Raw genomic sequence first — 57,671 nt, 5'->3', positions numbered from 1 at the left:
TAAAAATGGTTTCTTTGATGATAAAACAAGTACAACATTTGTACAGCAATTAATTGATCGTCTACGAATAAAGTCTGGCAGTCCACAACTCCCAGTTGGTAATTTATCAGGTGGAAATCAACAAAAAGTTGTTTTAGCTAAATGGATTGGGATAGCCCCTAAAGTTTTAATTCTGGATGAACCAACAAGAGGTGTCGATGTTGGTGCAAAAAGAGAAATCTATCAGCTAATGAATGAGTTAGCCGACAGAGGAGTTCCCATTATCATGGTATCCTCAGATTTGCCAGAAGTTTTGGGTGTTAGTGATAGAATTCTTGTGATGCACGAAGGAAAAATCAGTGGCATTTTGAATCGTTTTGAAGCCAATCAAGAGAAAATTATGCATTTAGCTACAGGAGGTAACTAGGGTGAAAAAGGTTATGAAATATGTATCAGAGTTAACAACTCTGGTAGCATTAGTTGGACTTATGATTGTGATTACGCTTATCAATCCTAATTTTTTGACAACCAACAATTTACTTAATTTATTATTACAAGTCACAGCAAACGGTTTTATTGCTTTTGGGATGACCTTTGTTATCTTAACAGGGGGAATAGACCTGTCAGTAGGTTCTATATTAGCCCTATCTAGTGCCTTTACAGCAGGCATGATTGGTCATGGTGTCCCTGTTGCACTTGCTATATTACTTGCCTTAATCTTGGGTGGTATTTTTGGAATGTTAAATGGACTCTTTATTTCTTATGGGAAGTTAGCACCATTTATTGTGACCCTTGCCACCATGACTATTTTTAGAGGTGCAACATTAGTCTACTCAAATGGAAATCCTATAACATCTGGTTTATCTGATAGTTTCTTATTCCAGTTCTTAGGCCAGGGTTATGTCCTAGGGATTCCTTTTCCAGTCATTCTAATGTTTATTATCTTTTTAATCTTGTATGTCCTATTACATAAAACAGCCTTCGGGAAATCTGTCTACGCGCTAGGAGGGAATGAAAAAGCAGCGTATATCTCAGGTGTTAAGTTAAACAAAGTTAAAATTATTATCTATACCATTTCTGGCATGATGGCAGCAATGTCTGGTTTGATTATCACATCTCGTTTGAGTTCAGCGCAGCCAACTGCGGGAATTAGTTATGAAATGGATGCCATTGCAGCAGTAGTCTTAGGAGGGACTTCCTTATCTGGTGGTAAGGGACGTATCCTTGGAACCTTAATCGGGGCATTGATTATTGGGGTTCTAAACAATGGTTTAAATATTATCGGTGTGTCAGCCTTTTGGCAACAGGTGGTAAAAGGTATTGTGATTTTAATTGCTGTTTTACTTGACCGTTTTAAAGTAGCTAAAGCTTAATATTAGTTTCTAGCTAGGTATTTGGGACACATGTTACAACAGTGTCATTAAAAAAGGAGAATTCAAATGAAAACTTGGAAAAAAATGGGCTTGATGGCTCTCGTAATGTCAATGCTTCTTATATTAGGAGCTTGTGGAAAAACGGGCCTAGGAAACAATAGTGGTAATGCCGGTAAGGAAGTGACTAAAAAGTCTGCTAAGGATTTAAAGCTGGGTGTGTCTATTTCAACAACAAATAATCCCTATTTTGTAGCAATGAAAGAAGGGATTGATAAGTTTGCTGGTAAGAAAGCAATCAGCCTAAAAGTCGCTGATGCTCAAGATGATGCAGCAAGACAAGCAGATGACATTCAAAACTTTATTAGTCAAAATGTAGATGCAATTTTGATTAATCCAGTTGATTCCAAAGCAGTTGTAACCTCTATCAAAGCAGCAAATAATGCCAATATTCCTGTTATCCTAATTGACCGCGGTAGCGAAGGTGGACAAGTTTTAACCACAGTTGCTTCTGATAATGTTGAGGCAGGTAAAATGGCAGCTGATTATATTGTTAAAGAATTAGGTGAAAAAGCCAAAGCATTTGAATTATCAGGTGTTCCAGGTGCTTCTGCAACAGTAGACCGTGGTAAAGGATTTGAGAAGGTTGCCAAAGAAAAACTAGACCTATTATCAAGTCAGTCGGCAAATTTTGACCGTGCAAAAGCTCTAAATACTGCACAAAACATGATTCAAGGCAAAAAAGATGTTCAAGTTATCTTTGCGCAAAATGATGAAATGGCTTTGGGGGCTGCCCAAGCAGTTAAATCAGCAGGCCTTAAAAATGTCTTAATCGTTGGTATTGATGGACAACCAGATGCTCATGATGCTATTAAAAAAGGTGACATGACCGCAACAATTGCCCAACAACCAGCTAAGATGGGTGAAATTGCCATCCAAGCAGCAATTGATCACTATCAAGGTAAAAAAGTAAGCAAAAAAACACTATCACCTATCTACCTTGTTACAAAAGATAATGTTGATAAATATAACTGGTAACTAGCCTACAAAGAAAGAAGTGTCTCAAAGATGCTTCTTTTTTTATGGATAAAAGCTGTGCTAAGCTAAAGCTTAAGGTTTCTAGCTAACTCTGTGTGTACCTAATAGTTTAAATCAAAGAAGAAGCTGCGCTAAAATGCTATACTAGTACTAGTATCAGACAAGTAAAGGGAGAAAAAATGTTTGAAAAAATAAGTCTCTTACATCTTAATGATTTGCATTCACACTTTGAGGCAATTCCTAAACTTAGACGTTTTCTCCATCAAGCTTCAAGCAAAAATGAACAAGTTATTATCTTGGATATTGGTGATAATATCGACAGAAGTCACCCCTTAACAGAAGCTACAAAAGGTAAGGCCAATGTTGAATTGATGAATCAATTAGGAGTAAACTATGCAACAATTGGAAATAATGAAGGCATTGGCCTTACTAAATCTGATTTAAATAAAGTTTATGATAATGCTAATTTTCAAGTAATTATTGGAAATATAAAAGATAATAATACTCAGCCACATTGGGCTAAGCCCTACAAAATCCATATGAGTAAAGAAGGCACAAGCATTGCTTTTTTGGCCTATACCTTTCCTTATTATAAGACTTATGACCCTAATGGATGGACCGTAGAAGACCCCATTTCTTGTCTCAAGAAGGATTTGAGTATTCCAGAAGTGGCAGCGGCAGATGTAAAGATAATTCTTAGTCATCTAGGTCTAGCTTTTGATGAAAAAATTGCAAATGAAGTAGATGGTGTAGATATTATTATTGGTTCACATACCCATCACCTCTTAGAAGAAGGTGCTTATTTAAAGGAAACCTATCTAGCTGCAGCAGGTAAATATGGCCAATATATAGGAGAAATTAAACTTTGCATAGAAAATCATAAAATATCTGAAGTGCAAATACTTACTCACCCAACCCAGCAAATGCTTAGCCAAGAAGCAGAACAACAAGAAATTAAAAACTTACTCTCTAGTGGACAAAGACAACTAGCTAATCAAAAACTATTGACCCTAAAAACGCCACTTACAACAGAAGAATCACTAAAACTTATCATGGAAGCTATGAAGGATTATGCAGAAGCAGATATTGCCATTATCAATTCAGGCCTCCTGCTTTATCCTTTAGGACAGATTATAAATCAAGAAACGTTACATAAGAGCTTACCACATCAAATGAGACTTATTAGGCTAGAACTTAGTCAAGAGCAGTTTAAAAAGATATGTCAGGAAATTTTTAGCTATTCAAGCCTATTAAAAAATCAGCCTATCCATGGAATGGGCTTTAGAGGAAAGACCTTTGGTGACATATACAGCAATGGATTTACTTACAAAAAGGGAAAAATAGTGTATAATAAAAAAGTTATAAGTAAGTCTCAAAAATTGAGTTTGGTATTAGTCGACCAATATTATTTTGCCCCTTATTTTCCTAGTATTAAGGAGGCTGAAGTTGAATTATTATTCCCAGATTTACTTAGAGAAGTAGTTGAAAAACACCTCATACATAAACAAAAAGCAATAGGAAAGGAGTCCAATGAAAAAGGAAATTTTACCAGAAATGCTTAATTATAATAAGTTTCCTGGACCAGAATTTGTAGTCTATGACAATAACTGTGTTAGAAGTGAGCAGCTGGAATTTCTCTTAATAGATAATTTTAAAGATGCCTTTAACACAAAGGCGTTTAATCAGCGCTATACGGATATACTATTAAAATATGACTATATCGTGGGAGACTGGGGCAATGAGCAGTTACGGCTTAGAGGATTTTATAAGGATGCCAATGATATCAAAAAATCTAGTCGTATTTCTCGTTTAGATGATTATCTTAAAGAGTTTTGTAACTTTGGCTGTGCATATTTTGTTTTAGAAAATCCTAATCCCGTAGAGATTAAATTTGAAGAGGAAAAAAATTCCCGACGTAAAAAAACGAATCGTTACCCTAAAAAGGATAGCTCCAAAAAAACTCTTAAAAATCCTAAAGTAAAAGATAAGACCAAGGTAAAACCAAAAGCTAAGGATAAAGAAGACCTTAAAAAAATTCCTAAGCCAACCAGTAAGTTTGCTAGAAGAAAACGTAAAGAAAATCCTAATCCAGAGATTAAAAGCCAAGCTAGCAAGACTAAAACTCCAGATAAACAAGCAAATGATAAAACAGGTCATTTTATTATCAGAAAGAAGGACAAATAATCCATGAAACCATCTATTTATAGCTTGACCCGTGATGAACTAATTGAATGGTCTTTAGAACAGGGACAAAAGAAGTTTAGAGCCACTCAAATTTGGGACTGGCTATATCAAAAACGTGTCCAAAATTTTGAAGAAATGACCAATATTCCCAAAGCTTTTATAAGCTTATTAAAGGAAAATTTTTGTGTTAATCCTCTTAAGCAACGGGTTGTTCAAGAATCTGCTGATGGAACAGTAAAATATTTGTTTGAATTACCAGATGGTATGCTGATTGAAACTGTTTTAATGCGACAACATTATGGACAATCAGTATGTGTTACAACCCAGGTGGGCTGTAATATTGGTTGTACCTTTTGTGCCAGTGGCCTAATAAAGAAACAGCGTGATTTAAATAATGGTGAAATAACTGCTCAGATTATGATGGTTCAAAATTACTTTGATCAACGTGGACAAAATGAACGCGTCAGCCATGTCGTTGTTATGGGTATTGGGGAACCATTTGACAATTATAATAATGTTATGAAATTTATACGAACAATTAATGATGACAATGGTTTAGCCATAGGTGCCCGTCATATCACAGTTTCGACCTCCGGACTAGCACATAAGATTCGTGAATTTGCTAATGAAGGGGTACAGGTTAATCTGGCAGTATCCTTACATGCTCCTAACAATGAGTTACGCTCTAGCATTATGCGAATTAACCGCTCATTTCCCCTTGAAAAATTATTTGCAGCAATTGAATACTATATCGAAACAACTAACCGTCGTGTTACCTTTGAGTATATTATGTTAAACCAGGTTAATGATGGGGTAGAGCAAGCACAAGAATTAGCAGATTTGACCAAAAATATTCGTAAATTATCTTATGTTAATTTAATTCCCTATAACCCGGTTTCTGAGCATGACCAATATAGCAGAAGTCCTAAAGAGCGCGTGACTGCCTTTTATGATGTTTTAAAGAAAAATGGACTTAACTGTGTTGTTCGCCAAGAACATGGAACAGACATTGATGCTGCTTGTGGACAGTTACGTTCTAATACTATGAAAAAGGCTAGTCAAAAAACAGCCAAGGCCCAAGTGTAACAATGAAGTACATGGACAATCCTAATCAATTTTCAAGAAAAACCCTAATTTTTATACAAGTTCATATCTTATTATATGCACTAGCTATTGCAATTATGTGTTTCACTCCACAATCAAATGTGTTTGAAGGTATTAAAACGCCTAATATTATAGAATTAGGTCAGCTAAGATTGCTCTTAGTCCCTTTCAACTCTTTGATATCTCTTGGAAAAGTAACATCAACCTATCAATTAGTCTGGATATTTTGTCAAAATGTATTAAATATTTTTTTACTTTATCCTTTAATTTTTTTGATTCATCTCCTTTCAAGTAAATGGCATAGCTGTAAAAAGAGTCTGGTACTGGGGTTTATGATTAGTTTATTCATTGAGGTAAGTCAACTTTTACTTGATTTCTTACTGAATGCTAACCGTGTTTTTGAATTAGATGACCTATGGACGAATGCTTTAGGGGCTGTCTTAGCTTATATGACCTATTATGGAATAGAAAAATACTTACATAAGAATTAAAATTCTCTCTACCTAGAGGGGCTTTTTAATTCAAATAATAAGATTATAAATATAGACTTTTTAAGTTAGTGAGGATAGAAATGTCAATTATTGTAAAATTATGGTGGTTCTTTAAGCAAGAAAAGAAACCCTATATTACAGGGATTCTTGCCTTAAGCCTAGTTGCTTTATTGAATTTAATTCCACCCCAAATAATGGGTTCTGTTATTGATGGCATTACCAGTGGTCAATTAACTAAAAATCAATTACTCTTACAACTTATTTGGTTGATCCTAGCAGCAGTTGCTATGTACTTTTTAAGATACCTTTGGCGGATTTGTATTTTTGGAACCTCTTATCGTCTTGGACGAATTATGAGATTTCGTTTGTTTGAACATTTCACCAAGATGTCTCCTTCTTTTTATCAACGCTACCGAACTGGTGATTTAATGGCCCATGCAACTAATGATATCAATTCTTTAACACGTTTAGCAGGTGGAGGAGTCATGTCAGCTGTCGATGCCTCTATTACAGCCATAGTAACTCTTATAACCATGTTTTTAAGTATTTCTTGGCAGATGACCTTGATAGCAGTCCTTCCCTTACCTTTTATGGCTTATGCAACTAGTAGATTGGGAAGGAAGACACATAAGGCTTTTGGAGAATCACAGGCTGCCTTTTCTGATTTGAATAACAAGGTACAAGAGAGTGTCTCAGGCATTAAGGTGACCAAGTCATTTGGTTATCAAAAAGAAGAACTAGCTTCTTTTCAAGAAATCAATCAAAATACCTTCCATAAAAACATCAAGACTATGACCTATGATGTTATGTTTGACCCACTAGTTTTAATCTTCATAGGCTTATCCTATGTATTAACACTATTAGTGGGTGCCTATATGATAAAGGTTGATGTGATAACAATTGGTAATCTAGTAACATTTGTTACCTATTTAGATATGCTGGTATGGCCTCTGATGGCTGTTGGGTTTTTATTTAACATGATTCAAAGGGGTTCTGTATCACTTGAGAGAATAAATGCTCTATTAGATGAAGAATCAGATATTAAAGAACCAAGTAACCCTATTAAAACTATTGAAAATGGAGATTTAAACTATCATATTAATAGTTTTCAATATGATGATGACATTATTTTATCTGATATTCATTTTAAGATTAGTAAAGGTCAAACTCTAGGTTTAGTTGGTCAAACAGGTTCGGGAAAAACCAGTCTAATCAAATTACTCTTAAGAGAATACGATGTAACAGATGGTAGTATTACTCTAAATGGTCATAACATTGAAGATTATCGCTTAAAGGATCTTCGTCAACTTATTGGCTATGTTCCTCAAGATCAATTCTTATTTGCTATGTCAATTGCAGATAATGTCGGCTTTGGAGATCCTAGTTTGCCCTTTGAGGCTATTGAAGAAGCAACAAAACTTTCTCAAGTATATGATGATATTATAGCTATGCCTCAGGGCTTTGATACATTAATTGGTGAAAAAGGTGTTTCCTTGTCAGGAGGGCAAAAGCAACGTCTAGCTATGTCTAGAGCAATGGTTTTAAATCCTCCTATATTAATTCTAGATGATTCCTTATCTGCAGTAGATGCTAAAACAGAGCACGCTATTGTGGAAAACCTAAAAGAGAGTCGTCAGGATCAAACAACCATCATTACAGCACATCGCCTAAGTGCAGTTGTTCATGCGGACCTCATCTTGGTTATGCAAAATGGCCAGATTATTGAACGTGGTAAGCATGAAGAGCTTATTCAAAGAGGTGGTTGGTATGCGAAAACCTATGTTTCTCAACAAATGGAACTGGAGGCGAAAGAAGATGAGTAAACAGACACAGTGGCAGGTTTTTAAACGTTTAATATCTTATTTAAAAGCCTATAAGTGGTTAACAGTATTAGCTCTAGGACTTTTGCTATTAACAACAGTGGTCAAAAGCTTAGTTCCTCTTATGGCTTCTTACTTTATTGATCATTATTTAGAAAAACTTAATCAAACAGCCTTTTTGATATTATTTGGCTACTATGGGCTTTATCTTTTACAAAGTTTGTTGCAGTATTTTGGCAATCTTTTCTTTGCAAAGGTTTCTTATAGTATTGTAAGAGATATTAGACGAGATGCTTTTGCTAATATGGAAAAATTAGGAATGTCCTATTTTGACAAAACCCCTTCAGGTTCTATTGTTTCAAGACTTACTAATGATACAGAAGCGATTAGTGATATGTTTTCAGGTTTATTATCCAGCTTTATTTCAGCATTTTTTATCTTTACAGTGACACTTTATACAATGCTAGTGCTTGATGCTAAATTAACAGCTATTGTGGTTTTATTCTTACCATTCATCTTTATTCTGGTTAATTTATATCGAAAAAAATCAGTAACTGTTATTGCAAAAACCAGAAGTTTACTAAGCGATATTAATACAAAATTGGCAGAAAGTATAGAAGGCATTAGAATTATTCAGGCCTTTGGCCAAGAAGAACGTTTGAAAAAGGAATTTGAGAGTATTAATAGGGAACATGTTGTTTATGCGAATCGTTCAGTTGCTTTAGATAGCATCTTCTTACGCCCTGCTATGTCCTTGTTAAAGCTTTTAGCCTATGCTGTCTTAATGGCTTATTTTGGATTTAAAGGTATAGATAGTGGTCTTACTGCTGGAGTGATGTATGCTTTCATTCAATATATTAATCGTCTCTTTGACCCATTAATTGAAGTAACTCAAAATTTTTCTACTTTACAAACCTCAATGGTATCTGCTGCACGTGTTTTTCAATTAATTGATGAGAAGAATTATGAACCTAAACAAGCAAATCAAGAACTTGAAGTTAGTGAAGGAAATATTGAATTTAAAAATGTTTCTTTTTCATACGATGGACAAGAGCAAATCCTTAAGGATATATCTTTCACAGTAAAGAAAGGAGAAACCATTGCTTTTGTAGGTTCCACAGGCTCTGGGAAATCATCTATTATTAATGTTTTTATGCGCTTTTATGAGTTTCAAAAGGGTCAAATTCTCTTAGATGGTATAGATATTCGCAATTACAGTCAAGAGTCTCTGAGAAGCTCTATTGGATTAGTTTTACAAGATCCCTTTTTATATCATGGAACCATTGCTTCAAACATTAAGATGTATCAAGATATTAGTTATCAAGAAGTTTATGAAGCAGCTCAATTTGTGGATGCAGACTATTTTATTAAAAAGCTACCCCATCAATATGATTCAAGAGTGACTGAGAGAGGTTCAGGCTTTTCAACAGGTCAAAGACAATTACTAGCCTTTGCAAGAACAGTAGCTAGTAAGCCTAAGATTCTAATCCTTGATGAAGCTACTGCCAATATTGATTCTGCAACGGAAGAAATTGTTCAAAACTCTTTAGCAAAAATGAGAAAAGGTCGAACAACAATTGCTATTGCTCATAGGCTCTCAACTATCCAAGATGCTAATTGTATCTATGTCTTGGATAAAGGAAAAATTATTGAAAGGGGTTCTCATGACGAACTGATCGCAAAAAAAGGAAGTTATTACAGGATGTATCAATTACAGGCTGGTATGATGGAAAACAACTAGAATTCTTGCTTGTTTTTAGTTTGTTATAAAACTAATAATTAAGACTGCAAAAGTTAAAAAAGGAATTAAAGGAAGACGCTTTTTACGGAAAATTAAACAGTAAAAAATTCCCAAACTACTAGCTATTTGGACAATCCATAAAATCTTTTCCAGATCAAAAACCAGCGCTAGACTAGCTAAATACAAGAAGTCCCCACTACCGATAAAGCCAGACTTTAACCTTGCTAGAAAAGCAAGTAATAAAAAGATGAAAGAAAGTAAGGTAAAGGGAAACAATACTAACAAGCTTAGGGTAAATAGTATCCATAACAAAAAAGGATAAGAATAGCTTTGACAGTCATATAAACTCAGTAGAAGAGAAATATATAAGACAAAAGTTTCAACCCAGGATAAGCCAAGCTGATAGTGGGCTAGTAAAAAAGAAACACCACAAAATACTTCAATAAAAAGGTATAAAATCCTTACTTTTGTATGACAAAATGGACACTTAGCCCGATTTAATAAATATGAGAAAATAGGAATAAGGTCTCTATAACGTAGAGGGTGTGAACAGGTATCACAATAACTTTTTGGTAGAATAATAGATTTTTCAGGATAGCGATAAAATACTAATCCTAAAAAGGAACCAAGACAGGTTCCTAGGAAAAAGAATAAAATTGTAATCATAACTTATTATCCGAAAAGAAACCAAAAAAATTGAAAACTTTTTCTTTTAAGAGTAAAATTAGATTAGAAGGTAAATAAGAAGGATTCTTTCTTAAAAAATTTTACCACCCTACAAAAAGTATAGAAAGTAGGATAAAAGTTTGTCCTACCTACTATGTTTCTTGTTTATTACATAGAAAAGGAGTAACATTATGACAGACGCAGTAGTAGATAAAATTTATCAATCCATTGAGAAGGCTTATTCAGCTTCAGAAGATAGTAAAAATAAGAAAACAAAAGCGATTTTAAATCAGGCAGTAGCAGACCTTTCTAAAGCTGCATCAATTGTTCATCAAGTGCATTGGTATATGCGTGGACCTGGCTTCTTTTATTTACATCCAAAAATGGATGAATTAATGGATAGCCTAAACGAAGACTTAGATGTTATGAGCGAACACTTGATTACTATTGGTGGCGCCCCTTATTCTACCTTGAAAGAATTTGATGACCATTCTTTATTAGAAGAAACTCCAGGAACATTTAAGAAAAAAATTCCAGATCATCTTGAAAGATTAGTAGAAGTTTATACTTATCTCAATAAACTTTATCAAGTTGGATTAGAAGTAACTGAAGAAGAGCACAATGATCCTACAAATGATATTTTTACAACTTCTAAGACCGAAATTGAAAAAACAATTTGGATGCTTCAAGCAGAGCTTGGACATAATCCAGAACTTGACTAAGTCTACCAGAGCCTGATTAAAGTCAGGCTTTTTAAGTGGAATTTTTCTGAAAATAGAGAAAGCGATTGCGTAAATATCTTGAAATACCTCTTCTTTTCTGCTAAAATTTACTTACTATGAAAACATTATATGATGTGCAACAGTTGCTTAAAAATTTTGGAATCTATATTTATATGGGTAAACGCCTGTATGATATTGAAATGATGAAAATTGAGCTTAAAAGAATCTATGACAAGGGTTTAATAGAAAAGTCAGAATACTTAAGAGCAGAATTGGTTTTAAGACAAGAACATAGAATAGAATTAGAAAAAGAAGGACAGGAAAATGAGTCGTAAATTATTGGGGATTGATTTAGGTGGTACAACTGTAAAGTTTGGGATACTAACCTTAGAGGGTGAAGTTCAGGAAAAATGGGCTATCGAGACAAATACCTTAGATGCTGGGAAACATATCGTGCCAGATATTATTGCCTCTATAAAACATCGACTTGATATGTATGGCTTATCAAAGGAAGATTTTATCGGTATTGGTATGGGCTCTCCTGGTGCAGTTGATCGTCAAGAAAATACAGTAACTGGAGCCTTTAATTTAAATTGGAAAGAAAAACAAGAAGTCGGTTCTATAATTGAAAAGGAAGTTGGAATTCCTTTTTCCATTGATAATGATGCCAATGTTGCTGCTCTAGGAGAAGGTTGGATAGGTGCTGGTAATAATAACCCAGACGTTGTTTTCATGACCCTAGGAACAGGTGTTGGTGGAGGTATTATAGCCGATGGCAACCTTATTCATGGCGTAGCTGGTGCTGGAGGAGAAATTGGCCACATGATTGTAGAGCCTATAAATGGTTTTGCTTGCACTTGTGGTTCTTATGGGTGTTTAGAAACAGTTGCTTCTGCTACTGGAGTAGTGAAAGTAGCAAGGTTATTAGCAGAAGCCTATGAAGGTAGCTCACAGATCAAAGCTGCAATTGATAATGGGGAAAATATTACAAGTAAAGATATTTTTGTTGCAGCAGAGTCTGGTGATTCCTTTGCCAATTCAGTTGTTGAAAAAGTTAGTTTTTACCTTGGTTTAGCCTCAGCTAATATTGCCAATATTTTAAATCCAGACTCTATTGTTATTGGTGGAGGAGTATCTGCAGCAGGGGAGTTTTTACGGTCCCGTATTGAACAGTATTTCCTTAAATTTACCTTTCCGCAAGTTAAACTTTCTACTCAAATTAAGATTGCTAAGTTGGGAAATGATGCAGGAATTATTGGGGCAGCTAGCCTTGCCAAACAATTTTTAACAAAATAGGAGAATAGTTATGTCACCATTTGTATTACTAGGTTGGCTAGTTCTTATCGCTGTAATTGCTTATTTTACATGGAATTATTTTTCTTTTAAAAGAATGGCCAAGCAAATTGATAATGCAACCTTCAAAGAAATGATGCTCTATAGTCAGATAATTGATTTAAGAGATCCAAGAGCTTTTCAGAATAAGCATATTTTAGGAGCACGTAATTTTCCTTATCAACAATTCAATGCTGCTATGAAATCGCTCAGGAAAGATAAGCCCATTCTCTTATATGAGAATGCTAACAGTCGCTTAGCACCCAGAGCTGTTAAGAAATTAAAAAAAGCAGGCTATACAGATTTATATCTCTTAAAAAATGGTATCGATTATTGGGATGGAAAAACAAAATAAGAATCATAGAAAACAAAGAGAAATCACGAAAATGTGGTTTCTCTTTTTATAATTACTCTAAGCTAAAAAGGGAAAACATGCGGCTGAAAACGTTTATATAATAGGTATTATTAAAAATACGTGCAAAAGACTTCAAGGCATGTTATACTTATTTAGTTAAAAATAAATATGTTACAAGAGGAAAAAATGACACAATTAAGAGAAGATATCCGCAACGTTGCCATCATCGCTCACGTTGACCACGGGAAAACAACACTAGTTGATGAGCTATTAAAACAGTCCCATACACTTGATGAGCGTAAAGAGCTTCAAGAAAGAGCAATGGATTCAAACGATCTTGAAAAAGAGCGTGGTATCACAATTCTCGCTAAAAATACTGCTGTTGCTTATAATGACGTTCGTATTAACATCATGGATACACCAGGACATGCGGACTTTGGTGGTGAAGTTGAACGGATTATGAAAATGGTTGATGGGGTTGTTCTTGTCGTTGATGCCTATGAAGGAACAATGCCACAGACACGTTTTGTTTTGAAAAAAGCATTGGAACAAGACTTAATTCCTATTGTTGTTGTCAATAAAATTGATAAACCATCAGCTCGTCCTGCAGAAGTAGTAGATGAAGTTCTTGAACTTTTCATTGAGCTTGGTGCAGATGATGAGCAATTAGAATTTCCTGTAGTTTATGCTTCAGCTATTAATGGTACATCTTCACTTTCTGATGATCCTGCTGACCAAGAACATACAATGGAACCCGTTTTTGATACCATTATTGACCATATTCCAGCTCCAAAAGATAATTCAGAAGAGCCACTCCAGTTTCAAGTATCACTCCTTGACTACAATGACTTTGTAGGACGTATTGGTATTGGACGTGTATTCCGCGGAACAATTAAAGTAGGCGATAATGTTACCCTTTCTAAATTAGATGGGACAACTAAAAACTTCCGTGTTACCAAATTATTTGGTTTCTTTGGTTTGGAACGTCGTGAAATCCAAGAAGCAAAAGCAGGAGATTTGATTGCTGTATCAGGTATGGAAGATATCTTTGTTGGCGAAACAATCACTCCTACAAATGCTATTGATCCACTTCCAATTTTACGTATTGATGAACCAACCCTTCAAATGACTTTCTTGGTTAATAATTCACCATTTGCTGGTCGTGAAGGAAAATGGGTAACTTCTCGCAAAATTGAAGAACGTCTACTAGCAGAATTACAAACAGACGTTTCTTTACGCGTTGATCCAACAGATTCTCCAGATAAATGGACTGTATCAGGTCGTGGTGAACTTCACTTATCTATTCTTATTGAAACAATGCGTCGTGAAGGTTATGAATTACAGGTGTCACGTCCAGAAGTTATCATTAAAGAAATTGACGGTGTTAAAATGGAACCTTTTGAACGTGTTCAAATTGATACACCTGAAGAATTCCAAGGTGCCATTATCCAGTCACTTTCAGAACGTAAGGGTGATATGCTTGATATGCAAATGGTTGGTAATGGTCAAACCCGTTTGATTTTCTTGATTCCAGCCCGTGGTTTAATTGGCTATTCAACTGAATTCTTATCTATGACACGTGGATACGGTATTATGAATCATACCTTTGATCAGTACCTACCTCTTGTTGCAGGTGAAATTGGTGGACGTCATCGTGGTGCTCTTGTTTCTATCGATCAAGGTAAGGCAACGACTTACTCAATCATGCGTGTTGAGGAACGCGGAACCATCTTTGTTAATCCAGGAACAGAAGTTTATGAAGGAATGATCATTGGTGAACATTCACGTGATAACGACTTGGGAGTTAATGTGACAACTGCCAAACAAATGACAAATGTGCGTTCTGCTAATAAAGACCAAACATCAGTTATTAAAACACCACGTATTTTAACTCTAGAAGAATCATTAGAATTCTTGAATGATGATGAATATATGGAAGTTACACCAGAATCAATTCGTTTACGTAAACAAATTTTAAATAAAGCAGCGCGTGATAAAGCTAACAAAAAGAAAAAATCTGCTGAATAAGCATTACTCTAAAAGATTTTTAAAAGGGACACTTTTTAAAGATCTTTTTGCGTCCTGGCACTTTTCCTTATAGATAAGTAATAAACTAGCTAGGGATAATGAGGAGGAGCACATTTTGTTTTATTTAATTATTGCCATATTGATAATTTCTTATTATCTGTTTATGGCTCCAGCAAGTATACGCAACACTTTATCAATGATTGGTTTGGTAGCCTTGGTAGCCTTGTTATTAGTATTAGCAGGCATGAGTATCGTTAAATTATTGCAGACCCCACCTGAATTTTTTATTGCTCTTGCAATGCTGGCCTTAGCGTATTTCTCTTTAAAGGACATCTTAAGAATGCCTAAAAAATGATTTTATAGTAAAAAGCTAGACTGAAAAAGTTTAGCTTTCATTATTGCCCAGAGAGCTTCAATTTCTATCTCTAAAGACTCTATGCTAGGGAGGATAAACCTTGAAAATACTAGAGAATAAAGGTAAAATAATAAGGTAATAGAATAGATTGAGTGGGAAAAATGAAAAAAATTACGGATTATAAAAATAAGAAGGTTCTTATTTTAGGATTAGCAAAATCAGGTCTAGCTGCTGCTAGATTATTAGCACGGCTGGGAGCTATTATTACTGTTAATGATGGCAAGGCTTTTGAAGAAAATCCTTCTGCCCAAGCCTTATTAGAAGAAGGCATAAAGGTTATTTGTGGTCATCATCCTTTAGAGTTATTGGATGAAAATTTTGAGTTACTAGTAAAAAATCCTGGGATTCCTTATAGTAATCCAATGGTCCAAAAGGCCATTGAAAAAAATATTCCCATAATTACAGAAGTCGAGTTAGCCTATTTAGTTTCACAGGCTCCAATTATAGCAATCACAGGATCAAATGGGAAAACGACTACTACGACAATGATAGCTGAAGTACTTAATCATGGAGGGCAGTCAGCTTTGTTATCTGGGAATATTGGCTATCCAGCATCTGATGTGGTTACCAGAGCTAAAGAAGATGATCAATTAGTTATGGAATTATCTTCTTTTCAACTAATGGGGATCTCAAAGTTCCATCCTCATATAGCTGTGATTACAAACTTAATGCCAAGTCATCTTGACTATCATGGAAGTTTTGAAAACTATATACAGGCTAAATGGAATATTCAATCTAACATGACTTCTGATGATTTTCTTATTTTAAATGCTGACCAAGATTTATCTAGTCAGTTAGCTAAGAAAACCGATGCTACTATTGTCTTTTTTTCAAGAAAGCATAAGGTGGAAGGTGCCTATTTACAAGGTGGAAATCTCTATTTTAAAGGTGAATGCATCATGAAAGCTTCAGAGATTGGTGTACCTGGCTTGCATAATATTGAAAATGCCTTAGCAACAATTGCAGTGGGAAAATTATCAGGAATAGAAAATCACTTAATTGCTGAAAGTATTGCTAGTTTTGGAGGTGTTAAGCACCGTCTGCAAAATCTTGGAGACATCAATCACGTGAGCTTTTATAATGATAGTAAGTCAACTAATATTTTAGCTTGCCAAAATGCCTTATCAGGTTTTGATAATAGTAAGGTTATTCTTATTGCTGGTGGGCTTGACAGAGGAAATGAATTTGATGAACTTGTCCCTGCCATTAGAGGCCTTAAAAAAATGGTTATTTTAGGACAATCAGCTGAGCGTATGAAACGAGCAGCTAAAAATGTAGAGGTATCTTACCTTGAGGCGCAGGATGTAGCTGATGCAACAAAAACTGCTTTTGAAATAGCTCAAGCAGGTGATATTATCCTTTTAAGCCCAGCTAATGCTAGTTGGGATATGTATGCTAATTTTGAAGTTCGTGGAGATGAATTTATAGCTACCTTCCAAGCGTTGAAGGAGCAGTCTAATGGCTAAAAAGATTTTGTTTACTGGTGGTGGAACTGTTGGTCATGTTACTTTAAATCTTATTTTGATGCCTAAGTTTATCAAAGATGGTTGGGAAATTCACTATATTGGCGATAAAAATGGTATTGAATTTAAAGAAATCGAAAAATCAGGATTAGTAGTCCATTTTCATTCCATACAGACTGGGAAATTAAGGCGTTATTTTTCTTGGCAAAATGTAATGGACTTTTTTAAGGTTGGATTTGGTCTACTTCAATCCTTGTTTATTATTGCGAAAATTAGACCTAAAGCCTTGTTTTCTAAAGGAGGATTTGTTTCAGTCCCTCCTGTAATAGCATCAAAGCTCTTAGGTCTTCCTGTTTTTGTTCATGAATCAGACTTATCAATGGGCCTAGCTAATAAAATTGCTTCTAAATTTGCAACTACCCTTTATACAACTTTTGAGCAAAAAACAGCAGTTCAAAATATCAAACATATTGGGGCTGTGACTAAGGTTAAAAAACTTGCAGATGGAAAGAATCAGGCACAAGCTATTACGAGTCAATTTGATCCTACTTTAAAAACCCTCTTATTCATTGGTGGATCTGCTGGTGCCAGTGTTTTCAATCATTTTATTAGTGACAATAAGGTCTTGACTGAGAAATATAATGTCATTAATATTACAGGTGATTCTACTTTAAATACCAGTCAGAAAAACTTGCTCAGAGTAGATTATGTAACTGATCTTTACCAACCCTTGATGGGTATAGCCGATATTGTTATTACCCGAGGTGGTTCCAATACCTTATTTGAACTTTTAGCCATGCAAAAATTACATCTTATTGTTCCACTTGGAAAAGAGGCAAGTCGAGGAGATCAGTTGGAAAACGCAGATTATTTTGAGCAACATGGCTATGCAAGACAAATAGCTGAAGAGAATTTAACCATTGAAAATCTGGATAAAGAAATTAACTATTTATCTCTTCATAAGGATTCTTTTATAGCGAAAATGGCTGATTCTAAAGAAATTAAATCACCTGATCTATTCTATGACTTGTTAAGAGCTGATATATGCTCTAAAACAAAGGAAGATTAAATGACAAAAAATAAAGATACTAAACAGGATTTAGATGCTAAGCCAGTGAAAGAGCCAATTGAACTTACGGAATGGCAGAAGCGAAACATCGAATTTCTTAAAAAACAAAAAGAAAAAGCAGCAGAAGAGAAAAAGCAAAAAGAAAAGCTCTTACTTGAAAAAAAAGCTACCGTTCTTCACCAGTCTGATGACCTATCTTCTCAAAGTGAAGATAAGGAGAATATCAAGGACTCATCTTTGGGACAAGAAGCTCAAGAAAATCAAGAAGCTTCCCAAGTTGAAGAAGAATTAACTCAAAACTATGAGGAATCTCAAGATCTAACAAAAGCTAAGAAACCTAAAAGAATTAAACATAGGAAAAAGGAAAAAAGTAAAGGCCAACAAGCATTTATCAAATCTTTACCAGTCCTTCTTATATCTTTATTGGTCTTATCCTTATCGCTATTTCTCTTAAGTCCCTATAGTAAGATGAAGGAATTTTCTGCTAAGGGGAACAAGCATGTTACTTTAACAGAACTGATAGAGCAAAGTCAGATTAAATCATCAGATTATTTCTTTAAGGTAGCTTTTTCTTCGGCACGTTTTGCTGAAAATGTTAAACTAAGTAATCCCTGGATAAAAAAAATTAGCTTGGATTATAAGCTACCTATTCATTTTATGTTTAATGTAACTGAATATGATATTATTGCTTATGCGCAGGTTGAAAATAGTTTTCAACCAATTTTAGAAAATGGGCGTCGTGTAGCAGTTATAAATAAGGAAAAATTACCAAAATCTTATTTAATCATTAATCTAGAAAATGAAAAAGATATTCAAGACCTGATTAAATCACTGACCAAATTACCAGATAAATTAGTGAAAGACATAAAATCAGTCTCACTAGCCAATTCCTCGTCAACAAAGGATTTACTAGTCCTTGAACTGCATGATGGTAATACCATTCGAGTACCGCAATCTGAAATTGTAGATAAGTTACCTTATTATTTGAAAATAAAGAAAAGCTTAACTCAAGCTAGCATTGTTGATATGGAAGTAGGAATTTATTCAACCACTCAGGATATTGAAGCTCAAGATGCTAAAGTTCAAGAAGAAAAACCAGAAGCTCTTGTTGAACAGCAAGCTAGTGGGCCTCAAGCAACAAATCCAGAGAATCCCCCTTCAAGTCAGCCTCCAAGTCCAGCAGATTCGCAAGAGCAAGTAGCAGCTTCATCAGAAAATCATGTAAATGAAGCAAGAACTCAGTAAAGTTATTTAGTAACTTAATTTTTGTTAAAGAAGCCTGATATATCAGTCTAATTGTACCAATAAAAAAGATTAAGTTTATATAACAAAAAACGTAAAATGATAACATTTTACGTTTTTTTATGGTATAATATTCACTGAATAATTCTGTTTTTGGCAGATTTGAGAATAGCAAAAGTTTGGAAAGATAGTGAGGTCGAGTGAATGGCTAGAAATGGCTTTTTTACTGGTTTGGATATAGGAACTAGCTCCATAAAAATATTGGTTGCAGAATTTATTTCTGGTGAAATGAATGTTATTGGTGTTAGCAATGTCCCTAGTACAGGCGTAAAAGATGGAATAATTATTGATATTGAAGCAGCATCAGTTGCAATCAAAGCAGCAGTAGAACAAGCTGAAGAAAAAGCAGGTATGACTATTGAAAAAATCAATGTTGGTCTACCAGCGAATCTTCTTCAAATTGAACCTACTCAAGGAATGATACCTGTACCAAGTGAATCTAAAGAAATTAAAGATGAAGATGTGGACAGTGTAGTAAAATCAGCCTTGACAAAGAGTATTACCCCTGAGCGTGAAGTTATTTCATTAGTCCCAGAAGAATTTATCGTTGATGGTTTCCAAGGTATTCGTGATCCACGTGGTATGATGGGTATTCGTTTAGAAATGCGTGGATTGATATATACAGGTCCAAGCACTATTTTACACAACTTACGTAAGACAGTTGAACGTGCAGGCATTAAAGTTGAGAATGTTATTATTTCTCCGCTAGCCATGGCAAAATCTGTTTTAAATGAGGGTGAGCGTGAGTTTGGTGCAACAGTTATTGATATGGGAGGGGGACAAACTACAGTTGCTTCCATGAAATCTCAAGAACTACAGTATACTAATATTTATACTGAAGGTGGCGATTATATTACTAAGGACATTTCAAAAGTCCTTAAAACATCTATGTCAATTGCCGAAGCCTTAAAATTTAATTTTGGTCAGGCTGATATCAATGAAGCTAGCGAAACAGAAACTGTCAAGGTCGATGTAGTCGGTAGCGATGAGCCTGTAGAAGTTACCGAACGTTACCTATCAGAAATTATTTCTGCCCGTATTCGTCATATTTTAGATCGTGTAAAACAGGATTTAGAAAGAGGACGTTTACTTGAACTTCCTGGAGGAATTGTCTTAATTGGTGGAGGAGCAATTATTCCTGGTGTTGTTGAAGTAGCTCAAGAAATATTTGCTACAAATGTTAAATTACATGTTCCCAATCAAGTAGGTATTAGAAATCCAATGTTTGCGAATGTAATTAGTTTAGTTGAATATGTAGGAAGAATGTCTGAGGTTGATGTCTTAGCACAAAGTGCAGTATCAGGAGAAGAGTTTTTAAGACGTAAACCAGTAGATTTCTCAGGTCAAGAATCTTATATTCCTAACTATAATGAAGCAAGAACTGCACCTGCTAACTCTAATGTTCAACAATCTGCTCCGGTCGATTACGGAGTACATGAACACAGTGAACCTAAGCAAAAATTAGGTGACCGAGTTCGTGGAATATTTGGAAGTATGTTTGATTAAAAGATAGTAATAAAAGTGAGGAAATAAAATGGCATTTTCATTTGATACAGCATCTGTTCAGGGTGCACTTATTAAGGTAATCGGTGTTGGTGGCGGGGGTGGAAACGCTATTAACCGTATGATTGATGAAGGCGTTGCAGGAGTAGAATTTATTGCTGCTAATACTGATATTCAAGCACTAAGTTCATCAAAAGCAGAAACAGTAATCCAACTTGGACCTAAATTAACAAGAGGACTTGGCGCTGGAGGTCAACCTGAAGTTGGTCGCAAAGCAGCTGAAGAAAGCGAAGAAGTCTTAACAGAAGCTCTTACTGGTTCAGATATGGTATTTATTACCGCTGGTATGGGTGGTGGCTCTGGTACTGGTGCAGCACCGGTTATTGCACGTATCGCTAAAAGTCTAGGTGCTCTTACAGTAGCAGTAGTAACAAGACCTTTTGGTTTTGAAGGAAATAAACGTGGCAATTTTGCTATCGAAGGTATTCAAGAATTGCGTGAGCAAGTTGATACCTTATTGATTATTTCAAACAATAACCTCCTTGAAATTGTTGACAAAAAGACGCCATTATTAGAAGCACTTAGTGAAGCAGATAATGTATTACGTCAAGGTGTTCAAGGAATTACAGATTTAATTACTAGTCCAGGACTTATTAACCTTGACTTTGCCGATGTGAAGACAGTTATGGCAAATAAAGGAAATGCCCTAATGGGTATTGGTATTGGTACTGGTGAAGAACGTATCGTTGAAGCAGCACGTAAAGCTATCTACTCACCATTATTAGAAACAACCATTGATGGCGCAGAAGATGTCATTGTTAATGTTACAGGTGGTCTTGACATGACACTGACAGAGGCTGAAGAAGCATCTGAAATTGTGGGACAAGCAGCAGGTAATGGCGTTAATATTTGGCTTGGTACTTCCATTGACGACAGTATGAATGATGAGATTCGTGTTACTGTTGTAGCTACTGGTGTACGTCAAGATAAAGCAGAGCAGGTTTCAGGATTACGTCAGCATTCTCGTACTTACACTCAAGCTAATGCACAGCAAGCTGGCGCGCAATATGCAAATGAGCAAGCTCCTCAAGCTAGTCAACCAAGTTTTGAACGTCAATCAAATTTCGATTTTGATATGACTGAAACTCGTGAGATGCCAAGAAGTCAGGTAAAGTCACATAAACAAGCTCAAAACCAAGGCTCAGCTTTTGGAAATTGGGATTTAAGACGTGATAACATTGCTCGTCCAACTGAGAGTGAATTAGATAAGCAATTAAAAATGTCAACTTTTTCAGCTAATGAAGAAGATGATGATGAATTAGAAACACCACCATTTTTCAAGAATCGTTAAGAGTAAGAATGGATTTAAAAAAAAATAAAGATACTATTTTCAAAAGTATTGAGGAAGCAGCTAAAGAAGCAGGCAGAAAGCAAGAAGATGTGACTGTTATTGCTGTGACAAAATATGTTGATAATACTATTGCCAAAGGGTTAGTTGATTTAGGAATTAAGCATATTGGAGAAAGTCGTGTTGATAAATTTCTAGATAAGTATGCTATTCTTAATAATGAAGCATTAACCTGGCATTTAATTGGAAGTCTACAACGTCGAAAAGTAAAAGATGTTATTAATTATGTGGACTATTTTCATGCTCTAGATTCAATACATTTAGCTAAAGAGATTGAAAAAAGAGCTAATCATCCCATTAAATGTTTCCTGCAAGTTAATATTTCTGGTGAAGATAGTAAGCATGGATTTACAGTTTCTGAAATAGATCAAGCTATTGAAGAAATAAGTAAACTTAATAAAGTTCAACTTGTAGGTCTCATGACAATGGCACCATTAGATGCAGATCAAAAAACGATTGCTGAAATTTTTGAAGAAGCAAGACAGCTTCGAAATAAATTACAAGCAGAAAATAGGAAGAATATGCCTTTTACTGAATTAAGTATGGGAATGAGTAACGATTTTACAATTGCTATTCAACATGGAGCAAGCTTTGTTCGTATTGGAACTTCTTTCTTTAAATAAATGGAGAAAAAGATGGCATTTAAAGACACAATTAATAAGATGATTTCTTATTTTGATACTGATGAGGTCAGTGAAGTAGAAGAGGAAACTCCTATTCAAAAAGCAGAAGCGGCACCAAAACAACAACCACAACAAAAAGTTAGGCAAAGTCATACGCAACAAGTACCTCAACAGCGTCCTTTATCGCAAACTAAGACACAAACGAGAGACAATCACTTACCTAACTACCAAAATCAATCAAGGCCTACTTCAGGAGATACTTATGAAAGAAGAGCTAGTCAACAAGAAGCTCATCTAGCCTCTAATTTTTCTAAAGGTCAAAATTTACAAGAGACAAATCTTCGTGAGCAGACAACTATTGCTTTGAAATTTCCAAAAAAGTATGAAGATGCTCAAGAAATCGTTGATCTTTTAATTGAAAATGAATGTGTCTTGATTGATTTCCAGTATATGCTTGATGCGCAGGCAAGAAGATGTTTAGATTTTATTGATGGTGCTAGTAAAGTATTATATGGAACGCTACAAAAAGTGGGCTCTTCTATGTATCTGTTGACCCCATCAAATGTATCTGTTAATATTGAAGATATGAATATTCCTAACAGCAACCAAGACTTTGGTTATGATTTTGATATGAAGAGACGTTAGAGCGATGATTTTTTTACTAATAGTTCTTTTAAATATTATAAAAGTTTATTCATACTTACTTTTAGTTTATGCCTTGTTATCTTGGTTTCCCAGTGCTTACAACACATGGGTGGGGAGGATAATAAGTCATCTGGTTGAACCTGTTTTAAGGCCTTTTAAGAAGTTGCCCTTACAGTTTGCCGGTATTGATTTCACCATCATTGTTGTGATGGTTGCTTTAAATTTTTTAAGTGATTTACTAATTAGATTATTTTCATAATGGCAGAACATACAAATATCTATCAACATTTTCACCCTGATGAATATTCCTTTATTGAAAAGATGAGTGATTTTGTTGAGCGTGTTGAAAACAATTATGCCTTGCAGGTTACTGATTTTCTCAACCCACGACAGATGGAAATACTTAAGGTACTAGTAGCAACTAGTAAACTACAGTACTTTTCTTCTGCTGATTTTTACCATACTGAATATGGAAGAGTAATTATTGCGCCTGATTATTATAGTTTAAATCAAGATGACTTTGACTTAGCGCTTGTTGAGATAAGCTATAATTCTAAGTTTAACCGTATTAGTCACTCCCAAATCTTAGGAACCTTACTTAATGAATTGGGTATTAAACGCTCCTTGCTCGGGGATATTTTAGTGCAAGAAGGGTATGCCCAAATTATGATAAGTTGTAATTTATTAAGTTATTTTTTAGGGAATATCACTAAAATAGCAAGGGCTAGTGTTCAATTAAGGGAAATTCCTCTTTCTAAGATTGCTTTATCTGAGACTCAAGAGAATACTATTGACATCACTCTTTCTAGTTTGCGACTTGATCGGGTTATGGCTAGTGTATTGAAGCTCTCACGTAGTCAAGCTATTAAATTGCTAGAATCAGATAAGGTAAAGGTAAATTATGGAACTGTAAGAAGGACTTCTGACAGTCTTTCCATAGGAGATTTGGTTAGCGTCCGTGGCTTTGGGAGATTTAAATTACTTGAAGATAATGGTTTTACTAAAAATGGAAAGTATAAACTAAAATTTAGCAAAATGATGCATAAATAAGGAGATATAATGGCACTTACAACACTTGAAATTAAAGATAAAACTTTTAGAACAAGCTTCCGAGGATTTAATGAAGACGAAGTCAATGAGTTCCTTGATATTGTGGTTGATGACTATGAGGACTTAGTCAAAAAGAATCGTGAACAAGAAGCAAAAATTAAAAGCTTAGAAGAAAAGTTATCATACTTTGATGAAATGAAGGAATCACTTAGTCAGTCAGTTATCCTTGCACAAGAAACTGCTGAAAAAGTCAAAGCATCAGCAAATGCTGAGGCTACTAACCTAGTAAGTAAAGCAAATTATGATGCCCAACATTTATTAGATGAGTCAAAAGCTAAAGCTAATCAAATCCTTCGTGATGCAACTGATGAAGCAAAACGTGTAGCTGTTGAAACAGAAGAACTAAAACGTCATACACGTGTTTTCCATCAACGCTTACTTTCGTCTATTGAATCACAACTTAAACTTGCTAATTCTCCTGAGTGGGATGAATTGTTACAGCCTACAGCAGTCTATCTTCAAAATTCAGATGTAGCATTTAAAGAAGTTGTTAAGGAAGTTCTTAATGAAGAAATTCCTGAGGCAGATGATAGCTCTTCATTTGATGCAACACGTCAATTCTCACCAGAAGAAATGGAAGAATTACAACGTCGTGTCGATGAAGGTAACAAAGAATTAGAAAGCTTCAATTCAAATCTTACAAGCAGTGAAACACCTGAGCCTGAACTTAATTTGAATGAAACACAAACCTTTAAATTGAATATTGATAATTAAGAAAAACACGATAACTTATCTATAAATACAGCAAACAGGGAAAGATGAGAGCCCTGTATTCCCTGGTTAAGTTTATTATCATTTTCTTTTATTCTAACTGAAAGATGGGTAAGTTAGGAGGTTTAGCACGCCTTACGGGCTAAGAGGGAATAATAAATTATTATTCTAAACTAAGGTGGTACCACGAGCTTTCGTCCTTTATAGAGACGGAGCTTTTTTATTATTTTAGAGAGCATCATTAAGATGTATTGAGGAGTTTAGACTTATGAAGTTAAAAGAAACATTAAACCTTGGGAAAACGGCATTTCCAATGAGAGCAGGGCTTCCTAATAAGGAACCCAAATGGCAAGAAGCTTGGAGCCAGGAAAATATTTACCAAAAGCGTCAGGAATTAAATGAAGGAAAACCAGCCTTTCATTTACACGATGGGCCTCCTTATGCTAATGGTAATATTCATGTGGGACATGCCTTAAATAAAATTTCAAAAGATATTATTGTACGTTCTAAGTCTATGTCAGGCTATCAGGCACCTTTTGTTCCAGGTTGGGATACACATGGCTTACCTATTGAACAAGTTCTAGCTAAAAAAGGTGTGAAGCGTAAAGAAATAGATTTAGTTCACTACTTAGAAATGTGTCGTGACTATGCCTTGAGTCAAGTTGATAAACAAAGAGAAGACTTCAAAAGGCTTGGAATTTCTGCAGATTGGGAAAATCCTTATGTAACTTTAGATCCTCATTATGAAGCAGACCAAATCCGAGTTTTTGGAGCAATGGCAGATAAGGGTTATATCTATCGTGGTGCTAAACCTGTCTATTGGTCTTGGTCATCTGAATCTGCTTTAGCTGAGGCTGAAATTGAGTATCACGATATTGACTCAACCTCACTTTACTATGCTAATAAGGTCAAAGATGGTAAAGGGATTCTGGATACGGATACCTATATTGTAGTTTGGACAACAACCCCTTTTACAGTAACAGCTTCTCGTGGTCTAACTGTAGGACCAGATATGGATTATGTAGTTGTTAAACCAGCTGCAAGTTCTAAGAAATATCTTATAGCAGAAGGTCTTTTAGACTCTTTAGCGACAAAATTTGCTTGGTCTGACTTTGAGATTCTATCAAGCCATAAGGGTTCAGAGCTTGAATATATTGTAACAGAGCATCCTTGGGACAATGAGGTAATAGAACTAGTTATCTTAGGAGACCATGTTACTTTGGACTCTGGTACAGGTATTGTCCATACAGCGCCAGGTTTTGGTGAGGATGACTACAATGTAGGAATTAAATATAATCTTGAGGTTGCTGTGACTGTTGATGGTCGTGGTTTAATGACTGAAAATGCAGGTAGTGACTTCCATGGACAGTTCTATGACAAAGTTACTCCATTAGTTATTGAAAAATTAGGGGACTTACTGTTAGCTCAAGAAGTTATTAATCACTCATACCCATTTGATTGGCGTACTAAAAAACCAATTATTTGGCGTGCAGTTCCTCAGTGGTTTGCTTCTGTTTCAGAATTTCGTCAGGATATTTTAGATGAGATTGAAAAAACAAGTTTCCATCCTTCTTGGGGTAAAACACGACTTTACAACATGATTCGTGATAGAGGAGACTGGGTTATCTCTCGACAGCGTGCTTGGGGAGTTCCCTTGCCAATTTTCTATGCTGAAGATGGCACAGCTATTATGTCTAAAGAAGTAACAGATCATCTGGCTGATTTATTTGAAAAAGAAGGTTCTATTATTTGGTGGAAATCTGAGGCCAAGGACTTATTACCAGAAGGCTTTACGCATCCAGGTTCACCAAATGGAGAATTTACTAAAGAAACCGATATCATGGATGTTTGGTTTGACTCTGGTTCTTCTTGGAATGGGGTCATGAATGCTCGCAAGCAACTAGCTTATCCTGCTGATCTGTATTTAGAAGGTTCAGATCAATACCGTGGTTGGTTTAATTCTTCTTTGATCACCTCAGTTGCTGTCAATGGTCACGCTCCTTATAAATCACTCTTATCGCAAGGCTTTGTTCTCGATGGTAAGGGTGAGAAAATGTCTAAATCAAAAGGAAATATTATTTCTCCTAATGATGTGGCTAAACAATATGGTGCTGAAATTCTACGTCTCTGGGTAACATCTGTTGATACTGATAATGATGTTCGTGTTTCAATGGACATTTTGGGACAGGTTTCTGAAACCTATCGTAAGATTAGAAATACCCTTCGCTTCTTAATTGCCAACACTTCAGACTTTAATCCAAAAACTGATACCATTGCTTATGAGGAACTAGCAGCTGCAGATAAGTATATGACTATTAAATTTAATAAACTTGTAGAGGTCTTTCATAAGTCCTATGAGTCCTATGATTTAATGGCAATTTATAAGGCTGTTGTTAATTTCGTAACAATTGATTTATCAGCCTTTTACCTAGACTTTGCTAAAGATGTTGTTTATATTGAAGCAGCAAATAGTCCTCAAAGAAGAGGTATGCAGACAGTATTTTATGATATTCTGGTTAAGATTACTAAGCTTTTAACTCCAATTCTTCCTCATACATCTGAAGAAATTTGGTCTTATTTGGAATTTGAAGAGGAAGAGTTTGTACAACTTACAGAATTACCTGCTGTTGAAAACTTTAGTGGTCAAGAGGAGATTTTAGAGGCTTGGGAAGCATTTTTAAGCCTACGTAATCAGGCACAAAAGGCCTTGGAAGAAGCACGTAATGCCAAGATTATTGGTAAATCACTAGAAGCTCATTTAACTATTTATGCTAATGAAGAAATTAAAACACTTCTTACTGCTTTAGATAGCGATATTGCCTTATTATTGATTGTCTCACAACTAACCATAGCTGATTTAGAGCAAGCACCAAAAGATGCCCTCGCCTTTGATGGTCTTGCCTTTACAGTTAGTCATGCACAAGGACAAGTTTGTGAACGGTCACGTCGTATTGATCCCACAACAAGAATGCGTTCTTATGGAGCCTTCGTATGTGACCACAGTGCTAAAATTATTGAAGAGAACTTCCCACAAGCTGTGGCAGAAGGTTTTGAACAATAATTCTAAAGATAATTGCTTTGAATTAAGATTAAAGAGTTAAGTCTATGTGAATTAGCTCTTTAGTCTTTTTTATGTGCTTAACAAAAAGAAAACCCCAAAAAGTCTTTAAAAAGCTTTTTGGAGTTCATGATATTAGTTTTTATAATTTATTTACTTTAACTTTTTATTTGAAATGAAATCTCAATAAGGTTATTGGTATGTAAGGTTCTGGATTTATCAGGAATAACCTGACTAGAATCAATTTTACGTTTTAGAAAGAAAGTTCTAATAAGACTTAGTTCTTCTTCTTTAATAGCACGGTATTTGTTTGAAATAAGTAATTCATAATGGCTAGGAGCCTTTGTAAAAATAACATCGGTATTGCCTGCAGAATAAACCTCTACTAATTGAGCATCGGTATTACGAAGTTGATTTTGCACAAGTTCAGGATGGCTACTGGTTGTATTAATTAGTCTCATATATTTCCTCCGACCTATTATTTGACATATAAGTATGATATGATTTCAAAAAATTTAGTGGTGTTTTTTAACCCATTTTTTAAGTCCCCATTGATGGCTGCCACGCTTTAATTTAGATTGCGCTTCACCTACACTAAACCAAGCTACATGATTGAAATCTTCTAGTGGTTGACCAAGTACTTGGTAAGAAGTAGCTTCATAGATATAGGCAGGATTATGAAAATAGGTATCGCGATGGGATGAATAAAAATACTCATCAGCTTGGCCATAATAATAACCTAAAGTGGCTGAAAAGCCTAATTCTTCCTCTAGTTCTCTTTTTAAAGCACTGAAGTGGTTTTCACCTTTTTCAATCTCACCACCAGGTAAGAACCAAGAACCATTTGGAGCCTGAACTAAAATAAGCTGATCTCTCTCTTTATTTGGAATAATAGCATAGACACCATATCGTGTTTGGTAATCTTTATTCTCCATTTTTTTACCGAATTTTGGAACTGTCATAAGCTCCCCCCTTTTTACTATTATACTAAATTTTTATAAATAAATGTTGGAAAATGCTAACTTTGTCCAACTAAAAATAAGAAAACCTTATTTCTCACTATTAAGAAATAAGGTTTAGTATCAGTACAATTAAGCAATTTACCTATCTGTTTTTGGATTGTCAGATGCTTTGGCTGCTAGAGAATTCTCAGCTTTTGTATTTGCTTTAATGAGAATATTTCCCTTGCTAGTCATAATAGCTCTTAAGTCTTTTTCGGTAGGATTTTCTAAGTAAAAATCAGTAATAGCATCTTCAATATGTTCTTGGATGGTACGTCTTAGAGGGCGAGCTCCCATTTTAGGATCATAGCCTAAGTCAACTAATTTTTCCTTTACTTTTTGAGTGACAAACAGATGAATATTATTATGCGCTAGCCTTGTGTTAACATCTTCTAACATAAGATCAACAATCTGTAAGAGATTGTCCTTGCTTAATGGCTTAAATTCAACAATGCCATCAAAACGATTCATAAGTTCTGGACTAAAGTAGTTGCTTAATTCTCCAAGGACCGAGCTTGTTCGGCCTTCACGGGCAGCCCCAAAACCTACAGAGGCTTCTGATTTTCCGGTACCAGCATTTGAGGTCATTATGATAATAGTGTCTTTGAAGCTTACGGTACGGCCTTGTCCATCTGTTAAACGACCATCATCTAAAACTTGTAAAAACATGTGCATAACGTCGGGATGAGCTTTTTCAACTTCATCTAACAAAATAAGGGAATAGGGATTACGACGGACTTTTTCTGTTAGTTGTCCGGCTTCTTCATAGCCTACATAACCTGGAGGAGCTCCAACTAATTTTGAAACAGCATGTTTTTCCATATATTCGGACATATCAAAACGAATCATATTATCGGCTGAACCAAAAAGTTCAATAGCTAATTGTTTAGACAGTTCTGTTTTACCCACACCTGTTGGGCCGACAAATAAGAAGGAACCAATTGGTCGATTTGGACTACCTAAGCCAACGCGATTACGACGAATAGCCTTGGCAATTTTATCAACAGCATCATCTTGCCCAATAACATGTTTTTTGAGGTCCTCAGAAAGGTTGACTAATTGTGATTGTTCCTTTTCTTTTAGGTCACCTACGGGAATATTTGTTTTTTGTTCAACGATAGCTTCAATAGTTTTTTCAGTGATGATTGGAATATCCATATCATCAACTTTTTCTTTTTGTAATTCTTTATATTTAGCGATTTGGTCTCGGAAATAGGCAGCTCTTTCATAGTCTTCATCTCGAGTAGCCTGTGCTTTTAAGTTTTCGGCTTCAATTAAACGTTTATCAATTTCTTTAGGATCAACAAAGTTTAAGGTTAGATTCATTTTAGAACCTGCTTCATCCAATAAATCAATAGCTTTATCGGGAAGGAAACGGTCTTGAATATAACGGTTTGATAAGTTAGCAGCAGCCTCAATGGCATCTTTAGTGTATTTTACATGGTGATAATCTTCATACTTAGCTTGAATACCTTTTAAGATGGTAATAGTTTCTTCGACAGAAGGTTCATCAACTTTTACAGGTTGCATACGTCTTTCTAGAGCTGCGTCCTTTTCAATAATCCGATATTCATTAAGGGTGGTAGCGCCAACCAGTTGTAACTCACCTCTGGCTAAGGCCGGTTTTAAGATATTACCCGCATCCATATTGCCATCACCAGCATTTCCGGCTCCCACAATTTCATGAATTTCATCAATAAATAAAATAACATCTTTTCGATTTCGAATTTCTTCCATGAGTTTTTGCATGCGTTCTTCGAATTGACCACGAATGCCAGTTCCTTGAACTAGACTAACTACATCAAGGCGAATAACCTGTTTGTTTTGTAATTTATGGGGCACATTTCCATCAATTATTTTTTGAGCTAAGCCTTCAACAACAGCTGTTTTACCAACACCTGGCTCCCCTATTAAAACAGGATTATTTTTGGTACGACGGTTTAGAATTTCGATAACACGTACAATTTCATCATCTCTTCCAATAACAGGGTCAATATCACCACGTCTTGCAATTTCAGTGACATTAATTCCAAATTCTTCCAGAAGTCCCTTTTGTCTGTTTGGAGCAGCTTGGCTACTCATAGCAGAAGGGTTACCATTATTTCCCCCTCCATGACCACCATCTCGTCCAGCTTGGGTTGGGGGGGTATTTGGTAATTGTCCAAATGCTTTAAAGTTATTGAGGTCTCCAAAGAAATCATCCAAGAAAGGATTATGGGAGTTTTCTTGTGAATGAGGATTTAAACCATTTAAAATAGCCTTTCCACCGTCAGTTTTCATAATTTGGTAACAATTTTGGCAAAGATCAATCTGTCTTTGCTTTCCATTCACACTAGTGTAAAGGTGAATAGAAGCTTCATTTAATTTACAATTTTGACAAAGCATAGAATACCTCCAGAGCTTTTAATAAAGCTAAATCATTTAGTCAAAAATGGTCAAACTTCATAATCATATTATAGCATCTAAACTTGGGAAATCAAGTAAAAAGCTTAGAAATTAGCACTTTCATATAGAGAGTGATAATAGTAAACAAGAGAAAGGATAGCAGTGATAAAGAATGAATAAGGCTGGCATTTATAAGAAAATTAGTTCTTTTTATGTTTGTTTAGCTATTTTTATGTTAAAATAATAGGGATAACAAACGAAGAGGAGAATTGAAATGGAATCACATTTAGTGAGAATCATAAATCGTCTTGAATTGATGGTAAACGACGGTGGTAATTTAAAAAGAAATTTTGAAAAAGATGGTGTTGTAGTTGCAGAAGTAGCTTTTTCAAATGATCCAGAAAATGGACCAGTATTTACATTACGTGATGTAGAGGCACGTGAGTCATATTCTTTTGATAGTATTGATTTAATTGCTATGGAAATCTATGATTTATTATATTAATGACAATTCTAAAAGACTTACTGAGGGTAAGTTTTTTTGTTTAGAATTTTATGTACATTTCTAAACTAGGAAGCAACAGTAGCAGCTACTGATGTACTAGGTTCCTGTTTATCAACTTATTTGATTAGGAGCTTGCAAAGAAAGTGACATGACTTTTTTTTTTCGTTATAATGGTAAAAAAGTTAGCAAGGAGTATGTATGGCAAAAATAATGGATGGCAAAGCTCTGGCAAAAAAGATGCAAGAGAAGTTAGCAGAAAAAGTAAAGGCCTTAAAAGAAGAATTTGATACCATTCCAGGCTTGGTTGTGATATTAGTTGGAGATAACCCAGCAAGCCAAATCTATGTCAAAAATAAAGAAAAAGCAGCCCTTGCAGCTGGATTTAAGAGTGAGACAGTTCGCTTATCAGAGTCCATTAGCCAGGAAGAATTAATTCAGATTATTCATGATTATAATTTAGATTCAAGTATTCATGGCATATTAGTACAACTTCCTTTACCACAACATATCAATGATAAAAAAATTATTTTGGAAATTAGCCCAGACAAGGATGTTGATGGTTTCCATCCTATGAATACAGGGCATCTATGGTCAGGCCGGCCTCTAATGGTACCTTGTACACCAGCTGGGATTATGGAATTAATCAGTGAGTGTGGCATTGACCTAGAAGGCAAAAATGCAGTTATTATCGGGCGATCAAATATTGTTGGTAAGCCTATGGCTCAGCTTTTGTTAGATAAAAATGCTACGGTAACTCTAGCGCACTCAAGAACCCGACACTTGGAAAAAATTGCAAAAAGAGCAGATATCTTAATTGTAGCCATTGGTCAAGGGCATTTCATTACCAAAGAATTTGTTAAAGAAGGTGCAGTGGTTATTGACGTTGGCATGAATCGTGATGATCAGGGGAAACTTATTGGAGATGTTGACAGTGAACAGGTAGCCAAAGTGGCTAGTTACCTGACTCCAGTTCCTGGTGGCGTAGGGCCGATGACTATTACAATGCTCTTAGAACAAACCTATCAATCAGCCCTAAGAAGAGTTAGCCAATGATAATTAATGAAGAAGACCTAAAAAAGGTCATAGTAGCAAGAGATCCCAAAAGTCATAAGGGGGATTTTGGGCATGCTCTCTTAATTGGAGGTTGCTATCCTTATCATGGTGCTATTATAATGGCAGCCTTAGCCTGTGTTAATAGCGGGGCAGGATTAGTAACAGTGGCAACAGACAAAGAAAATATCAGTAGCCTGAATACAAGTTTGCCTGAAGCAATGGCCATCTCTATAGACGATTCACCTTTGCTAATTAAGTATATTCAAAAAGCGGATCTTATATTAATTGGTCCGGGTTTAGCTGAAGATAGCAGAGCACAAGCTGTTTTTGACCTTACCCTAAAACATCTTACCGCTGATAAGATTGTTCTAATTGATGGCTCTGCTCTTAATCTATTAGCAAAAAAAGAAACCTATATGATCAATGTCAGAACCCTAATTTTGACCCCCCATCAAAAAGAATGGGAAAGATTATCTGGGCTCAAGATAGATCAACAAAATCCAGTAAACAATCAAAAATGCTTACAAGTATTTCCAAACAAGACAATTCTAGTAGCCAAAAGCCATCAAACAAAGGTTTTAAGGGGTGAGGATTATTTTGAACTTAAGCATGGAGGTCCGTATCAATCTATAGGTGGCATGGGAGATACTCTTGCTGGGATGATTGCAGCTTTTGCCCTTCAATTTCCTAAATCAACTCTTTTTGAAAAGGTGGCCTGTGCAACCTATCTTCATTCAAAGATTGCTGAGGATTTATCTCAAGAACATTATCTTGTACGACCAACCTTAATCAGTCATAATATTCCCAAAGCTATGCAAAAAATATGTCTCAGTAATCAAGCTTAGTAACTTCAAATAATTTATAAAAATACTAATTGTCACTTTTTAAGAAAAGCTTAAACCACTCATACAATAAAAGCCTAATTCCTTTCTACAAAAGGGATTAGGTTTTTAAAAGGCCACAGCTTTTATGGCTTATGATTCACTATTTATAGATAAAAATGGTATAATTGCATTAGTATTTTACGATCTCTAAAGAATATAAAAATAAAGAAAGGTAAGGGATGGCTGATTATCTAAGTGTTACAGAATTAACTAAATATTTGAAAATGAAATTTGATCGCGATCCCTATTTAGAACGCGTCTATCTTACAGGTCAAGTATCTAACTTTCGCAAACGTCCCAATCATCAATATTTTTCAATTAAAGATGAAACTGCTGTTATTCAAGCAACCATGTGGGCTGGAAGCTACCGTAAACTTGGCTTTGATCTAGAAGAAGGCATGAAAATTAATCTAATAGGGCGTGTGCAGCTCTATGAACCAGCAGGTACTTATTCTATTATTATAGAAAGTGCTCAACCTGATGGTATTGGTGCCCTAGCCATTCAATTTGAACAGTTAAAAGCAAAATTAAGCAGTCAGGGTTATTTTGATGAAGACCATAAACAGCTTCTACCTCAATTTGTCAAAAAAATAGGAGTTGTAACCAGTTCAAGTGGAGCTGTTATCAGAGATATTATCACTACAGTGTCTAGACGTTTTCCAGGTGTGGATATCCTTCTTTTCCCTACAAAGGTGCAAGGAGAAGGGGCAGCTGCTCAGGTAGTTGATAATATAAAAAAGGCTAATCAACGCGATGATCTGGACTTACTTATTGTAGGCCGAGGGGGTGGTTCTATTGAAGATCTCTGGGCTTTTAATGAAGAAGAAGTAGTGCATGCTATTTTTGAATCCAAACTTCCCATTATTTCAAGTGTCGGGCATGAAACAGATGTGACCTTAGCAGATTTTGTAGCAGATAAACGTGCTGCCACACCAACAGCCGCCGCTGAATTAGCAACTCCTGTTACAAAGGCAGATATCTTGGTTTGGATTAAGGAGCGTCAAAATAGAGCCTTTCAAGCTAATACAAGATTAATCAAGCAAAAACAAGAAGAAGTTTTTAAATTATCCCAATCTATTATTTTTAGACAGCCCCAAAGGTTATACGATGCTTATCTACAAAAATTAGACCGCCTAACAGGTGATTTAATTAATCATTATAAGCAAAACCTAACAGATGCTAGTCAAAAAGAAATGGCTATTAAGCACCGTTTGCTATCCTTAGATTTAATAAGTAAGATAAATCGTTATCAAGATCGGCTTACAAGCCTTAACCAATCCTTGGCCTATAACACACAAAAACATTATGACAAGAAGTTAGCACGATTTGAAAAGGCTCAAGATAGCCTCTTATCCTTAGATATCAAACGCATTATTGCCCGTGGCTATGCCCTTGTTCGTAAAAATAATGAAGTGGTAGCTTCTGTTAAGGACATTCAAAAAAATGATTTATTAAGTATTGAGATGAAAGATGGATACATAGAAGTAGAGGTAGAACATGTCAACTAAACACACATTTGAAGAAAATTTAAAAGAATTAGAAGCTATTGTTGCAAAGTTAGAAAATGGAGAAGTTCCTTTAGAAGAAGCTATTTCTGAATTCCAAAAAGGAATGATTCTATCAAAAGACTTACAAAAAACCCTCCAAAATGCTGAAAAAACCCTTGTAAAAGTGATGCAGGCTGATGGTAGCGAAGTAGAAATTGATGCCTAATGACAAAAGAAGAAAATATTAATCAGGCTATTAGACGTTTTTATCAAGATCAGCTAGCAGTCTCAGATGAACTTATTGAGGCCATTCTCTATTCTGTAAATGCTGGTGGTAAGCGGATAAGACCTCTAATTTTACTGGAAATCTTAGAAGCTTTAGATATTTCACTAACGCAAAGCCATTTTGATATAGCAGCAGCCTTGGAAATGATTCATACTGGTAGCTTGATACACGATGATTTACCAGCAATGGATAATGATGACTATCGTCGCGGCCACCTAACCAATCATAAAAAGTTTGATGAAGCTACGGCAATTCTAGCAGGAGATAGCCTATTTTTAGATCCCTTTGCTCTGATTGCAAGAAGTCACTTAGCAGCTGAGATTAAGCTAGAATTAATTGAGTTTTTATCTTCTTCCTCAGGCAGCTTTGGTATGGTAGCTGGACAAATGCTTGACATGAAGGCCGAAGGAAAAGAGCTAGATTTAACTTCTTTGCAGAATATTCATATCAATAAGACCGGTCGTTTACTAGCCTTTCCTTTTTGGGCGGCAGCTAAAATAGCCCAGTTATCAAAAGAAGATTTGTACTCTTTTCACCAAATGGGACAGCTGATTGGCCATGCCTTCCAAGTTAGAGATGATATCTTGGATCTAACAGCTGATTTTGAGAAATTAGGGAAGACACCCCAAAAAGATATAGCAGCACATAAAATGACCTATCCACACTTACTAGGCCTTGAGGAATCCTATCAGGTCTTAAATCGTGACTTAGATCAAACGATTTATATTATGAGAGAACTAGAAGGAAGAATACAGTTTAAAGCAGCTAATCTTATTAGTATTGTAGAAAGGTTACGTCTTAATGACTAAGGAAAGAGTAGATGTCTTGGCTTATAAGCAGGGCTTATTTGAAACCAGAGAACAAGCTAAACGTGGAGTGATGGCAGGTTTAGTAGTTTCCACTATCAATGGGGAACGCTTTGATAAGCCCGGTGAAAAAATCGATGATAGTCTCGAATTAAAACTAAAAGGCCAAAAATTAAAATATGTTAGCCGTGGAGGCTTAAAGCTTGAAAAGGCTTTAGAAGTATTTGATTTATCAGTCAAGGATAAAATAACAATTGACATTGGAGCTTCAACAGGCGGCTTTACAGACCTTATGTTACAATCAGGAGCAAAACGCGTTTATGCTGTGGATGTTGGTACTAACCAGCTGGTCTGGAAATTAAGACAAGATCAGCGTGTCTGTAGTATGGAACAATATAATTTTCGTTATGCCAAACCAGAAGATTTTACCCAAGGACAGGCAGAATTTGCTAGTATAGATGTGTCTTTTATCTCTTTGAATCTGATTTTACCTGCCCTTCACAAGGTTTTAGCTGATAATGGCCAAGTAGTTGCCCTTATTAAACCTCAATTTGAAGCAGGAAGAGAGCAAATTGGCAAAAAGGGAATTGTCAAAGAGAAACATATTCATGAAAAAGTTTTAACTGATGTTCTATCCTTTGCTTGTAATTACGGATTTACAGTAAAAGGCTTAGATTTCTCACCTATACAGGGAGGACATGGGAACATTGAATTTTTAGCCTATCTCAAAAAATCTTCGGACAATAAGAAAATCACTCAAACGACCATTCATGAATTAGTCGCTAAGGCCCATAAGGAATTTGATAAACATGAAGAAAAGTGAACGTTTACATTTAATAAAAAAAATAGTTCTGACACATGATATTGAAACACAGAACGACTTATTAGCCTTGTTAAAAGAGCATGGCCTAGAGCTGACGCAGGCTACCATATCACGCGATATGAATGAAATAGGGATTGTCAAAATACCATCAGGGATTGGACCATATATTTATGGCTTATCCCAAGATAGTGGTAAGAAAATTAGCCAAAAACCAGCTTCAATACGCAGCACAATAGTAGAAGTATCAGAAAAATTACCAGATTTGAAATTACATATTTACTTGAAGGTAGCTCCAGGAAATGCCATGCTCATAAAGCGGTATTTAGTAACAGATTTTCAAGAAAAATTATTTGCCATTATAGCTGATGATGATAGTATCTTGATGATTGCTAAAACAGAAGCTGACGCAGATAAGATTCGACAAGCAACCACATCATGGATGAATGAAAAATCTTAATAAGAAAGGGATTAAAGAATGCTATTAGAAATCTCTATAAAAAACTTTGCTATTATTGAAGAAATATCCCTGAACTTTGAAACTGGTATGACAGTTTTAACAGGTGAAACTGGAGCTGGTAAATCAATTATTATTGATGCGATGAATATGATGCTTGGAGCACGTGCCAGTGTGGATGTTATTAGACATGGTGCTAGCAAGGCTGAGATTGAAGGCTATTTTTCCCTTAATCAAAACAAAGATCTGAGAATACTTCTAGAAGAAAATGGGATAGACATTGAAGAAGATTTAATTATTCGACGTGATATTTTTGCCAATGGCCGAAGTGTTAGCAGAATCAATGGTCAAATGGTTAACTTAGCTACCTTAAAGCAGGTAGGTCAATACTTGGTTGATATACATGGCCAGCATGACCAGGAAGAATTGATGCGCATTACTCATCATCAAGCTATTTTAGACTCCTTTGGCAATCAGACCTTTAACCAAATCAAAAGGGATTATCAGACAATCTTTACTGATTACCGAGACCTTAGAAAAAAGGTTTTAGATAAACAAAAAAATCAACGTGAGCATAAAGAACGGATTGATATGCTGTCTTTCCAGATCGCTGAAATTGAGGCTGTAGATTTAAAAAAAGGCGAAGATCTCTTACTCCATCAAGAACGTGATCGGCTTTTAAATCATAAAAATATTGCAGATACTCTAGCAAATGCTTACCTTATGCTTGATAATGAAGAATTTTCTAGTTTGTCTAATATTCGCTCTAGCATGAACGACCTATTAGCTATTGAAGACTATGATTCGGATTATAAAAAAATGGCCTCACATGTTTCGGAAGCTTATTATATTCTTGAAGATGTTAGCAAACGTTTATCAGACACTATTGATAGCTTAGATTTTGATGCAGCTAGACTACAAGAAATTGAAGGGCGATTAGATATCATCAATGGTTTAACAAGAAAGTATGGAGGAAGTGTAGACGACTTATTGGTCTACTACGATAATATTGTTAAAGAATATCAACTCTTAACAGGAGATAATTCTTCTAGTGAAGACTTGGAGATAGAGCTTAAACAATTAGAAAAATCATTGCTAGAAATAGCAGCTAAATTAAGCCAAGAACGTCACAACCTAGCCCTTCAACTTGAAGCAGATATCAAATTGGAACTAAAAGATTTATACATGGAAAGAGCTGATTTTAAGGTTGCATTTTCAAAATCAAAATTTAACCATCAAGGTAATGAAAGCATAGAATTTTATATTTCAACTAACCCAGGAGAAGGCTTTAAACCCTTAGTGAAAGTGGCTTCTGGTGGGGAACTGTCACGTCTTATGTTAGCTATTAAATCAGCTGTTTCTAAAACAGAGGATAAAACAAGTATTGTTTTTGACGAAGTAGATACCGGTGTTTCAGGGCGGGTAGCTCAAGCTATTGCACAAAAAATATATAAAATTGGAAGAAAGAGTCAGGTACTAGCAATCTCACATTTACCACAGGTTATTGCTATTGCAGATTATCAATATTTTATTTCTAAAGAAAGCAAAGAAGATTCAACTGTTTCTAAAGTTAAACTTCTTAATTTTGAAGAGCGTGTTGATGAAGTCGCTAAAATGATTGCCGGTAATGATGTCACAGATATTGCGAAGACTCAGGCTCGGGACCTCTTATCTAAGCCCTAAGGCAGCTGTCATACTTTCACAGCCCTTATGACAATAGAAACTGATAGACAGAATAGACAGAGCTTGTTTTGATTTATTTGCTAATCAATGCTAAAATAAAATGATAATAATCTAGTTATAGAATGGAAATTAGTTATGGGAAAGATTAAAGTAGTCACTGATTCATCTATTACAATTGAACCAGAACTCATCAACAAATATGATATTACAGTTGTGCCATTATCTGTTATGATTGATGGTAAATTGTACTCAGATAGTGATTTAAAAGAAGAGGGAAAATTTCTTCAAATGATGAAGGCAAGTAAAGACTTGCCTAAGACAAGTCAACCACCAGTTGGACTTTTTGCTGACTATTATCAGAAAATAATGTCAGAAGGCTATAGTGATATCATTGCTATCCATTTAAATCCTATTTTATCAGGAACTATTGAGGCCTCTAGACAAGGAGCAGAAATAGCAGGTGCACGGGTTCACGTGCTAGATTCTTCTTTTACAGATCAAGCTATGAAGTTTCAAGTTGTAGAAGCAGCTAAAATGGCTCAAAATGGTTTTGGTTTAGAAGATATTTTAGCTAAAATTGCAGATATTAAAAATAAAACAAGACTCTTTATTGGTGTATCTACCCTTGAAAATTTGGTTAAGGGTGGGCGGATTGGGCGTGTTGCAGGTGCCATTACAAGCCTCTTAAACATTAGAGTGTTAATGGAACTCAAAGATGATGAGCTAAAACCAGTTGCTAAGGGACGAGGAAATAAAACCTTTTTAAAATGGCTTGATAATTATTTAAAAGAAACGAAAGATCTCTCTATTTCTGAATTAGCAATTTCTTATGCTGGAGATAGACATTTAGCTGATCAATTATATGAGCAGATAAGATCTATTTATCCTGGCTCTGTTTCTATTTTAGAAACAGGTTCTATTATTCAGACCCATACAGGCGAAGGGGCCTTTGCCATCATGATAAGATATGACTAAAAAAGAATTTTTTAAAGGGATTGTATTCTTCCTAGTTAGTCTTCTGACTTGTTTTTTTGTTATTAATCTTATAGTACCTAAGCTAGAATCACAGCTGAAGCCGGAAGATTTTATCAAAAAGGAGAATAAAACACTACAGTATATTGCAATTGGAGATTCCTTGACCGAGGGTGTTGGAGATTCAACTAACCAGGGTGGATTTGTTCCTCTTTTATCTAAGGATTTGGAAGATTTATTTGCTGTAAAGGTTAATTTTCAGAATTATGGTGTTTCAGGAAATACCAGTCAACAAATATTAAAGCGAATGTCTGAAAAGCAACAGATTAAAGATGATTTAAAAAAAGCAGACCTAATGACTTTAACCGTCGGAGGTAATGATGTTTTAGCAATCATTCGTAAAAATCTATCCAACTTAAAATTGTCTAGTTTTGAGAAACCATCTACACAGTATCAAGCAAGATTGAAGAAGATTATCGATTTAAGTCGGAAAGAAAATAAAGACATTAAAATTTATGTTCTAGGTATTTATAATCCTTTTTATTTGAATTTTCCAGAAATGACAGAAATGCAGGCAGTAGTTGATAACTGGAATCAAAAAACGGAAGATATCATTACTGAATATGATGATAAAAATATTCATTTTGTTCCAATTAACGAACAATTATATAAAGGGATCAATGGACAAGAAGGTATTGTTCAATCAGAAGGTGATAAGACCAGGGTATTAAATGATGTTCTCTTTACTGGTGATCACTTCCATCCTAATAATATTGGTTATCAAATCATGTCAGATGCAGTATTGGAGTCTATTAAAAAATATGAAAAAAAATAATAATGTCAACTGGTGGAAATGGGCATTTCTCTTTATCTTTGCTTTGAATATTGCCTTTCTTGGGGTTATAGCCAGTCGTTTAATTCAGGTACGTGAACCTGCCTCTGAAAAGCTTCTGACTAAAAAGCAAAACCATATAAAAGTAGGTAGTTTTACCACCAATAGACAACAATTAAATAAAACTGTAGCGAGCTATTTAAGTGACTATCAAACGACACAATTAACTTACAAATTATACACGACTTCCTCTTCTATTATTTTTGAAAGTAAGTATCAATTATTAGGTTATGAAGTACCGCTTTATATTTATTTCCAACCAATAGCCCTAACCAATGGGGATTTACAGTTGCAAATTACCTCTTTATCAGCTGGAACCCTACCTTTGCCAGAATCTGAGGTTTTACAGTATGTTAAGTCAAGTTACAAGTTACCTGATTTTATTGAAGTTAATATAAAAAAATCATCTTTAATCATTCATCTGCAGAAAATGGATAATAATGCAGGACTATATTTAAAGGCCAAGAAACTTGATCTTTTAAACGATCAAATCAGCTTTGATATTTATAAGAAATAAGGCTAAATAACGTTAAATACTTGACCTAAAGGGATTTTTTAGATATTATTGTATCTGTTAAAGCTTAATGCTTATAAATTATTTGGAGGATTTGTTAAATGGCTAACAAACAAGATTTAATCGCAAAAGTTGCAGAAGCAACTGAACTTACAAAAAAAGACTCAGCAGCAGCAGTTGACGCTGTATTCTCTGCAATCGAAACTTTCCTTTCAGAAGGTGAAAAAGTTCAATTAATCGGCTTTGGTAACTTCGAAGTTCGTGAACGTGCAGCTCGTAAAGGTCGCAACCCACAAACTGGTGCAGAAATCGAAATTGCAGCTTCAAAAGTTCCAGCATTCAAAGCTGGTAAAGCTCTTAAAGACGCCGTTAAATAATAAATATAAAAAAAGCCTATTGTATCAAGCTTACTAGCTTATGCAGTAGGCTTTTTTGCGTTCAGGGGACAAGACAAATAAGGGTCAAAACTGTAGTAATTTCCCCTGATGTCAGCTACATTTGACTTTATTTATTAAGACAGACTTATAATAAGTCTGAATTGATGGCTATGCCCTATTTCTTTTTCTGACCTATCACTAAGTAGTGTTAAAAAAGCTTAGAAATATTTTTATTTAGAATTATTCTAAATAACTTGACTTATTTATTTAGAATGATTATAATTAAGCTAATTAAAGACCTTAGATAATTCTAAGTTTGGAGGAAAGAAAATGAAATGCTTAAAAGAACAGATTCGTATTGTAGAAACCTTACTATGCTTATTACTGATTATAATTGGCCTGTTTTTCTTATCAGGACATGTTAGCCTTGCTTCTGTATTCTTTATAGCTTCATTTTTAATTGGAGGTTATGAATCTGCCAAGGATGGTTTAAAAGAGCTTTTTATAAACAAGCATTTATCAGTTGATATTTTGATGATTTTAGCAGCTATAGGTGCGGGTATTATTGGCTATTGGCTAGAAGGAGCCTTACTAATCTTTATTTTTTCCTTATCAAATACTTTGGAAGAAATGGCCATGCAAAAAAGTAAGCATGCAATTTCAGCTCTGATGAAACTAAGTCCGGATACTGCTCGTAAAATCCAAGAAGATGGACAAATAAAGGAAATAGAAACAAAATCTCTGATAATTGGCGATCGTTTACAAGTAAGAAAAGGAGAGTCTGTCCCAATTGATGGAAAACTCTTAAGCCCATTTGGACAATTTGATGAATCTATGGTTACAGGTGAAGCTCTTATTGTTGAAAAAAATAGAGAAGATCAATTAATAGGAGGGACAATTAACCAAGGACAAACCATTGAGATGCTAGTGACTGTAGAAAATGAAAATACACTCTTTGCTAAAATTGTATCCTTAGTTGAGTCGGCCCAAGAGAAAAAAAGCAAGACAGCAAGTTTTATTGATAATTTAGAAGATAGCTATGTCAAATTAGTCTTAATTCTAGTTCCTTCCTTTATTGTAATTTCCCATTTTGCCTTAGATTGGACGTGGTTATCTTCCTTTTATCGGGGAATGATTCTCCTGACAGTAGCTTCACCCTGTGCTTTGATTGCTTCGTCCACACCAGCAAGTTTATCAGCTATTAGCAGAGCTGCCAGAAAAGGTTTGGTCATCAAGGGAGGAGATATCATGGATAATATGGGTGATATCAAAGCCATAGTAATGGACAAGACAGGGACACTTACCCAAGGAAAACCTTCTGTTTTAGATGCCCATTATCTAGGAGATAAAGACCTTATTGATAGTCTTGTAAAGACAGCTGAAGGAGCTTCCAGCCATCCCATTTCCAAGGCCTTATTAGCCTTTATTGGAAGTAAGACTAGACTGATATTGGATTCCAATGAAGAAATAGCAGGTAAGGGATTTTTATTAAGCTATCAAGGTCAACAATGGAGAATTGGTAAGAAATCCTTTATCCTTGAGACTCTTGAAAAGAAGGCGCTCGAAACGGATACCATCAAGACACTAGAAGAAGAAGGAAAAACAATAATTTTTGTTTCTTGCGACAATCAGCTCATGGCTTATTATGCCTTGATGGATGGTATCAAAGAAGAATCTTTGAAGGCTATTCAAATGATGCATGCATTAGGAATAAAAACCATTGTCTTAACTGGCGATCAGGAAAAGGCAGCACATTATGTTGCTCAAAAGCTTGGTATAGATGAGGTTGTTGCTAATTGTATGCCCCAGGATAAGGCTGAAAAAATCAAGCAACTTAAAGAAACATATGACTGTGTAGCTATGGTAGGAGATGGCATAAATGATGCGCCAGCTCTTGCCCAAGCAGATGTTTCTTATGCTATAGGAAGTGGTACAGATATTGCTATGGAAAGTGCTGACAGTGTTATTATGGATGATTTAACTCGTATTCCTTTTTCAATTCAACTCTCAAAAAGAATGAAACGAATTGTTAAAATAAATATTAGTTTTGCTTTACTAGTCATTAGCCTCTTAATACTAGCCAATGTTTTTCAAGTCATTAATCTTCCTTTAGGGGTAGTAGGCCATGAAGGATCTACCATTTTAGTTATTTTAAATGGTTTACGTCTACTTTATTTTAAATAAAGTAAAAAACTTGCTTGCCCATCTGAAAGCAGTTATACTATTACTAGAAAGTTTAATATGGAAAGTGCTAATATGCTAAAAATAGTTGTTCTGGCCTTGCTATTATTTTCCCTTGTAAAAATAGTAGCTGTTATAGTAATGTCAAAAGTTTTTTTCAGTGAAGAAAAGCTAAACAAGAACCATCAGGAATCGCTTCAAGAAAAAGAAGAAAGAACTGATTATAAAGAAAACCAGTAAATATAAAAGAGACTACCTCAAGTGAAGTAGTCTCTAGGTAAAGATAAACACAGGACGTTTATCTTTTTTAGTTTGTCATCTTAGCTTAAATAGTGTAATTTTCCACGGAAATCCTCTAAAGAATGGTAGCCCTTTTCAAGCATGATTTCTTCCAACTCTTTCAGAATTCGGCTAAAAATAGCTGGTCCTTCTTCTTGAAGAGCTGTTCCTATCTGAACCATGCTAGCTCCACAAAGGATATGCTCAAAAGCATCACGTCCACTTTTCACACCACCAGTACCAATTATTTGAATAGAGGGGTTAAGCCTTTGATAAAAAGCATGAACATTGGCTAAAGCTGTAGGCTTAATATAATCTCCTCCAATACCTCCAAACCCTTGTTTGGGTTTAATGACAACTTGCTCATCGTCAATAACTAAGCCATTGCCGATAGAATTAATACAGTTAACAAAGCTCAGAGGGAACTTATTAAAAATACTTGCAGCTTGGTCAAAATGAACAATATCAAAATAAGGTGGCAGTTTAATTCCTAGTGGTTTTTTATAATAGCTGAAGATGTCTGATAGAATATTTTCTGTCATTTCAAAGTCATAAGCAATTTGAGGCTTACCTGGTACATTGGGACAAGATAAATTGAGTTCTACTAATCCTTGATAATCTGAAGCTTGGATTTCTTTCAAGATAAGGTGAGTCTCATCAGGAGATAGGCCAACCACTGATAAGAAATGATTTTTAGAAGATTCTTCTTTTTCAAGCTCCCTAACAAAATCTAAATAATAGTGAAAACCTAGATTTGGTAAGCCCATGGAATTTATTGAACCTAATGAGGTTGCTGAATATCTTGGTTCAGGGTTTCCAGAACGAGCTTCTAAGGTTCCTGTTTTAGTAATGAAAGAACCTGCTTGGGAATTTTCAATTTCCATAAGCTCTTCTTTTGTCATACAGTAAATACCAGCTGCATTCATAAGACAATTTTCAAAATGAAAACCTGCGATTTGAGTAGAAGTTGAAACCATATAATCCTCCGAAAGTTGACAAATTTTTTCTATTCTATCACTTGACTTAGAGAAAGGCAAGCTAATTTTAAAAAAAGCTAGCTAAAAAAATAGGATTTCCGAATAAGACTATTTTCATGATAATAACAGACTATTTTCAATAAAAATGGGAATTGACTAGCTTTTTAGAGCTATTTTTTGTAAAATAGAAGGTGAAATAGGTTTTAGACCTTAAATAAAAGGAGATAGTAACTAATGGTAAAATTGGTTTTTGCTCGCCACGGTGAGTCTGAATGGAATAAAGCTAACCTTTTCACTGGTTGGGCGGATGTTGATCTTTCAGAAAAAGGAACACAACAAGCAATTGATGCTGGTAAATTAATCAAAGAAGCAGGTATTGAATTTGATATTGCCTTCACATCAGTTTTAACACGTGCTATTAAAACAACTAACCTTGCACTTGAATACTCAGAGCAACTCTGGGTACCACTTGAAAAATCATGGCGCTTAAATGAACGTCATTATGGTGGCTTAACTGGTAAAAACAAAGCAGAAGCCGCAGAACAATTTGGGGCTGAGCAAGTTCACATTTGGCGTCGTTCGTATGATGTTTTACCTCCAGATATGGATAAAAATGATGAGCACTCAGCACATACTGACCGTCGTTATGCTCATCTTGATAACTCAGTTATTCCTGATGCTGAAAACTTAAAAGTAACTTTGGAACGTGCACTTCCTTTCTGGGAAGATAAAATTGCTCCAGCCTTAGTAGATGGCAAAAATGTCTTTGTTGGAGCACATGGTAACTCAATCAGAGCTCTTGTAAAACATATCAAACAATTATCAGATGATGATATTATGAATGTTGAGATTCCTAACTTCCCACCACTTGTATTTGAATTTGATGACAAATTAAATGTAACTGCTGAGTACTACCTCGGTGGAGAATAAGAAAGGAACCAGGCCCAGGCTTGGTTTTTTCTATTTTCTTAATGAGCTAGCGCTAAAAATATGTTAAGATAGACTTAGTTATTATAAAAGGGGAAAATAATGAAGGCGCAGGAACGTAGAGAGAAAATACTTACTATTTTAGAAAAATCAAATGAGACACTATCAGCCAGCTATTTAGCTGCTAAATTAGGCGTAAGCCGACAGGTAATTGTTGGGGACATTGCTTTATTAAGAGCTTCTCAAAAAGATATTATTTCAACACCTAGAGGCTATTTAATGAAGGAATCCCTTTATTCAAGTAACTATACAGCACGTATTGTTTGTCAACATGGCCTATTAGAAACTAAAGAAGAATTATCAATTATTATTGATAGAGGGGGAATTGTGTCAACTGTAGAAGTTGAGCACCCTATCTATGGAATGTTAACTGCTTCTTTAAATATTAAAAGCTCAGAAGATATCCATAATTTTTTAGAAAAAGTAAATGACTCAAAGGCTGAGCTCTTATCATCTTTAACAGAAGGAGTACATAGTCATTTAATATCTTGTTCGACAAAAGAAGATTTTGAAGCTATAAAGTTAGCCTTAGAAGAAGCGGGTTTATTGTACATACAAAAATAATATTTCCAGTGTCTTGACACATGTATTAATTTTCTTTATAATAAATGCATTATAAAGGAGATAATATGACTAAGAAACCGACTCAAACAATTGCCTATGCATCAATCCTAATAGCATTTGGTATCCTTATTCCTATGATAATGCCTATAAAAGTTATCATTGGTCCCGCATCTTTCACCTTGGCCAGCCATGTTCCTATCTTTTTGGCTAGCTTTATTTCCTTACCAATTGCATTTTTTGTTAGTTTAGGAACGACTTTGGGATTCTTCCTAGCAGGCTTTCCTATTGTGATTGTAATGCGTGCCCTGTCCCAAGTGATATTTGCTTTAATCGCAGCTGATTATTTTACTAATAAAAAGCATTTGCAAAAAAGTGTTTTAGAGATACTTCCTTTTGCTATTTTGATTAATATTATTCATGGACTTGGTGAGTTTGTTGCTGTTTATTTAATGACTTCGACAGCTCATATGGATATGGCCTATATCTGGTCATTAGTTGGACTAGTAGGTTTTGGAACACTTATTCATGGAATTGTTGATTTTTACCTAGCTTTTGCACTTTGGAAAATCTTGACGGATAAGGTAGGCTTAAAGCTCTTAACTTAATATTCTACTAGCAGGCACCTGGGATGAGGAGCTTGCTTTTTTATAGAAAATTGATATACTAATAGGGTATTTGCAGTTTTACTATTAATAGGAGTAATTATGAAAAGCCCAGAACAAATTTTAGAAGCAACTATTGCTATTGGACACCATAAGATTGAAAAATCATTCCTTGCTAAGGCTATTTTAGGCTTCATAGGCGGAGCTATGATTAGTCTAGGCTATTTATTATATGTACGTATAGCCGCTAGTGCAATGGAAGTTTTTGGGAGTTTTGCAAGTATTTTAGGGGCTTGCGCCTTCCCTATTGGATTGATTATTATATTAATGGCAGGTGGTGAACTTATTACAGGTAATATGATGGCAGTATCAGCAGCTTTTTTTGCTAAAAAAGTTCATCTAACTGACCTTCTTAAAAATTGGCTTGTAGTCACTATCTTTAATATCTTAGGTGCTATTTTTGTTGCTTTTGTTTTTGGACATTTTTTAGGACTAACGTCATCTGGTATTTTTAAAGAAGAAGTTATTGAGGTGGCTCATGCTAAAATAGCAGCAAGCCCCCTTCAAGCTATTGTATCTGGTATTGGATGTAATTGGTTTGTTGGTCTGGCCTTATGGTTGAATTATGGTGCTAGTGATGCTAGTGGAAAACTACTTGGAATTTGGTTTCCTGTTATGACTTTTGTTGCATTAGGCTTTCAGCATAGTGTTGCAAATGCTTTTATAATTCCAGCAGCAATTTTTGAAAATGGAGCAAATTGGTTAGATTTTATAAGTAACTTTGCTTTAGTCTATGTAGGTAATGTCATAGGTGGAGCCGTTTTTGTTAGCCTCTTTTATTACAAGGCTTATTTCCATCCTAAGGCTTCTTAACTAAGCTATTAAAACAAGAGAAAAAAGATAGGACTGAGACTTTTATTCTCGGTCTTCTTTTTATTTTTTATGATAAAATAGGAAACGAAGTCAAAAAGGGAGGATTAGGATGAAAAAAAAAGAGAAACATTTGTCACAAATAATAGCTAAAAAAGTCAATATTCCTCTTCGTATTAATCTCCTTTTTTTAATTATTGTGCTTTTATTTAGTCTTTTAATTTTACGTTTAGCACAGATGCAAATTCAAGATAAGGCTTTTTATGACGCTAAACTTAAGTCCTCAACTGTTTATCGTGTTAAAAATTCAAGTCCTCGAGGTTTAATTTTTGATGCTAAAGGTAAACTCTTAGTTTCAAATGATGCTAAAGATGTAACTACTTATATGAGAAGCCCAAAAGCTAGCGCAGAAGATATAAAAGCTATAGCCAAAAAATTATCAGATTATATTAGATTACCTGAAAGTAAGGTATCTCAACGTGCTATTAAGGATTATTATTTAGCAGATCAGAAAACTTATGCAGATACGGTCAAAGACCTCCCTAAAGAGAAAAAGTTTGACAGTTATGGAAATAGATTAGCAGAGTCAAAAATATACAATAATGCTCTCAATTCTATCAAAAAAAGTAAGCTTAAGTATTCTGATGAGGAAAAAAAGATAATCTCTATTTTTAACCAGATGAATGGTACAGCTGCTTTTAATACTGTTAGCCTAAAAACAGAAGATTTAACTGATAAAGAAATTGCTTACTTAGTGGCCAATAAATCCAAATTACCAGGAATATCAGTAAGTTCCGACTGGAATCGTAAGCTAGAAGCAGCAAGCTTGTCATCAATTATTGGCAAGGTTTCGAGTCGAGAAGCAGGTTTACCACAAGAAGACGCAGAAAAATATATTAAAAAAGGCTATTCTTTAGATGATCGTGTTGGAACCTCTTATTTAGAAAAAGAATATGAAAAAGATCTTCAGGGCAAACACGAACTCAGAGAAGTTAAAACGGACAAAACAGGAAAAATTATTTCAGATAAAATCATCAATAAGGGCCAAAAAGGAAATAATCTCAAATTAACAATCTCTTCAGATTTTCAAGAAGATGTTAATAAAATTATTAATGAATACTACCAGTCAGAACTTTCTAAAGGAATTGCTAGCCAGTCAGAAGGTCTCTATGCTGTTGCAATTAATCCTAAAACGGGAGCTATTCTTGCTATGTCTGGTCTTTCACACGATACTGATACTGGGCAAATTCAAGCAGATGCCCTAGGTACCATTACAGACGTCTTTACCCCAGGGTCAGTTATTAAAGGAGCAACCTTAGCTGCTGGTTGGAAAAATGGTGTTATTAGTGGTAATCAAATCTTAACTGACCAGCCTATTCAATTTGGTAATTCTAAGCCAATTAATTCTTGGTTTACCTCAGGCCAGCAAAATATCACAGCCATACAGGCCTTGGAATATTCATCTAATACTTACATGGTTCAAGTAGCTCTTAAGTTAATGGGACAAGACTACCATGTAGGAATGTCACTCATGACAGATGGTACAAAAGAAGCCATGGATAAGTTGAGAACAAGCTATGCAGAATTTGGTTTAGGAATAAAAACAGGAATTGACCTTCCAGGGGAATCTAGTGGTTATTTAGCAGAAAAATATACAGCTTCCAATGTTATCACACAATCTTTTGGACAGTTTGATAATTATACAACAATGCAGTTGGCTCAATATGTTTCAACAATAGCAAATGGAGGAAACCGTATAGCTCCTCGTTTACTCGAAGCTGTATATGCAGGTGATGCAAATGAAGGAATAGGCCATCTGCAAAAAAGGATAGAGCCAAAGGTTATGAGTAAAGTAAGTTTATCAGCTGAAGAATTATCCATTCTGCAAGATGGTTTTTACCAGGTTGTCAATAGTTCCAGTCCCTATGCGACAGGTAAGGGGCTTGCAGGCTCAGCCATACCTATTAGTGCTAAGACAGGAACAGCAGAGACCTATACTAAAGATAAAGATGGCAAAACCATTAATACTTATAATTTAAATCTTGTTGCCTATGGTCCAAATAATGATCCGCAAATTGCAGTCGCTATTATGTATCCACATGCAAGTGATCCTCTGACAAAGGCCCATCAATTTATGGCAAGAGATATTATCAATGTTTATATGGCAAAAAATGCTAATTAAAAAAGGAGAAGCAAGTGTTTTATCCAACACCTATTGCAAAATTAATTGAATCTTATTCTAAATTACCAGGAATTGGTATAAAAACAGCAACTCGGCTTGCTTTTTATACAATTGGTATGAATGATGAAGATGTTAATGACTTTGCTAAAAATCTATTATCAGCCAAAAGAGAGTTAACCTATTGTTCTATTTGTGGCAATTTAACTGATGAGAATCCCTGTTCTATATGTACAGATGACACTAGAGATAAAAGGCTTATCCTAGTTGTAGAAGAAGCAAAAGATGTATCTGCTATGGAAAAAATTCAGGAATATCATGGTTATTATCATGTTTTACATGGGTTAATTTCTCCGATGAATGGTGTCGGTCCAGATGATATTAACTTGAAGCCATTGATTACTAGGTTAATGGACAGTGAGGTGGAAGAAGTTATTGTTGCTACCAATGCAACTGCTGATGGAGAAGCCACTTCAATGTATATTTCAAGGCTCTTAAAACCTGCTGGCATCAAGGTTACACGTTTAGCTAGAGGGCTAGCAGTCGGCTCAGATATTGAGTATGCTGATGAGGTTACCCTCTTGCGAGCAATTGAAAATAGAACAGAATTATAAGTCTCTTATAAGCTCTAATCAAGCTTTTGAAATGGCTTCTTATTTTTGTTATAATGAATAGAAATTCAATTGAGATAGGAAAAAAGACATGTCTAAACAAACCCTAATCGTATTATATGGTGGACGTTCAGCTGAACGTGAAGTATCTGTCCTTTCAGCTGAGAGCATTATCAAAGCAGTTGATTACAGCAAGTTTCTAGTCAAGACTTACTTTATTTCCAAGCAGGGTAATTTTTATAAAACCCAAGTATTTTCTAAGCAGCCAGCTCCTAGTGAACATTTAATGACCAATGATTCGATTAAAGAAGATGCTTTAATAAAAGCCAGCGATATCTTTGAAGAAAAAGCTGTTGTTTTTCCTCTTTTACATGGTCCAATGGGAGAAGATGGCTCTATTCAGGGATTCTTGGAGGTACTTAGAATGCCTTATGTTGGAACCAATGTTTTATCATCAAGTGTCGCTATGGATAAAATTACCACTAAGCGTATCTTAAAAACCATTGGTCTTCCTCAAGTCGCTTACACAGTTTTTATTGAAGGAGATTCACTAGAAGATTGCATCTATGAGACAGTTACCAAGTTATCCTTCCCCCTCTTTATCAAGCCTGCTAATATGGGATCTTCTGTAGGGATTTCAAAAGCAGAAAATGAAGAAGAATTGAGACAGGCCATTGAACTTGCTTTACAATATGATAGCCGTATTTTAATTGAGCAAGGGGTTGTGGCGCGTGAGATAGAAGTAGGCTTACTAGGAAATAGGGATGTTCAATCAACTCTACCTGGTGAAGTTGTTAAAGAAGTAGCCTTTTATGATTATCAAGCTAAGTACCTTGATAACCAGATTAGCATGGTCATACCAGCAGCTATTTCTGATGAAGTTTGTCTTAAGATGAGAGAGTATGCCAAAAAAGCCTATCAAGCATTAGGTGCCTGTGGCTTATCTCGCTGTGATTTCTTTTTAAGTGAAGATGGACAGATTTTCTTGAATGAACTAAATACTATGCCAGGTTTTACACAATGGTCAATGTACCCGTTATTATGGGAAAATATGGGCTTGACTTATCCAGAACTAATAGAAAGACTGGTCCATTTAGCACAAGAAAAGTTTGATAAACGTGAGAAACATTTAATTTAAGAAATAAAAAAACAAGGTTGGATGTGACCTTGTTTTTGTTTTATAAACGTGATAACCGTTTGATTTCGGGAATTTTTTGTAAGGCAGGTATTAAAACCATGGTGAGAATAACACGGATTGGGATTTCAAAAATCTTTAACCATCTTCCAGCTGCATACTGAGCCCAGAAAGGAACACCAAAATACAGTTGAATTAATAAAGGTGTGATGGTAAAGGTTCCAATAAGCATGATAATAAGAGTTGCCAGACTGACATATAACCAATCTTTCTTATTTGAGGTTGATAAGGATTTCCCATAGAAAAAGAAGCCATAGAAAAATCCTTGAATAGCCTCCATAAGAGTCCACCAGATAATGAAATTTCCTGATCCTCCTACAAGATTATCAACGACATCAATTAAGGCAAGAGAAATAAATCCCCAAAATGGTCCAGCAATCATTCCAATAATAGTATTTACAATAAAGGCAAGACTAATAACGAGCTGTTGAGGAATAAGTGGAAGTGAAAACTTGCTTACAATAATGGCTAAAGCAATCAACATAGCCAAAGTAACTAATCTTTGCACCGTTAATTTTGGTTTTTTAAAAATGTGTGACATGTTTGCTCCTTTATACAGTTGTGGAGCTGTTATGTAAATAACAGCGGATGCAATGTTTTACCGCGCTAAAAGCTTCGTTATATGACGACATCCCATTCACATACACTTGACGCAAAACATTTACTCTGTTAGAAAGTTATCAAGAATATCTTTCTGAGAGCATTATAACATAAAAGAGAAAGCTTGAAAATGTAAAAGGATTAAAGGAAATATGGTATAATGTCTAATAATGAGATAAATTTAGTGTAATACATTATAACAGAAGGAAAAAATATGAAACTGACATTGTACGAAGTTGCAAAAGTTGTGGATGCTCAGAATTCTATAGCTGAGTTTGATGACCTTCCCCTGAATCAGATTGAATTTGATAGTCGCAAGATTAGTGCGGGGGATATTTTTTTACCTCTTAAAGGAGAAAGAGATGGCCACGATTTTATTAAATTAGCCTTTGAAAAAGGAGCTGTCGCCACTTTCTCGGAAAAAAAAGTTGAAGATAAGCCTTATATTTTAGTTCCCAACTGTTTAGAAGCTTTCCAAAAATTAGCGAGCTATTATATCGAAAAAATGCGACTAGATGTTATTGCAGTCACAGGTTCAAATGGTAAGACAAGTACAAAAGATATGATAGCTGCTGTCTTATCAACAACCTATAAGACTTATAAAACTCAGGGTAATTATAACAATGAAATTGGTTTACCCTATACTGTTTTACATATGCCTAATGATACTGAAAAAATAGTCTTAGAGATGGGACAAGATCATATGGGAGATATCCATCTTCTCTCTACTATTGCTAAACCTCATATAGCTGTCGTGACTTTGGTTGGAGAAGCCCATCTAGAATTTTTTGGCTCAAGAGAAAAAATTGCTGAGGGCAAGATGCAGATTACAGATGGGATGGATTCACATGGCATCTTGATTGCTCCGGGAGACTCAATTATTGATCCTTACCTTCCAGAAAATCAAATGGTTATTCGTTTTGGACAAGGCCAGGAAATTTATGTCAAAGATGTTAGAGAAGCTAAGCATTCTCTTAGTTTTACAACAAATATTTTGCCAAAAGCTGTAAACTTACCTTTAACAGGGAAATATAATGCAAGTAATGCCATGGTAGCAGCCTATGTTGGGAAATTACTAGCAGTCAGTGATGAAGATATTCTAGACGGTTTAGAGAATCTTCAATTAACTAAAAACCGTACAGAATGGAAGGTTGCTAAGAATGGTGCAGATATTCTTTCTGATGTCTATAATGCTAATCCCACAGCAATGCGCCTAATCCTTGAAAGCTTTTCAGCAATTCCTGCAAATACAAATGGTAAAAAGATAGCTCTTTTATCTGATATGAAAGAATTAGGGGAAGAATCAGTTAGTTTACATTCAAGCTTAATAGAAACTTTGAAACCAGATAAAATTGACCAACTTATTTTTTATGGTAAAGATATAGAAGAATTAGCTCGACTAGCAAGTGCTATTTATCCTCCTGGCACTGTCTCCTTTTTTAAAAAGGATGCTGAAGTAGATGAATTTGAAAAAATGTATCAATATGTTCAAGACATTTTGAAAGCAAATGACCAGATTCTTCTTAAAGGTAGTAATTCTATGCGTCTTGATAAACTTGTTAACTTGTTAAGTGATTAAGATGAATGTCAGAAAAAGCAAGCCTTCATATCTTGGGTAAACTTGTCCTTGTTCAAAGAAAAGGTTTAAGGTATAATTAAAAAAACAAAGAAAGGTTTGTTTATGAATTTTTTTGCGCTTAAACCCACTGAGATACCCCAAATATCTCCTGCATTTTATGCTCTCACTATCTTACTAGCTCCACTTTTAATAGTATTAACTTTAAAATATTATAAGTCATCAACCTACCGTCACCTTTTTTTAGCTATTCAACTCTCACAATTAATTACTTTGTATGGCTGGTATTTTCTAAAAGGTTTTCCTCTACAAGAAAGTTTACCCCTTTATCATTGTAGAATAGGAATGTTAGCTGTCTTTTTATTTCCAAATAAAAGTCGTATAAAACAATTATTCATGTTGTTGGGAATTTTAGGTCCGATTCTGGCTTTATTTTCTCCGGATTTTTATCCTTATCACTTATTACATGCAAGTAATGTTGCCTTTTACTTAGGTCATTATGCGCTTTTAGTTAATTCTTTAATTTACTTGTTGCGCTTTTATGATGCAGAGCTTTTGTCCCTAAACTTTATGGTAGGTTCTTTAGCAGTACTTAATTTTAGTTTAATTATTGTTAACCTAGTCACTGCTGGGAATTATGGTTTTCTCATGGATATTCCAATTATTCATACACATAATCTAGTCTTAAACTTTATTATTGTAACTTCAGGATTAGTACTTCTTGCTAAATGTGTTGAACATGTTTATCTTAGATATTTGACCGACCAAGGAGAAGAAGCAGTTATTCTTAGTGAATAGCAAGTCATTGCTAAAGCTTTTAAAATTAGCTATAATAGAAGGAGTTGTCAGTGGAACAACTCTTTTTAAATACCAAAAAATGGGAGCTTGTCCAATGTAGTTATGATAAGTAGTCTAAAAATTTTTTATTAATAAAACACTAACTCTTTAAACTAAGGAAAACATTATGTCAATACAAGAAGAAATCAAAAAAAGACGTACCTTTGCCATCATAAGTCACCCAGATGCTGGTAAAACAACTATTACAGAACAATTATTATATTTTGGGGGTGAGATTCGCGAAGCAGGGACAGTAAAAGGTAAAAAAACTGGTACTTTTGCAAAGTCTGACTGGATGGACATTGAGAAACAGCGTGGTATCTCCGTAACTTCTTCAGTTATGCAATTTGATTATGCTGGAAAGAGAGTTAACATCCTAGATACTCCAGGGCATGAGGATTTTTCAGAGGACACTTATCGTACCTTAATGGCTGTTGATGCTGCTGTGATGGTTATTGATTCTGCAAAAGGGATAGAAGCACAGACCAAAAAATTATTTGAAGTTGTCAAACATCGCAATATTCCTGTCTTTACTTTTATCAATAAATTAGACCGGGATGGCCGTGAGCCCCTTGAATTATTGGAGGAGTTGGAAGATGTTTTAGGCATTGCTTCTTATCCCATGAATTGGCCAATAGGTATGGGAAGAGCATTTGAAGGCCTTTATGATTTGTATAATAAACGCTTAGAACTTTACAAGGGACAAGAACGTTTTGCAGCATTAGAAGAAGGGGATAAATTATTTGCTAATAACCCATTTTATCAGCAAGTATTAGAAGATATTGAACTCTTACAAGAAGCAGGGAATGATTTTTCGAAAGAGGCTATTTTATCTGGCCAATTGACTCCAGTCTTTTTTGGCTCAGCTTTGACCAACTTTGGGGTACAGACATTCTTAGATAGTTTTTTAAGATTTGCACCAGAACCTCATGGGCATAAAACAAATACTGATGAAATGGTTGATCCCCTTGCCAAGGACTTTTCAGGCTTTGTTTTCAAGATTCAAGCTAATATGGATCCAAGACATAGAGACCGCATTGCTTTTGTGAGAATTGTTTCTGGAGAATTTGAAAAAGGGATGTCCATAAAACTAACTAGAACTGGAAAAACTGCAAAGCTTTCAAACGTCACACAGTTTATGGCAGAATCACGGGAGAACGTCCAGAAAGCTGTAGCTGGGGACATTATTGGGGTTTATGATACAGGTACCTACCAGGTTGGGGACACTCTGACTGTTGGTAAAAATACATTTGAATTTGAACCACTCCCAACCTTTACACCAGAGATATTTATGAAAGTCTCTCCTAAAAATGTTATGAAGCAAAAATCATTCCACAAAGGGATGGAACAACTGGTTCAAGAAGGAGCTATTCAGCTATATAAAAATTACCAAACTGGTGAATATATGCTTGGAGCTGTAGGGCAACTTCAGTTTGAAGTATTTAAGCACCGGATGGAAGGCGAGTACAATGCTGAAGTTATCATGACACCTATGGGTAAAAAGACTGTTCGTTGGATTAAAGAAGATGACTTAGACCAGCGCATGTCATCAAGTCGAAATATTTTGGCTAAAGACCGTTTCGACCAACCAGTATTCTTGTTTGAGAATGATTTTGCCCTCCGCTGGTTTGCAGATAAATATCCAGATGTCCAATTAGAAGAAAAAATGTAATAAGACTAGGGGCTGGGCAAAAACTAGTCCTGATAGCCAAAAAAGACGAGCATTTCCTTACGGAGTTGCTCGTCTTTTGTTCTAAAATCCTCTATAATTGTAATAACGACAAAACAACAGAAGGGGTTTTTAGATGTATCAACAGTATAACACAAATCAAATGAGCTTGGAACTAAATCTTGCTTTCGAGTTACCAGAAACTCACGAAGCAAAATTAATCAGCCTCTTTGTAGATACCATTCCTCAACACGTCTTGCTTGAGGAGACTTCTTCAACAGGTCG

At 35.1% G+C, this 57,671-nt stretch carries 57 protein-coding genes and 1 riboswitch (1 of these 58 running past the window's edge); of the genes, 51 read left to right on the top strand and 6 right to left on the bottom strand.

Features of this window, described 5'->3' with window-relative positions; translation table 11 throughout:
- The 9 genes from A3GU_RS0107395 to A3GU_RS0107355 form a co-directional block, all read left to right on the top strand.
- Positions 1-406, top strand: partial view of a sugar ABC transporter ATP-binding protein gene (locus A3GU_RS0107395; RefSeq protein WP_018366906.1) — the final stretch only. Its footprint begins 1,073 nt before the window's first position; only the last 406 of its 1,479 coding nucleotides appear in the window; its start codon lies beyond the left edge, outside the window; its stop codon occupies positions 404-406.
- A 1-nt stretch (position 407) separates the two neighbouring features.
- Positions 408-1,352: an ABC transporter permease subunit gene (locus tag A3GU_RS0107390; protein WP_018366905.1), complete on the top strand. Its 945-nt coding sequence runs from the start codon at positions 408-410 to the stop codon at positions 1,350-1,352.
- A gap of 66 nt (positions 1,353-1,418) precedes the next feature.
- On the top strand, positions 1,419-2,387 hold the full coding sequence (locus tag A3GU_RS0107385; RefSeq protein WP_018366904.1) for a substrate-binding domain-containing protein: 969 nt from the start codon (positions 1,419-1,421) through the stop codon (positions 2,385-2,387).
- Positions 2,388-2,566: 179 nt separating this feature from the next.
- On the top strand, positions 2,567-3,949 hold the full coding sequence (locus tag A3GU_RS0107380) for a bifunctional metallophosphatase/5'-nucleotidase (protein WP_018366903.1): 1,383 nt from the start codon (positions 2,567-2,569) through the stop codon (positions 3,947-3,949).
- Positions 3,918-4,571, top strand: a complete 654-nt coding sequence (locus A3GU_RS0107375) for a YutD-like domain-containing protein (RefSeq protein ID WP_018366902.1) — start codon at positions 3,918-3,920, stop codon at positions 4,569-4,571. Before A3GU_RS0107380 ends, A3GU_RS0107375 begins: the two co-directional genes overlap by 32 nt.
- A gap of 3 nt (positions 4,572-4,574) precedes the next feature.
- Positions 4,575-5,657: a dual-specificity RNA methyltransferase RlmN gene (gene rlmN / locus A3GU_RS0107370; protein WP_018366901.1), complete on the top strand. Its 1,083-nt coding sequence runs from the start codon at positions 4,575-4,577 to the stop codon at positions 5,655-5,657.
- 11 nt (positions 5,658-5,668) lie between these two features.
- On the top strand, positions 5,669-6,166 hold the full coding sequence (locus A3GU_RS0107365; protein ID WP_018366900.1) for a VanZ family protein: 498 nt from the start codon (positions 5,669-5,671) through the stop codon (positions 6,164-6,166).
- An 80-nt stretch (positions 6,167-6,246) separates the two neighbouring features.
- The gene (locus A3GU_RS0107360; protein ID WP_018366899.1) at positions 6,247-7,989 is read left to right on the top strand and encodes an ABC transporter ATP-binding protein; all 1,743 of its coding nucleotides are present in this window, start codon (positions 6,247-6,249) and stop codon (positions 7,987-7,989) included.
- A complete protein-coding gene (locus tag A3GU_RS0107355) occupies positions 7,982-9,727 on the top strand; it encodes an ABC transporter ATP-binding protein (RefSeq protein WP_018366898.1) in 1,746 nt (581 codons plus the stop codon). The genes A3GU_RS0107360 and A3GU_RS0107355 overlap by 8 nt, the downstream gene beginning before the upstream one ends.
- Before the next feature lie 15 nt (positions 9,728-9,742).
- On the opposite strand, the gene A3GU_RS0107350 is transcribed toward A3GU_RS0107355, so the two are convergent.
- Complete coding sequence (locus A3GU_RS0107350; RefSeq protein ID WP_018366897.1) at positions 9,743-10,393, bottom strand: prepilin peptidase; 651 nt, start codon at positions 10,391-10,393, stop codon at positions 9,743-9,745.
- Between the two features lie 191 nt (positions 10,394-10,584).
- Here A3GU_RS0107350 and A3GU_RS0107345 point away from each other — a divergent pair, with 191 nt between their 5' ends.
- From A3GU_RS0107345 to ileS, 17 genes are all read left to right on the top strand, one after another.
- Complete coding sequence (locus tag A3GU_RS0107345) at positions 10,585-11,115, top strand: Dps family protein (protein ID WP_018366896.1); 531 nt, start codon at positions 10,585-10,587, stop codon at positions 11,113-11,115.
- 116 nt (positions 11,116-11,231) lie between these two features.
- Positions 11,232-11,450, top strand: coding sequence for a YqgQ family protein (locus A3GU_RS0107340; protein WP_026216483.1), 219 nt, complete (start codon positions 11,232-11,234; stop codon positions 11,448-11,450).
- The gene (locus tag A3GU_RS0107335; protein ID WP_018366894.1) at positions 11,440-12,411 is read left to right on the top strand and encodes an ROK family glucokinase; all 972 of its coding nucleotides are present in this window, start codon (positions 11,440-11,442) and stop codon (positions 12,409-12,411) included. The genes A3GU_RS0107340 and A3GU_RS0107335 overlap by 11 nt, the downstream gene beginning before the upstream one ends.
- Before the next feature lie 10 nt (positions 12,412-12,421).
- Positions 12,422-12,802: a rhodanese-like domain-containing protein gene (locus A3GU_RS0107330; protein WP_018366893.1), complete on the top strand. Its 381-nt coding sequence runs from the start codon at positions 12,422-12,424 to the stop codon at positions 12,800-12,802.
- 186 nt (positions 12,803-12,988) lie between these two features.
- Positions 12,989-14,830 (top strand): translational GTPase TypA, encoded by a 1,842-nt coding sequence (gene typA, locus A3GU_RS0107325; RefSeq protein WP_018366892.1) that lies wholly within the window; start codon positions 12,989-12,991, stop codon positions 14,828-14,830.
- Between the two features lie 115 nt (positions 14,831-14,945).
- A complete protein-coding gene (locus tag A3GU_RS0107320; protein ID WP_018366891.1) occupies positions 14,946-15,185 on the top strand; it encodes a DUF3165 family protein in 240 nt (79 codons plus the stop codon).
- Between the two features lie 161 nt (positions 15,186-15,346).
- Positions 15,347-16,711, top strand: coding sequence for a UDP-N-acetylmuramoyl-L-alanine--D-glutamate ligase (gene murD / locus A3GU_RS0107315; protein WP_018366890.1), 1,365 nt, complete (start codon positions 15,347-15,349; stop codon positions 16,709-16,711).
- Positions 16,704-17,777 carry a UDP-N-acetylglucosamine--N-acetylmuramyl-(pentapeptide) pyrophosphoryl-undecaprenol N-acetylglucosamine transferase gene (locus A3GU_RS0107310; protein ID WP_018366889.1) on the top strand — a complete coding sequence of 358 codons (1,074 nt, stop codon included), beginning with the start codon at positions 16,704-16,706 and terminating at the stop codon, positions 17,775-17,777. Before murD ends, A3GU_RS0107310 begins: the two co-directional genes overlap by 8 nt.
- Positions 17,778-19,022: a cell division protein FtsQ/DivIB gene (locus tag A3GU_RS0107305; RefSeq protein WP_018366888.1), complete on the top strand. Its 1,245-nt coding sequence runs from the start codon at positions 17,778-17,780 to the stop codon at positions 19,020-19,022.
- A gap of 201 nt (positions 19,023-19,223) precedes the next feature.
- Complete coding sequence (ftsA, locus tag A3GU_RS0107300) at positions 19,224-20,585, top strand: cell division protein FtsA (RefSeq protein WP_018366887.1); 1,362 nt, start codon at positions 19,224-19,226, stop codon at positions 20,583-20,585.
- A 28-nt stretch (positions 20,586-20,613) separates the two neighbouring features.
- Positions 20,614-21,933: a cell division protein FtsZ gene (gene ftsZ / locus A3GU_RS0107295; RefSeq protein WP_018366886.1), complete on the top strand. Its 1,320-nt coding sequence runs from the start codon at positions 20,614-20,616 to the stop codon at positions 21,931-21,933.
- A gap of 8 nt (positions 21,934-21,941) precedes the next feature.
- A complete protein-coding gene (locus tag A3GU_RS0107290) occupies positions 21,942-22,613 on the top strand; it encodes a YggS family pyridoxal phosphate-dependent enzyme (protein ID WP_018366885.1) in 672 nt (223 codons plus the stop codon).
- 12 nt (positions 22,614-22,625) lie between these two features.
- Positions 22,626-23,258 carry a cell division protein SepF gene (locus A3GU_RS0107285; protein WP_018366884.1) on the top strand — a complete coding sequence of 211 codons (633 nt, stop codon included), beginning with the start codon at positions 22,626-22,628 and terminating at the stop codon, positions 23,256-23,258.
- Positions 23,259-23,262: 4 nt separating this feature from the next.
- A complete protein-coding gene (locus A3GU_RS0107280; RefSeq protein ID WP_018366883.1) occupies positions 23,263-23,517 on the top strand; it encodes a YggT family protein in 255 nt (84 codons plus the stop codon).
- Positions 23,517-24,308, top strand: coding sequence for a YlmH family RNA-binding protein (locus A3GU_RS0107275; RefSeq protein ID WP_018366882.1), 792 nt, complete (start codon positions 23,517-23,519; stop codon positions 24,306-24,308). The genes A3GU_RS0107280 and A3GU_RS0107275 overlap by 1 nt, the downstream gene beginning before the upstream one ends.
- A 9-nt stretch (positions 24,309-24,317) precedes the next feature.
- Positions 24,318-25,082: a DivIVA domain-containing protein gene (locus A3GU_RS0107270; RefSeq protein WP_018366881.1), complete on the top strand. Its 765-nt coding sequence runs from the start codon at positions 24,318-24,320 to the stop codon at positions 25,080-25,082.
- Positions 25,083-25,347: 265 nt separating this feature from the next.
- On the top strand, positions 25,348-28,140 hold the full coding sequence (gene ileS, locus A3GU_RS0107265) for an isoleucine--tRNA ligase (RefSeq protein ID WP_018366880.1): 2,793 nt from the start codon (positions 25,348-25,350) through the stop codon (positions 28,138-28,140).
- 155 nt (positions 28,141-28,295) lie between these two features.
- Here ileS and A3GU_RS0107260 read toward each other — a convergent pair whose 3' ends face one another.
- The 3 genes from A3GU_RS0107260 to A3GU_RS0107250 all read right to left on the bottom strand — a co-directional run bounded on the left by A3GU_RS0107260 (position 28,296) and on the right by A3GU_RS0107250 (position 31,523).
- On the bottom strand, positions 28,296-28,598 hold the full coding sequence (locus A3GU_RS0107260) for a DUF1827 family protein (RefSeq protein ID WP_018366879.1): 303 nt from the start codon (positions 28,596-28,598) through the stop codon (positions 28,296-28,298).
- A gap of 54 nt (positions 28,599-28,652) precedes the next feature.
- Positions 28,653-29,099 (bottom strand): NUDIX hydrolase, encoded by a 447-nt coding sequence (locus A3GU_RS0107255; protein ID WP_018366878.1) that lies wholly within the window; start codon positions 29,097-29,099, stop codon positions 28,653-28,655.
- Positions 29,100-29,237: 138 nt separating this feature from the next.
- Positions 29,238-31,523, bottom strand: a complete 2,286-nt coding sequence (locus A3GU_RS0107250) for an ATP-dependent Clp protease ATP-binding subunit (protein ID WP_018366877.1) — start codon at positions 31,521-31,523, stop codon at positions 29,238-29,240.
- Positions 31,524-31,797: 274 nt separating this feature from the next.
- Between A3GU_RS0107250 and A3GU_RS0107245 the strand changes: the two genes are divergently transcribed.
- The 15 genes from A3GU_RS0107245 (at position 31,798) to A3GU_RS0107175 (ending at position 44,680) form a co-directional block, all read left to right on the top strand.
- Positions 31,798-32,028 carry a YkuJ family protein gene (locus A3GU_RS0107245; RefSeq protein WP_018366876.1) on the top strand — a complete coding sequence of 77 codons (231 nt, stop codon included), beginning with the start codon at positions 31,798-31,800 and terminating at the stop codon, positions 32,026-32,028.
- A gap of 198 nt (positions 32,029-32,226) precedes the next feature.
- The gene (locus A3GU_RS0107240) at positions 32,227-33,081 is read left to right on the top strand and encodes a bifunctional methylenetetrahydrofolate dehydrogenase/methenyltetrahydrofolate cyclohydrolase (RefSeq protein WP_018366875.1); all 855 of its coding nucleotides are present in this window, start codon (positions 32,227-32,229) and stop codon (positions 33,079-33,081) included.
- Complete coding sequence (locus tag A3GU_RS0107235) at positions 33,078-33,926, top strand: NAD(P)H-hydrate dehydratase (RefSeq protein WP_018366874.1); 849 nt, start codon at positions 33,078-33,080, stop codon at positions 33,924-33,926. Before A3GU_RS0107240 ends, A3GU_RS0107235 begins: the two co-directional genes overlap by 4 nt.
- Positions 33,927-34,144: 218 nt before the next feature.
- Entirely contained in the window at positions 34,145-35,473 is a 1,329-nt protein-coding gene (xseA, locus tag A3GU_RS0107230) for an exodeoxyribonuclease VII large subunit (RefSeq protein WP_018366873.1), read from the top strand.
- Entirely contained in the window at positions 35,463-35,678 is a 216-nt protein-coding gene (locus A3GU_RS0107225) for an exodeoxyribonuclease VII small subunit (protein ID WP_018366872.1), read from the top strand. The genes xseA and A3GU_RS0107225 overlap by 11 nt, the downstream gene beginning before the upstream one ends.
- The gene (locus A3GU_RS0107220; protein WP_018366871.1) at positions 35,678-36,547 is read left to right on the top strand and encodes a polyprenyl synthetase family protein; all 870 of its coding nucleotides are present in this window, start codon (positions 35,678-35,680) and stop codon (positions 36,545-36,547) included. Before A3GU_RS0107225 ends, A3GU_RS0107220 begins: the two co-directional genes overlap by 1 nt.
- Positions 36,540-37,367, top strand: coding sequence for a TlyA family RNA methyltransferase (locus A3GU_RS0107215; protein ID WP_018366870.1), 828 nt, complete (start codon positions 36,540-36,542; stop codon positions 37,365-37,367). The genes A3GU_RS0107220 and A3GU_RS0107215 overlap by 8 nt, the downstream gene beginning before the upstream one ends.
- A complete protein-coding gene (locus A3GU_RS0107210) occupies positions 37,354-37,824 on the top strand; it encodes an arginine repressor (RefSeq protein WP_018366869.1) in 471 nt (156 codons plus the stop codon). Before A3GU_RS0107215 ends, A3GU_RS0107210 begins: the two co-directional genes overlap by 14 nt.
- Before the next feature lie 18 nt (positions 37,825-37,842).
- Positions 37,843-39,504 carry a DNA repair protein RecN gene (gene recN, locus A3GU_RS0107205; protein WP_018366868.1) on the top strand — a complete coding sequence of 554 codons (1,662 nt, stop codon included), beginning with the start codon at positions 37,843-37,845 and terminating at the stop codon, positions 39,502-39,504.
- Positions 39,505-39,639: 135 nt separating this feature from the next.
- Positions 39,640-40,479 (top strand): DegV family protein, encoded by an 840-nt coding sequence (locus A3GU_RS0107200; protein ID WP_018366867.1) that lies wholly within the window; start codon positions 39,640-39,642, stop codon positions 40,477-40,479.
- Positions 40,472-41,311 (top strand): SGNH/GDSL hydrolase family protein, encoded by an 840-nt coding sequence (locus tag A3GU_RS0107195; RefSeq protein WP_018366866.1) that lies wholly within the window; start codon positions 40,472-40,474, stop codon positions 41,309-41,311. The genes A3GU_RS0107200 and A3GU_RS0107195 overlap by 8 nt, the downstream gene beginning before the upstream one ends.
- Complete coding sequence (locus A3GU_RS0107190; protein WP_018366865.1) at positions 41,298-41,885, top strand: YpmS family protein; 588 nt, start codon at positions 41,298-41,300, stop codon at positions 41,883-41,885. Before A3GU_RS0107195 ends, A3GU_RS0107190 begins: the two co-directional genes overlap by 14 nt.
- A 98-nt stretch (positions 41,886-41,983) precedes the next feature.
- The gene (locus A3GU_RS0107185; RefSeq protein ID WP_018366864.1) at positions 41,984-42,259 is read left to right on the top strand and encodes an HU family DNA-binding protein; all 276 of its coding nucleotides are present in this window, start codon (positions 41,984-41,986) and stop codon (positions 42,257-42,259) included.
- Between the two features lie 330 nt (positions 42,260-42,589).
- Positions 42,590-44,443, top strand: coding sequence for a heavy metal translocating P-type ATPase (locus A3GU_RS0107180; protein WP_018366863.1), 1,854 nt, complete (start codon positions 42,590-42,592; stop codon positions 44,441-44,443).
- A gap of 57 nt (positions 44,444-44,500) precedes the next feature.
- On the top strand, positions 44,501-44,680 hold the full coding sequence (locus A3GU_RS0107175; protein WP_018366862.1) for a hypothetical protein: 180 nt from the start codon (positions 44,501-44,503) through the stop codon (positions 44,678-44,680).
- An 80-nt stretch (positions 44,681-44,760) separates the two neighbouring features.
- On the opposite strand, the gene A3GU_RS0107170 is transcribed toward A3GU_RS0107175, so the two are convergent.
- A complete protein-coding gene (locus A3GU_RS0107170; protein ID WP_018366861.1) occupies positions 44,761-45,696 on the bottom strand; it encodes a dihydroorotate oxidase in 936 nt (311 codons plus the stop codon).
- 234 nt (positions 45,697-45,930) lie between these two features.
- On the opposite strand from A3GU_RS0107170, the gene A3GU_RS0107165 reads away from it, so the two are divergent.
- The 7 genes from A3GU_RS0107165 to A3GU_RS0107135 all read left to right on the top strand — a co-directional run bounded on the left by A3GU_RS0107165 (position 45,931) and on the right by A3GU_RS0107135 (position 52,647).
- Positions 45,931-46,626, top strand: coding sequence for a phosphoglycerate mutase (locus A3GU_RS0107165; protein WP_018366860.1), 696 nt, complete (start codon positions 45,931-45,933; stop codon positions 46,624-46,626).
- A gap of 99 nt (positions 46,627-46,725) precedes the next feature.
- Positions 46,726-47,247: a transcription repressor NadR gene (locus A3GU_RS0107160; protein WP_018366859.1), complete on the top strand. Its 522-nt coding sequence runs from the start codon at positions 46,726-46,728 to the stop codon at positions 47,245-47,247.
- Between the two features lie 65 nt (positions 47,248-47,312).
- On the top strand, positions 47,313-47,852 hold the full coding sequence (locus A3GU_RS0107155; RefSeq protein ID WP_018366858.1) for a hypothetical protein: 540 nt from the start codon (positions 47,313-47,315) through the stop codon (positions 47,850-47,852).
- Between the two features lie 99 nt (positions 47,853-47,951).
- Positions 47,952-48,722, top strand: coding sequence for a formate/nitrite transporter family protein (locus A3GU_RS0107150; protein WP_018366857.1), 771 nt, complete (start codon positions 47,952-47,954; stop codon positions 48,720-48,722).
- A 109-nt stretch (positions 48,723-48,831) separates the two neighbouring features.
- Positions 48,832-50,901, top strand: coding sequence for a penicillin-binding protein PBP2B (gene pbp2b / locus A3GU_RS0107145; RefSeq protein ID WP_018366856.1), 2,070 nt, complete (start codon positions 48,832-48,834; stop codon positions 50,899-50,901).
- 14 nt (positions 50,902-50,915) lie between these two features.
- Positions 50,916-51,512, top strand: a complete 597-nt coding sequence (gene recR / locus A3GU_RS0107140; RefSeq protein ID WP_018366855.1) for a recombination mediator RecR — start codon at positions 50,916-50,918, stop codon at positions 51,510-51,512.
- 88 nt (positions 51,513-51,600) lie between these two features.
- On the top strand, positions 51,601-52,647 hold the full coding sequence (locus A3GU_RS0107135; protein ID WP_018366854.1) for a D-alanine--D-alanine ligase: 1,047 nt from the start codon (positions 51,601-51,603) through the stop codon (positions 52,645-52,647).
- A 40-nt stretch (positions 52,648-52,687) separates the two neighbouring features.
- On the opposite strand, the gene A3GU_RS0107130 is transcribed toward A3GU_RS0107135, so the two are convergent.
- Positions 52,688-53,245: a folate family ECF transporter S component gene (locus tag A3GU_RS0107130; protein ID WP_018366853.1), complete on the bottom strand. Its 558-nt coding sequence runs from the start codon at positions 53,243-53,245 to the stop codon at positions 52,688-52,690.
- 39 nt (positions 53,246-53,284) lie between these two features.
- Positions 53,285-53,375: riboswitch (THF riboswitch) on the bottom strand.
- Between the two features lie 143 nt (positions 53,376-53,518).
- On the opposite strand from A3GU_RS0107130, the gene A3GU_RS0107125 reads away from it, so the two are divergent.
- The 3 genes from A3GU_RS0107125 to A3GU_RS0107110 all read left to right on the top strand — a co-directional run bounded on the left by A3GU_RS0107125 (position 53,519) and on the right by A3GU_RS0107110 (position 57,389).
- Positions 53,519-54,883 carry a UDP-N-acetylmuramoyl-tripeptide--D-alanyl-D-alanine ligase gene (locus A3GU_RS0107125; protein WP_018366852.1) on the top strand — a complete coding sequence of 455 codons (1,365 nt, stop codon included), beginning with the start codon at positions 53,519-53,521 and terminating at the stop codon, positions 54,881-54,883.
- A gap of 102 nt (positions 54,884-54,985) precedes the next feature.
- A complete protein-coding gene (locus A3GU_RS0107120) occupies positions 54,986-55,678 on the top strand; it encodes a TMEM164-related integral membrane acyltransferase (RefSeq protein ID WP_018366851.1) in 693 nt (230 codons plus the stop codon).
- Positions 55,679-55,844: 166 nt separating this feature from the next.
- Positions 55,845-57,389, top strand: a complete 1,545-nt coding sequence (locus tag A3GU_RS0107110) for a peptide chain release factor 3 (RefSeq protein WP_018366849.1) — start codon at positions 55,845-55,847, stop codon at positions 57,387-57,389.
- Positions 57,390-57,671 lie beyond the last annotated feature (282 nt).

This window comes from Streptococcus didelphis DSM 15616 (assembly GCF_000380005.1).
GTDB lineage: Bacteria > Bacillota > Bacilli > Lactobacillales > Streptococcaceae > Streptococcus > Streptococcus didelphis.
Note: the sequence above shows the minus strand (reverse complement) of the source record. Positions and strands in the feature narration are given on the sequence as shown.

Coding starts and splice junctions, on each gene's coding strand:
- A3GU_RS0107375 (WP_018366902.1), top strand. CDS start 3,918: ATGAAAAAGGAAATTTTACCAGAAATGCTTAATTATAATAAGTTTCCT.
- A3GU_RS0107365 (WP_018366900.1), top strand. CDS start 5,669: ATGGACAATCCTAATCAATTTTCAAGAAAAACCCTAATTTTTATACAA.
- A3GU_RS0107220 (WP_018366871.1), top strand. CDS start 35,678: ATGACAAAAGAAGAAAATATTAATCAGGCTATTAGACGTTTTTATCAA.
- A3GU_RS0107350 (WP_018366897.1), bottom strand. CDS start 10,393: ATGATTACAATTTTATTCTTTTTCCTAGGAACCTGTCTTGGTTCCTTT.
- murD (WP_018366890.1), top strand. CDS start 15,347: ATGAAAAAAATTACGGATTATAAAAATAAGAAGGTTCTTATTTTAGGA.
- A3GU_RS0107380 (WP_018366903.1), top strand. CDS start 2,567: ATGTTTGAAAAAATAAGTCTCTTACATCTTAATGATTTGCATTCACAC.
- ftsA (WP_018366887.1), top strand. CDS start 19,224: ATGGCTAGAAATGGCTTTTTTACTGGTTTGGATATAGGAACTAGCTCC.
- A3GU_RS0107330 (WP_018366893.1), top strand. CDS start 12,422: ATGTCACCATTTGTATTACTAGGTTGGCTAGTTCTTATCGCTGTAATT.
- A3GU_RS0107260 (WP_018366879.1), bottom strand. CDS start 28,598: ATGAGACTAATTAATACAACCAGTAGCCATCCTGAACTTGTGCAAAAT.
- A3GU_RS0107275 (WP_018366882.1), top strand. CDS start 23,517: ATGGCAGAACATACAAATATCTATCAACATTTTCACCCTGATGAATAT.
- A3GU_RS0107160 (WP_018366859.1), top strand. CDS start 46,726: ATGAAGGCGCAGGAACGTAGAGAGAAAATACTTACTATTTTAGAAAAA.
- ileS (WP_018366880.1), top strand. CDS start 25,348: ATGAAGTTAAAAGAAACATTAAACCTTGGGAAAACGGCATTTCCAATG.
- A3GU_RS0107385 (WP_018366904.1), top strand. CDS start 1,419: ATGAAAACTTGGAAAAAAATGGGCTTGATGGCTCTCGTAATGTCAATG.
- A3GU_RS0107225 (WP_018366872.1), top strand. CDS start 35,463: ATGTCAACTAAACACACATTTGAAGAAAATTTAAAAGAATTAGAAGCT.
- ftsZ (WP_018366886.1), top strand. CDS start 20,614: ATGGCATTTTCATTTGATACAGCATCTGTTCAGGGTGCACTTATTAAG.
- A3GU_RS0107305 (WP_018366888.1), top strand. CDS start 17,778: ATGACAAAAAATAAAGATACTAAACAGGATTTAGATGCTAAGCCAGTG.
- A3GU_RS0107285 (WP_018366884.1), top strand. CDS start 22,626: ATGGCATTTAAAGACACAATTAATAAGATGATTTCTTATTTTGATACT.
- A3GU_RS0107355 (WP_018366898.1), top strand. CDS start 7,982: ATGAGTAAACAGACACAGTGGCAGGTTTTTAAACGTTTAATATCTTAT.
- recN (WP_018366868.1), top strand. CDS start 37,843: ATGCTATTAGAAATCTCTATAAAAAACTTTGCTATTATTGAAGAAATA.
- A3GU_RS0107165 (WP_018366860.1), top strand. CDS start 45,931: ATGGTAAAATTGGTTTTTGCTCGCCACGGTGAGTCTGAATGGAATAAA.
- A3GU_RS0107170 (WP_018366861.1), bottom strand. CDS start 45,696: ATGGTTTCAACTTCTACTCAAATCGCAGGTTTTCATTTTGAAAATTGT.
- rlmN (WP_018366901.1), top strand. CDS start 4,575: ATGAAACCATCTATTTATAGCTTGACCCGTGATGAACTAATTGAATGG.
- A3GU_RS0107240 (WP_018366875.1), top strand. CDS start 32,227: ATGGCAAAAATAATGGATGGCAAAGCTCTGGCAAAAAAGATGCAAGAG.
- A3GU_RS0107180 (WP_018366863.1), top strand. CDS start 42,590: ATGAAATGCTTAAAAGAACAGATTCGTATTGTAGAAACCTTACTATGC.
- A3GU_RS0107340 (WP_026216483.1), top strand. CDS start 11,232: ATGAAAACATTATATGATGTGCAACAGTTGCTTAAAAATTTTGGAATC.
- A3GU_RS0107290 (WP_018366885.1), top strand. CDS start 21,942: ATGGATTTAAAAAAAAATAAAGATACTATTTTCAAAAGTATTGAGGAA.
- A3GU_RS0107130 (WP_018366853.1), bottom strand. CDS start 53,245: ATGTCACACATTTTTAAAAAACCAAAATTAACGGTGCAAAGATTAGTT.
- A3GU_RS0107270 (WP_018366881.1), top strand. CDS start 24,318: ATGGCACTTACAACACTTGAAATTAAAGATAAAACTTTTAGAACAAGC.
- A3GU_RS0107125 (WP_018366852.1), top strand. CDS start 53,519: ATGAAACTGACATTGTACGAAGTTGCAAAAGTTGTGGATGCTCAGAAT.
- A3GU_RS0107335 (WP_018366894.1), top strand. CDS start 11,440: ATGAGTCGTAAATTATTGGGGATTGATTTAGGTGGTACAACTGTAAAG.
- A3GU_RS0107185 (WP_018366864.1), top strand. CDS start 41,984: ATGGCTAACAAACAAGATTTAATCGCAAAAGTTGCAGAAGCAACTGAA.
- pbp2b (WP_018366856.1), top strand. CDS start 48,832: ATGAAAAAAAAAGAGAAACATTTGTCACAAATAATAGCTAAAAAAGTC.
- A3GU_RS0107250 (WP_018366877.1), bottom strand. CDS start 31,523: ATGCTTTGTCAAAATTGTAAATTAAATGAAGCTTCTATTCACCTTTAC.
- A3GU_RS0107255 (WP_018366878.1), bottom strand. CDS start 29,099: ATGACAGTTCCAAAATTCGGTAAAAAAATGGAGAATAAAGATTACCAA.
- typA (WP_018366892.1), top strand. CDS start 12,989: ATGACACAATTAAGAGAAGATATCCGCAACGTTGCCATCATCGCTCAC.
- A3GU_RS0107235 (WP_018366874.1), top strand. CDS start 33,078: ATGATAATTAATGAAGAAGACCTAAAAAAGGTCATAGTAGCAAGAGAT.
- A3GU_RS0107175 (WP_018366862.1), top strand. CDS start 44,501: ATGGAAAGTGCTAATATGCTAAAAATAGTTGTTCTGGCCTTGCTATTA.
- A3GU_RS0107150 (WP_018366857.1), top strand. CDS start 47,952: ATGAAAAGCCCAGAACAAATTTTAGAAGCAACTATTGCTATTGGACAC.
- A3GU_RS0107360 (WP_018366899.1), top strand. CDS start 6,247: ATGTCAATTATTGTAAAATTATGGTGGTTCTTTAAGCAAGAAAAGAAA.
- A3GU_RS0107110 (WP_018366849.1), top strand. CDS start 55,845: ATGTCAATACAAGAAGAAATCAAAAAAAGACGTACCTTTGCCATCATA.
- A3GU_RS0107120 (WP_018366851.1), top strand. CDS start 54,986: ATGAATTTTTTTGCGCTTAAACCCACTGAGATACCCCAAATATCTCCT.
- A3GU_RS0107215 (WP_018366870.1), top strand. CDS start 36,540: ATGACTAAGGAAAGAGTAGATGTCTTGGCTTATAAGCAGGGCTTATTT.
- A3GU_RS0107200 (WP_018366867.1), top strand. CDS start 39,640: ATGGGAAAGATTAAAGTAGTCACTGATTCATCTATTACAATTGAACCA.
- A3GU_RS0107190 (WP_018366865.1), top strand. CDS start 41,298: ATGAAAAAAAATAATAATGTCAACTGGTGGAAATGGGCATTTCTCTTT.
- A3GU_RS0107155 (WP_018366858.1), top strand. CDS start 47,313: ATGACTAAGAAACCGACTCAAACAATTGCCTATGCATCAATCCTAATA.
- A3GU_RS0107345 (WP_018366896.1), top strand. CDS start 10,585: ATGACAGACGCAGTAGTAGATAAAATTTATCAATCCATTGAGAAGGCT.
- A3GU_RS0107195 (WP_018366866.1), top strand. CDS start 40,472: ATGACTAAAAAAGAATTTTTTAAAGGGATTGTATTCTTCCTAGTTAGT.
- A3GU_RS0107210 (WP_018366869.1), top strand. CDS start 37,354: ATGAAGAAAAGTGAACGTTTACATTTAATAAAAAAAATAGTTCTGACA.
- A3GU_RS0107135 (WP_018366854.1), top strand. CDS start 51,601: ATGTCTAAACAAACCCTAATCGTATTATATGGTGGACGTTCAGCTGAA.
- A3GU_RS0107245 (WP_018366876.1), top strand. CDS start 31,798: ATGGAATCACATTTAGTGAGAATCATAAATCGTCTTGAATTGATGGTA.
- xseA (WP_018366873.1), top strand. CDS start 34,145: ATGGCTGATTATCTAAGTGTTACAGAATTAACTAAATATTTGAAAATG.
- A3GU_RS0107310 (WP_018366889.1), top strand. CDS start 16,704: ATGGCTAAAAAGATTTTGTTTACTGGTGGTGGAACTGTTGGTCATGTT.
- A3GU_RS0107280 (WP_018366883.1), top strand. CDS start 23,263: ATGATTTTTTTACTAATAGTTCTTTTAAATATTATAAAAGTTTATTCA.